Source organism: Pseudaminobacter salicylatoxidans, from assembly GCF_003148475.1.
Taxonomy (GTDB): Bacteria; Pseudomonadota; Alphaproteobacteria; order Rhizobiales; family Rhizobiaceae; genus Pseudaminobacter; species Pseudaminobacter salicylatoxidans.
Genome location: NZ_QGGG01000007.1, coordinates 57,672 through 113,844 on the forward strand (window position 1 = coordinate 57,672; position 56,173 = coordinate 113,844).

At 63.6% G+C, this 56,173-nt stretch carries 54 protein-coding genes and 1 other RNA gene (1 of these 55 running past the window's edge); 40 read left to right on the plus strand and 15 right to left on the minus strand.

The window, feature by feature from the left end:
* Positions 1–153 precede the first annotated feature (153 nt).
* Positions 154–462 carry an EthD family reductase gene (locus tag C7441_RS11250; RefSeq protein ID WP_109613082.1) on the minus strand — a complete coding sequence of 103 codons (309 nt, stop codon included), beginning with the start codon at positions 460–462 and terminating at the stop codon, positions 154–156.
* Between the two features lie 134 nt (positions 463–596).
* Positions 597–1,238 (minus strand): TetR family transcriptional regulator C-terminal domain-containing protein, encoded by a 642-nt coding sequence (locus tag C7441_RS11255; protein ID WP_019171451.1) that lies wholly within the window; start codon positions 1,236–1,238, stop codon positions 597–599.
* 234 nt (positions 1,239–1,472) lie between these two features.
* Here C7441_RS11255 and aptA point away from each other — a divergent pair, with 234 nt between their 5' ends.
* The 7 genes from aptA to C7441_RS11290 all read left to right on the plus strand — a co-directional run bounded on the left by aptA (position 1,473) and on the right by C7441_RS11290 (position 9,093).
* Positions 1,473–2,801: an omega-aminotransferase AptA gene (aptA, locus tag C7441_RS11260; RefSeq protein ID WP_019171452.1), complete on the plus strand. Its 1,329-nt coding sequence runs from the start codon at positions 1,473–1,475 to the stop codon at positions 2,799–2,801.
* A 141-nt stretch (positions 2,802–2,942) separates the two neighbouring features.
* On the plus strand, positions 2,943–4,193 hold the full coding sequence (locus C7441_RS11265) for a Zn-dependent hydrolase (protein WP_109612955.1): 1,251 nt from the start codon (positions 2,943–2,945) through the stop codon (positions 4,191–4,193).
* Between the two features lie 397 nt (positions 4,194–4,590).
* Positions 4,591–5,382 (plus strand): ABC transporter ATP-binding protein, encoded by a 792-nt coding sequence (locus C7441_RS11270; protein WP_019171454.1) that lies wholly within the window; start codon positions 4,591–4,593, stop codon positions 5,380–5,382.
* A 30-nt stretch (positions 5,383–5,412) separates the two neighbouring features.
* The gene (locus C7441_RS11275; RefSeq protein WP_244916122.1) at positions 5,413–6,348 is read left to right on the plus strand and encodes an ABC transporter permease; all 936 of its coding nucleotides are present in this window, start codon (positions 5,413–5,415) and stop codon (positions 6,346–6,348) included.
* Positions 6,345–7,472, plus strand: coding sequence for an ABC transporter permease (locus C7441_RS11280; protein ID WP_109612956.1), 1,128 nt, complete (start codon positions 6,345–6,347; stop codon positions 7,470–7,472). The genes C7441_RS11275 and C7441_RS11280 overlap by 4 nt, the downstream gene beginning before the upstream one ends.
* Positions 7,473–7,495: 23 nt before the next feature.
* On the plus strand, positions 7,496–8,464 hold the full coding sequence (locus tag C7441_RS11285; RefSeq protein WP_109612957.1) for an ABC transporter substrate-binding protein: 969 nt from the start codon (positions 7,496–7,498) through the stop codon (positions 8,462–8,464).
* 185 nt (positions 8,465–8,649) lie between these two features.
* The gene (locus C7441_RS11290) at positions 8,650–9,093 is read left to right on the plus strand and encodes a CHRD domain-containing protein (protein WP_109612958.1); all 444 of its coding nucleotides are present in this window, start codon (positions 8,650–8,652) and stop codon (positions 9,091–9,093) included.
* Between the two features lie 75 nt (positions 9,094–9,168).
* Here the strand turns inward: C7441_RS11290 and C7441_RS11295 are convergent, their stop codons facing one another.
* From C7441_RS11295 to C7441_RS11305, 3 genes are all read right to left on the minus strand, one after another.
* Entirely contained in the window at positions 9,169–10,818 is a 1,650-nt protein-coding gene (locus C7441_RS11295; RefSeq protein WP_109612959.1) for a thiamine pyrophosphate-binding protein, read from the minus strand.
* Positions 10,815–11,990, minus strand: coding sequence for a CaiB/BaiF CoA transferase family protein (locus C7441_RS11300; RefSeq protein ID WP_109612960.1), 1,176 nt, complete (start codon positions 11,988–11,990; stop codon positions 10,815–10,817). The genes C7441_RS11295 and C7441_RS11300 overlap by 4 nt, the downstream gene beginning before the upstream one ends.
* An 85-nt stretch (positions 11,991–12,075) precedes the next feature.
* Positions 12,076–13,014 (minus strand): alpha/beta fold hydrolase, encoded by a 939-nt coding sequence (locus C7441_RS11305; protein ID WP_170125090.1) that lies wholly within the window; start codon positions 13,012–13,014, stop codon positions 12,076–12,078.
* Positions 13,015–13,214: 200 nt separating this feature from the next.
* Between C7441_RS11305 and C7441_RS11310 the strand changes: the two genes are divergently transcribed.
* The 3 genes from C7441_RS11310 (at position 13,215) to C7441_RS24595 (ending at position 15,372) form a co-directional block, all read left to right on the plus strand.
* The gene (locus C7441_RS11310) at positions 13,215–14,141 is read left to right on the plus strand and encodes an ABC transporter ATP-binding protein (RefSeq protein ID WP_109612962.1); all 927 of its coding nucleotides are present in this window, start codon (positions 13,215–13,217) and stop codon (positions 14,139–14,141) included.
* Positions 14,138–14,899 (plus strand): ABC transporter permease, encoded by a 762-nt coding sequence (locus tag C7441_RS11315; protein ID WP_019171463.1) that lies wholly within the window; start codon positions 14,138–14,140, stop codon positions 14,897–14,899. The genes C7441_RS11310 and C7441_RS11315 overlap by 4 nt, the downstream gene beginning before the upstream one ends.
* A gap of 212 nt (positions 14,900–15,111) precedes the next feature.
* Positions 15,112–15,372, plus strand: coding sequence for a GCG_CRPN prefix-to-repeats domain-containing protein (locus C7441_RS24595; protein WP_425326582.1), 261 nt, complete (start codon positions 15,112–15,114; stop codon positions 15,370–15,372).
* 79 nt (positions 15,373–15,451) lie between these two features.
* Here C7441_RS24595 and C7441_RS11320 read toward each other — a convergent pair whose 3' ends face one another.
* Complete coding sequence (locus C7441_RS11320; protein WP_109612963.1) at positions 15,452–16,633, minus strand: tlde1 domain-containing protein; 1,182 nt, start codon at positions 16,631–16,633, stop codon at positions 15,452–15,454.
* On the opposite strand from C7441_RS11320, the gene C7441_RS24050 reads away from it, so the two are divergent.
* From C7441_RS24050 to C7441_RS11340, 5 genes are all read left to right on the plus strand, one after another.
* A complete protein-coding gene (locus tag C7441_RS24050) occupies positions 16,632–16,772 on the plus strand; it encodes a hypothetical protein (protein WP_019171465.1) in 141 nt (46 codons plus the stop codon). The two genes, C7441_RS11320 and C7441_RS24050, sit on opposite strands and share 2 nt — an antisense overlap.
* 369 nt (positions 16,773–17,141) lie before the next feature.
* Positions 17,142–18,791 carry an energy-dependent translational throttle protein EttA gene (ettA, locus tag C7441_RS11325; protein WP_026060240.1) on the plus strand — a complete coding sequence of 550 codons (1,650 nt, stop codon included), beginning with the start codon at positions 17,142–17,144 and terminating at the stop codon, positions 18,789–18,791.
* 76 nt (positions 18,792–18,867) lie between these two features.
* On the plus strand, positions 18,868–19,635 hold the full coding sequence (gene tam / locus C7441_RS11330) for a trans-aconitate 2-methyltransferase (protein ID WP_109612964.1): 768 nt from the start codon (positions 18,868–18,870) through the stop codon (positions 19,633–19,635).
* Between the two features lie 125 nt (positions 19,636–19,760).
* Positions 19,761–20,882 (plus strand): beta-ketoacyl-ACP synthase III, encoded by a 1,122-nt coding sequence (locus tag C7441_RS11335; RefSeq protein ID WP_019171468.1) that lies wholly within the window; start codon positions 19,761–19,763, stop codon positions 20,880–20,882.
* A gap of 293 nt (positions 20,883–21,175) precedes the next feature.
* Positions 21,176–21,790 carry an MOSC domain-containing protein gene (locus tag C7441_RS11340; protein ID WP_109612965.1) on the plus strand — a complete coding sequence of 205 codons (615 nt, stop codon included), beginning with the start codon at positions 21,176–21,178 and terminating at the stop codon, positions 21,788–21,790.
* 12 nt (positions 21,791–21,802) lie between these two features.
* On the opposite strand, the gene C7441_RS11345 is transcribed toward C7441_RS11340, so the two are convergent.
* The 3 genes from C7441_RS11345 to tsaA all read right to left on the minus strand — a co-directional run bounded on the left by C7441_RS11345 (position 21,803) and on the right by tsaA (position 23,683).
* On the minus strand, positions 21,803–22,750 hold the full coding sequence (locus tag C7441_RS11345) for an aminotransferase class IV (protein WP_109613084.1): 948 nt from the start codon (positions 22,748–22,750) through the stop codon (positions 21,803–21,805).
* A gap of 100 nt (positions 22,751–22,850) precedes the next feature.
* Entirely contained in the window at positions 22,851–23,168 is a 318-nt protein-coding gene (locus tag C7441_RS11350; RefSeq protein ID WP_109612966.1) for a DUF2293 domain-containing protein, read from the minus strand.
* Positions 23,165–23,683 carry a tRNA (N6-threonylcarbamoyladenosine(37)-N6)-methyltransferase TrmO gene (gene tsaA / locus C7441_RS11355; protein ID WP_244916123.1) on the minus strand — a complete coding sequence of 173 codons (519 nt, stop codon included), beginning with the start codon at positions 23,681–23,683 and terminating at the stop codon, positions 23,165–23,167. Before tsaA ends, C7441_RS11350 begins: the two co-directional genes overlap by 4 nt.
* Positions 23,684–23,790: 107 nt before the next feature.
* On the opposite strand from tsaA, the gene C7441_RS11360 reads away from it, so the two are divergent.
* A complete protein-coding gene (locus tag C7441_RS11360; RefSeq protein ID WP_026060241.1) occupies positions 23,791–24,795 on the plus strand; it encodes an ArsR/SmtB family transcription factor in 1,005 nt (334 codons plus the stop codon).
* On the plus strand, positions 24,795–25,727 hold the full coding sequence (gene metF / locus C7441_RS11365) for a methylenetetrahydrofolate reductase [NAD(P)H] (protein WP_109612968.1): 933 nt from the start codon (positions 24,795–24,797) through the stop codon (positions 25,725–25,727). Before C7441_RS11360 ends, metF begins: the two co-directional genes overlap by 1 nt.
* 318 nt (positions 25,728–26,045) lie before the next feature.
* Here metF and C7441_RS11370 read toward each other — a convergent pair whose 3' ends face one another.
* The 3 genes from C7441_RS11370 to C7441_RS11385 all read right to left on the minus strand — a co-directional run bounded on the left by C7441_RS11370 (position 26,046) and on the right by C7441_RS11385 (position 29,249).
* Positions 26,046–27,005 (minus strand): DMT family transporter, encoded by a 960-nt coding sequence (locus C7441_RS11370; protein WP_109612969.1) that lies wholly within the window; start codon positions 27,003–27,005, stop codon positions 26,046–26,048.
* A 119-nt stretch (positions 27,006–27,124) separates the two neighbouring features.
* The gene (locus tag C7441_RS11375; protein ID WP_109612970.1) at positions 27,125–28,015 is read right to left on the minus strand and encodes a LysR family transcriptional regulator; all 891 of its coding nucleotides are present in this window, start codon (positions 28,013–28,015) and stop codon (positions 27,125–27,127) included.
* A gap of 259 nt (positions 28,016–28,274) precedes the next feature.
* The gene (locus C7441_RS11385; protein ID WP_210205634.1) at positions 28,275–29,249 is read right to left on the minus strand and encodes a YeiH family protein; all 975 of its coding nucleotides are present in this window, start codon (positions 29,247–29,249) and stop codon (positions 28,275–28,277) included.
* 398 nt (positions 29,250–29,647) lie between these two features.
* Between C7441_RS11385 and C7441_RS11390 the strand changes: the two genes are divergently transcribed.
* Positions 29,648–30,262 carry a MarR family winged helix-turn-helix transcriptional regulator gene (locus C7441_RS11390; protein WP_244916126.1) on the plus strand — a complete coding sequence of 205 codons (615 nt, stop codon included), beginning with the start codon at positions 29,648–29,650 and terminating at the stop codon, positions 30,260–30,262.
* A 25-nt stretch (positions 30,263–30,287) separates the two neighbouring features.
* Here C7441_RS11390 and C7441_RS11395 read toward each other — a convergent pair whose 3' ends face one another.
* From C7441_RS11395 to C7441_RS11405, 3 genes are all read right to left on the minus strand, one after another.
* The gene (locus C7441_RS11395) at positions 30,288–30,965 is read right to left on the minus strand and encodes a nitroreductase family protein (protein ID WP_109612972.1); all 678 of its coding nucleotides are present in this window, start codon (positions 30,963–30,965) and stop codon (positions 30,288–30,290) included.
* 324 nt (positions 30,966–31,289) lie between these two features.
* Positions 31,290–32,468 carry a lytic murein transglycosylase gene (locus tag C7441_RS11400; RefSeq protein ID WP_109612973.1) on the minus strand — a complete coding sequence of 393 codons (1,179 nt, stop codon included), beginning with the start codon at positions 32,466–32,468 and terminating at the stop codon, positions 31,290–31,292.
* A 196-nt stretch (positions 32,469–32,664) separates the two neighbouring features.
* Positions 32,665–33,480: a glycoside hydrolase family 25 protein gene (locus tag C7441_RS11405; protein WP_109612974.1), complete on the minus strand. Its 816-nt coding sequence runs from the start codon at positions 33,478–33,480 to the stop codon at positions 32,665–32,667.
* 224 nt (positions 33,481–33,704) lie between these two features.
* Here C7441_RS11405 and C7441_RS11410 point away from each other — a divergent pair, with 224 nt between their 5' ends.
* The 22 genes from C7441_RS11410 to ftsZ form a co-directional block, all read left to right on the plus strand.
* The gene (locus tag C7441_RS11410; protein WP_109613087.1) at positions 33,705–35,102 is read left to right on the plus strand and encodes a serine hydrolase domain-containing protein; all 1,398 of its coding nucleotides are present in this window, start codon (positions 33,705–33,707) and stop codon (positions 35,100–35,102) included.
* Between the two features lie 115 nt (positions 35,103–35,217).
* On the plus strand, positions 35,218–35,436 hold the full coding sequence (locus C7441_RS11415; RefSeq protein ID WP_109612975.1) for a hypothetical protein: 219 nt from the start codon (positions 35,218–35,220) through the stop codon (positions 35,434–35,436).
* Between the two features lie 150 nt (positions 35,437–35,586).
* On the plus strand, positions 35,587–36,306 hold the full coding sequence (locus tag C7441_RS11420; protein ID WP_019171484.1) for a J domain-containing protein: 720 nt from the start codon (positions 35,587–35,589) through the stop codon (positions 36,304–36,306).
* Positions 36,303–37,067, plus strand: a complete 765-nt coding sequence (locus C7441_RS11425; RefSeq protein ID WP_109612976.1) for an N-acetylmuramoyl-L-alanine amidase — start codon at positions 36,303–36,305, stop codon at positions 37,065–37,067. Before C7441_RS11420 ends, C7441_RS11425 begins: the two co-directional genes overlap by 4 nt.
* A 185-nt stretch (positions 37,068–37,252) precedes the next feature.
* The gene (locus C7441_RS11430) at positions 37,253–38,026 is read left to right on the plus strand and encodes a lytic transglycosylase domain-containing protein (protein ID WP_170125092.1); all 774 of its coding nucleotides are present in this window, start codon (positions 37,253–37,255) and stop codon (positions 38,024–38,026) included.
* 91 nt (positions 38,027–38,117) lie between these two features.
* An RNA gene (gene rnpB / locus C7441_RS11435) (RNase P RNA component class A) lies at positions 38,118–38,518 on the plus strand.
* A 442-nt stretch (positions 38,519–38,960) separates the two neighbouring features.
* Positions 38,961–39,428, plus strand: a complete 468-nt coding sequence (gene mraZ / locus C7441_RS11440) for a division/cell wall cluster transcriptional repressor MraZ (RefSeq protein ID WP_019171487.1) — start codon at positions 38,961–38,963, stop codon at positions 39,426–39,428.
* Entirely contained in the window at positions 39,428–40,441 is a 1,014-nt protein-coding gene (gene rsmH / locus C7441_RS11445) for a 16S rRNA (cytosine(1402)-N(4))-methyltransferase RsmH (protein ID WP_109612978.1), read from the plus strand. Before mraZ ends, rsmH begins: the two co-directional genes overlap by 1 nt.
* Positions 40,442–40,445: 4 nt before the next feature.
* Entirely contained in the window at positions 40,446–40,820 is a 375-nt protein-coding gene (gene ftsL / locus C7441_RS11450; RefSeq protein WP_109612979.1) for a cell division protein FtsL, read from the plus strand.
* Positions 40,817–42,529 (plus strand): peptidoglycan D,D-transpeptidase FtsI family protein, encoded by a 1,713-nt coding sequence (locus C7441_RS11455; RefSeq protein WP_210205632.1) that lies wholly within the window; start codon positions 40,817–40,819, stop codon positions 42,527–42,529. Before ftsL ends, C7441_RS11455 begins: the two co-directional genes overlap by 4 nt.
* A 52-nt stretch (positions 42,530–42,581) precedes the next feature.
* Positions 42,582–44,036: a UDP-N-acetylmuramoyl-L-alanyl-D-glutamate--2,6-diaminopimelate ligase gene (locus C7441_RS11460; RefSeq protein ID WP_109612981.1), complete on the plus strand. Its 1,455-nt coding sequence runs from the start codon at positions 42,582–42,584 to the stop codon at positions 44,034–44,036.
* Positions 44,033–45,469, plus strand: a complete 1,437-nt coding sequence (locus C7441_RS11465; protein ID WP_109612982.1) for a UDP-N-acetylmuramoylalanyl-D-glutamyl-2,6-diaminopimelate--D-alanyl-D-alanine ligase — start codon at positions 44,033–44,035, stop codon at positions 45,467–45,469. Before C7441_RS11460 ends, C7441_RS11465 begins: the two co-directional genes overlap by 4 nt.
* Positions 45,470–45,489: 20 nt before the next feature.
* A complete protein-coding gene (gene mraY / locus C7441_RS11470) occupies positions 45,490–46,572 on the plus strand; it encodes a phospho-N-acetylmuramoyl-pentapeptide-transferase (RefSeq protein WP_019171493.1) in 1,083 nt (360 codons plus the stop codon).
* 4 nt (positions 46,573–46,576) lie between these two features.
* Complete coding sequence (gene murD / locus C7441_RS11475; RefSeq protein ID WP_109612983.1) at positions 46,577–47,977, plus strand: UDP-N-acetylmuramoyl-L-alanine--D-glutamate ligase; 1,401 nt, start codon at positions 46,577–46,579, stop codon at positions 47,975–47,977.
* A complete protein-coding gene (gene ftsW, locus C7441_RS11480) occupies positions 47,977–49,134 on the plus strand; it encodes a putative lipid II flippase FtsW (protein WP_109612984.1) in 1,158 nt (385 codons plus the stop codon). Before murD ends, ftsW begins: the two co-directional genes overlap by 1 nt.
* Position 49,135: 1 nt before the next feature.
* Complete coding sequence (gene murG / locus C7441_RS11485; protein ID WP_109612985.1) at positions 49,136–50,263, plus strand: undecaprenyldiphospho-muramoylpentapeptide beta-N-acetylglucosaminyltransferase; 1,128 nt, start codon at positions 49,136–49,138, stop codon at positions 50,261–50,263.
* Positions 50,260–51,666, plus strand: a complete 1,407-nt coding sequence (gene murC, locus C7441_RS11490) for a UDP-N-acetylmuramate--L-alanine ligase (protein WP_019171497.1) — start codon at positions 50,260–50,262, stop codon at positions 51,664–51,666. The genes murG and murC overlap by 4 nt, the downstream gene beginning before the upstream one ends.
* A complete protein-coding gene (murB, locus tag C7441_RS11495) occupies positions 51,663–52,628 on the plus strand; it encodes a UDP-N-acetylmuramate dehydrogenase (RefSeq protein WP_109612986.1) in 966 nt (321 codons plus the stop codon). The genes murC and murB overlap by 4 nt, the downstream gene beginning before the upstream one ends.
* Positions 52,629–52,898: 270 nt before the next feature.
* A complete protein-coding gene (locus tag C7441_RS11500) occupies positions 52,899–53,825 on the plus strand; it encodes a D-alanine--D-alanine ligase (protein WP_109612987.1) in 927 nt (308 codons plus the stop codon).
* Positions 53,813–54,742 (plus strand): cell division protein FtsQ/DivIB, encoded by a 930-nt coding sequence (locus C7441_RS11505; protein WP_170125094.1) that lies wholly within the window; start codon positions 53,813–53,815, stop codon positions 54,740–54,742. The genes C7441_RS11500 and C7441_RS11505 overlap by 13 nt, the downstream gene beginning before the upstream one ends.
* Entirely contained in the window at positions 54,739–56,049 is a 1,311-nt protein-coding gene (gene ftsA / locus C7441_RS11510; protein WP_109612988.1) for a cell division protein FtsA, read from the plus strand. Before C7441_RS11505 ends, ftsA begins: the two co-directional genes overlap by 4 nt.
* Positions 56,050–56,125: 76 nt before the next feature.
* Positions 56,126–56,173 carry the 5' end (the start) of a cell division protein FtsZ gene (ftsZ, locus tag C7441_RS11515; RefSeq protein ID WP_109612989.1) on the plus strand. 1,650 nt of this gene lie beyond the right edge of the window, so only the first 48 of its 1,698 coding nucleotides appear in the window; it begins with the start codon at positions 56,126–56,128; its stop codon lies off the right edge, out of view.

Here is a 56,173-nt window from a genome sequence, read left to right on the forward strand (position 1 = left end):
GCGCATCCGTCCCTTTACCCCGCGCAAGACGCGTATCCGCTTCGAGACGCCGGATGAAGTCTATGTCGCCTATCCGCAGATCGACGGCATCGCCACCATCCAGCAGATTGCCTACGGCTGAATGGATTCAATAATGGTGCCACAGGCTGCAGTTCAGGCCTCTTTGGCCTCGAAGAAGAAGAGATCTGCGCCGCCATCGGCGAAATTGGCGATGTCGCCTGCCGCCGCCTGACCCTCGGGAGAGGCCAGCGCCGTTTCCAGCGCGGCCAGAGACGCGAATTCGATCACCGCGATGAGGTGGTGCGGGGCCGGGCCGGCCGGGGTTGCTACCGTGCCGTCATTCACCTCGTATTTCATGACGCCCGGTATCTTTTTGGCTAGCGGAACATGGGTGGAAAAATAGTAACGGTCGAATGCCGCTGGGTCCTTCGGCGTCCTGTACATCACGATCAGCTTCGCCATCGAGCTTTCCTCCATCTCCTGCACGGCTTTGCGAGCAGGCCAATGTGGGGCTGCCGCCGATGCGGGAGTTCCGGCAGAATGATCGATGCCCTGAATTCTGGATAGCCGGACGATAGTCCTGTATCGGCAGCGGTTCAGTCCGTATGCGGTTTCAACCCGTGCACGAACAATTGCTCGAGGAAGCGGGAGGCGTCATCGAAACGGTCGTCGCCGCTGCGATCGGGGCCGAGCACGGCGCGCACCTGCACGTCGAAATCGGCATAGTGCTGGGTGGTCGCCCATATCGAGAAGATCAGATGCCAGGGATCGGTTCTGACGATCTTGCCGGCGCGCATCCAGCCTTTGATGATCTCGGCTTTCTCGTCGCAAAGCGCCTTCAGCTCGCCCTCCAGAAGCGGCATGATGCGCGGCGCGCCCTGCAGGATCTCATTGGCGAACAGCCGGCTTTCGCGCGGGTAATCGCGCGCCATTTCCAGCTTTCGGTGAATGTAATCGCGAATCTCGGCAATCGGGTCGCCGCTGTCGTCCAGTTCGCGCAGCGGCGCCAGCCACGTCGTCAGCAGGCGCTGCATCAGCGTGGTGTAGATGTCTTCCTTGTGCCTGAAATAATAGAGCAGGTTCGGCTTCGACATGCCCGCCGTGTCGGCGATCTGGTCGATGGTAGAACCACGAAAGCCGTGAATGGAAAACACCTCCAGCGCGGCCTCCAGAATGAGCTCGCGCTTCTCCTGCTGGATGCGCGTGCGGCGCTGCGGAGCGGTGCTTTGCGATCTCATGAGGACCTCTTGGGCAGGCGAAGGGACGAAAGGTTGTGGACCAATCCGCTGGACCAGTTTCTCCCGGTCGGTGGAACGCGATTTGGCGCGGGCATATCGGCTAGTATTCCCTTGACCGCCAGCTTGGCGGTGCTAACGTTTGTCCAATCGGTCAAAAATTGCGTAACATAGAAGTACCGCAAAGACCAAGCGTTGGCCGCAACGAAACAGGGGACCCAAAAGGAAAGCTTGGTTATGTCCAATAGAAAGAACATCGCGCCGAACGATCTCAGCGCATTCTGGATGCCCTTTACGGCGAACCGCCAGTTCAAGCAGGCGCCGCGCATGCTCGTCGGTGCGAAGGACATGCACTACACGGCAAGCGACGGCCGCAAGATCCTTGACGGCACCGCCGGCCTCTGGTGCGTGAACGCCGGCCACTGCCGCCCCAAGATCACGGAGGCGATCCAGAGCCAGGCCGCCGAGCTCGACTATGCGCCGGCCTTCCAGATGGGCCACCCGATCGTGTTCGAACTGGCGAATCGCCTGGTCGACATCGCGCCTGCGGGCATGGACCATGTCTTCTTCACCAATTCCGGATCGGAATCGGTCGACACCGCGCTCAAGATGGCGCTGGCCTATCAGCGCGTGAAGGGCGAAGGTGCGCGTACCCGTCTCATCGGTCGCGAGCGCGGCTATCACGGCGTCAATTTCGGCGGCATCTCGGTGGGTGGCATCGTCTCCAACCGCAAGATGTTCGGCACGCTGCTCACCGGCGTCGACCATATGCCGCATACGCATCTGCCGGCGAAGAACGCTTTCACCAAGGGCGAGCCGGAACACGGCGCGGACCTGGCCGACGAGCTGGAGCGCATCGTGGCGCTGCATGACGCATCCACCATCGCCGCCGTCATCGTCGAGCCGGTCGCCGGTTCCACCGGCGTGCTGATTCCGCCGAAGGGCTATCTGCAGCGCCTGCGCCAGATCTGCGACAAGCATGGCATCCTGCTGATCTTCGACGAGGTCATCACTGGTTTCGGCCGTCTCGGAACGCCGTTTGCCGCCGATTATTTCGGCGTCATCCCCGATATCATGACCACTGCCAAGGGCGTCTCGAATGGCGTCATCCCGATGGGCGCGGTGTTTGTGAAGAAGGAGATCCACGACGCCTTCATGAACGGCCCCGAGCATTTGATCGAGTTCTTCCACGGCTACACCTATTCGGGCAATCCGATTGCCTCGGCTGCGGCGCTCGGCACGCTCGACACCTACAAGGAAGAGGGCCTGCTGACGCGCGGCGCCGAACTCGCTCCTTACTGGGAGGAGGCGCTGCATTCGCTCAAGGGCGAGCCGCATGTCATCGACATCCGCAACATCGGCCTCGTCGGCGCGATCGAGCTGGAATCGATCCCCGGCAGCCCGAGCAAGCGCGCGTTCTCGGCCTTCGTGAAGGCCTTCGAGCGCGGCGCCCTTATCCGTACCACCGGCGACATCATCGCGCTGTCGCCGCCGCTCATCATCACCAAGGGGCAGATCGATGAACTCATCGATCATGTCCGCGAAGTGCTGAACATGATCGACTGAGACCGAACATGCCGGGAGGCCGAAAAGCCTCCCGGCTTTTTCAAGGCACGATCCCGAAAGCTGCAGATTTCGGACAAGATCATGCTCAAAAAACAAAGCCTGGAGCATCGGCTCCAGTGTGCAGACTGAGGGAAAACGGGAATGGCGGCGCCAGGCGAAAATCTGCGAATCAATTCAGAGCGTTTGTGGGATTCGCTGATGGAAATGGCGAAGATAGGGCCGGGCATTGCCGGCGGTAACAACCGCCAGACGCTGACCGATTTCGACGGCGAGGGCCGGCATCTCTTCAAGAAATGGTGTGATGAAGCGGGCCTTGAGATGGGCGTGGACCAGATGGGCACGATGTTTGCCCGTCGTGAGGGCACCGACCCCGGCGCCTTGCCGGTCTATGTCGGCAGCCATCTCGATACCCAGCCCACCGGCGGCAAGTTCGACGGCGTGCTCGGCGTGCTCGGCGGACTGGAAGTCATCCGCACACTGAACGATCTCGGCATCAAGACAAAGCATCCCATCGTCGTCACCAACTGGACGAACGAAGAGGGCACGCGCTTTGCCCCGGCCATGCTCGCCTCGGGCGTTTTTGCCGGCGTGCATGAGCAGGATTGGGCCTATGCGCGCCAAGACGCCGAGGGCAAGCGCTTCGGCGACGAACTCGCCCGCATCGGCTGGAAGGGCGAGGAGAAGGTCGGCGCGCGCAAGATGAAGGCTTTCTTCGAGCTTCATATCGAGCAGGGGCCGATCCTCGAGGACGAGGATATCGACATCGGCGTCGTCACCCATGGTCAGGGCCTGAAATGGCTGCAGGTGACGCTGACCGGCAAGGAAAGCCATACCGGCTCCACGCCCATGCCCAAGCGGCGCAATGCCGGGCTCGGCATGGCACGCGTGACCGAACTGGTGCATGAGGTGGCGATGGACTACCAGCCGCACGCGGTCGGTGCGATCGGCCATATGGAAGTCTATCCGAATTCGCGCAACATCATCGCCGGCCGCACTGTGTTTACCGTCGACATCCGCTCGCCCGACAAGGAAGTGCTGGATGAGATGGATGCGCGCATTCGCGACGGTATCGCCACCATCTGCGAGGCACTCGATATCTCCTTTGAGATCGAGCAGGTCGGCCATTTTGATCCGATCACCTTCGATGAAGGTTGCGTGAAAGCTATCCGCGACGCAGCCGACCGGCTGGGCTATACGCATCGCAACATCGTTTCGGGCGCGGGCCACGATGCCTGCTGGATCAATCGCGTCGCGCCGACGGCCATGGTCATGTGTCCGTGCGTCGATGGGCTCAGCCACAACGAAGCCGAGGAAATCTATCCGGAATGGGCTGCCGCGGGCTGCGGCGTGCTATTCCATGCCGTGGTCGACACGGCCGAAATCGTGGAGTAACACCACGTATGAAAATGGGCCGACGCGCTCGCCAAGAAGCGCGCGGCCTGCCAAGGGGAACATGGGAGAATGAGGAGCATTTTCACACACGGCAGATAGAACCGGTCGCCATGCAGCGGCTGTGAGGCCGCATGCGCAACGATCCGGTTTGCCAGATCGGCGCGTCCGCATGGATACGTGACGATCCGGCGTTTGAACGGGTATCGGTTGTTCCGAAAGGGGATTCGTCTCCGGCCCGATGCCCGCGCGGAGCGGAGAACACGCTTCCGCGACCAGATTGCGAGATAGAGTCAGGAGACGGGCGCAAGCCTTTGTTCACCTTGCTGTTTCGTGCACGCACAGTCTGCCGACCCCAAACACGCTTTGATCGATCAACGGAAATTGGAAAGCCAGCAGCTTGCAGCCAGCAGTCAGCAATACCGTCATCGAAGCCAGTAAGCTCGGGCTTACGTTCCAGACCAACGACGGACCCGTCAGGGCGCTTTCGGATGTCGACCTTTCAGTCGGCAAGGGCGAGTTCGTCTCTTTCATCGGCCCGTCCGGATGCGGCAAGACCACCTTCTTGCGGGTGATCGCCGATCTCGAGCAGCCGACCTCGGGCATGATCTCCATCAACGGCATGACGCCGCAGCAGGCGCGCGAGGCACGCGCCTATGGCTATGTGTTCCAGGCGGCGGCGCTGTTTCCATGGCGCACCATCGAGAACAATGTCGCGCTGCCGCTTGAGATCATGGGCGTAGGCCGCGACGAGCAGAAGGCGCGCATCAAGCGCACGCTCGACCTCGTCAATCTTTCGGGCTTCGAGAAGAAGTATCCGTGGCAGCTTTCGGGTGGCATGCAGCAACGTGCATCCATCGCGCGCGCGCTCGCCTTTGACGCCGACCTGCTCCTGATGGACGAGCCCTTCGGCGCGCTCGATGAGATCGTGCGCGACCATCTCAACGAGCAGCTTCTGAAGCTCTGGGCGCAGACCGACAAGACGATCTGCTTCGTCACCCACTCCATCCCGGAGGCGGTCTATCTGTCGACACGCATCGTGGTCATGTCGCCGCGTCCCGGCCGCGTGACGGACGTGATCGAATCCACCCTGCCACGCGAGCGCCCGCTCGACATCCGTGAATCGCCCGAATTCCTGGCAATCGCCGCTCGCGTACGCGACGGCCTGCGCGCGGGGCACAGCTATGATTGAACGGGGTTCTCCAATTGATGGGGGCGGGGAATGACCATGGCCTCCAGCACCCTTGCGCAATCTCCAGTAAAACAGGACGGCATTTTTTCGCGCATCGCCTCCGGCAGCCTGTTTCCGGTGCTGTCGATCCTCGCGGTGCTGGTCGCGCTCTGGTACGTCTTTGCGGTCGTTCTTAACGCACCGTTCCAGCGCGATCTCGATCGGCGCGCGGGCGAAGCACCGGGCTTTGTGGAATTCGTCGGCAAGACCTTGTCGCAACCCAAGCCGACGCTGCCGGCGCCGCATCAGGTGGCATCGAATTTTTTCGAAAACACCTTCATGCGCAAGATCACCAGCAATCGCAGCCTCGTCTATCATGCATGGGTGACGCTTTCGTCCACGCTGCTCGGCTTTGCCTTTGGTACGGCGCTTGGCATTCTGATCGCCGTGGGCATCGTGCATTTCGTAGCGCTGGACCGAAGCCTGATGCCGTGGATCATCGCGTCACAGACCATTCCCATCCTGGCAATCGCCCCGATGGTTGTGGTGGTCTTCGCGGCCATCGGCATCACCGGCCTTGTGCCGAAGGCGCTGATCTCGACTTATCTGTCGTTCTTCCCTGTCGCGGTCGGCATGGTGAAGGGCCTGCGCTCGCCCGAAATCCTCTATCTCGACCTGATGCATACCTATAATGCCAGCGCCGCGCAGACCCTCTGGAAGCTGCGTGTGCCGGCTTCCGTGCCGTATCTGTTCGCCTCGATGAAGGTGGCCGTGGCGGCAAGTCTCGTCGGCGCCATCGTGGCCGAGTTGCCCACGGGCGCGGTCGCCGGCATCGGTGCCAAGCTGCTCGCCGGCTCCTATTACAGCCAGACCATCGACATCTGGTCGGCGCTGGTGGCCGGGTCGATCGTCGCTGTGCTTCTGGTCACTGCGGTGGGCGTCGTGGGGCACGTCGTCGAACGCTCCATGGGCGGGAGGCCGGCATGAGCACGTTCAAAATTTCATGGCAGGCGGCGTTGGCCATCGTTGTCTGCGCGATTGCCCTGGCCAGGCTGCCGATCGCCAGCGTCAACGATACGGCGATCTTCGCTCCGGGCGCGACGAGCGCGATCTTCGTGCTGATCGGCGGCGCGGCGCTTCTGTCGATGTTTCCGCTTTCCGCCATGCTTACCGCAGCCGTGCTGTTCATTGGGGCGCATGGCGCGGCATGGCTGCTGATTGCGGCGATCGCAGGCAGTGAAGGCGCGGCACATGCCTCTTTCTTCCTGCTCGTCGCCGCTGCCTGGCTGCTTGCCTGGCGCTGCGTTACCGTGCTTTCGGCGATACGCTCCAGCAACCGCTCGGCCGACACGTTGCTGCGGTTGCTGATCCCGACCATCTTCGGCGCGTGGATCCTGATCATCTGGGAGGCCATCACGCGCGGGGCCGGCATCCCCTTCGTGCTCCTGCCGCCGCCGACAGCGGTTGGCGCGCGCATCGCCAATTCGCTGCCGGTGCTGTGGGCCGACGTCAATCAGACGATCTTGCGCGCGGTGATCATCGGTTATGTCATCGGCTGCGGGGCGGGTTTCGTGGTCGCCATCCTTGCAGACCGGGTCGATTTTCTGCGGCGCGGGCTTCTGCCCATCGGCAATATGGTGTCGGCGCTGCCGATCATCGGCGTCGCCCCCATCATGGTGATGTGGTTCGGCTTCGACTGGCCTTCGAAGGCCGCGGTCGTCGTCATCATGACTTTCTTCCCGATGCTGGTGAACACCGTCGCGGGGCTCGCCGCCTCCAACCATATGGAGCGCGACCTGATGCGCACTTATGCGTCGGGTTACTGGCAGACGCTGTGGAAGCTGCGCCTGCCGGCGGCCGCGCCCTTCATCTTCAACGCGCTGAAGATCAACTCCACGCTGGCGCTTATCGGCGCGATCGTGGCCGAGTTCTTCGGCACGCCGGTGGTCGGCATGGGCTTTCGCATCTCCACCGAAGTCGGACGCATGAACATCGACATGGTGTGGGCCGAGATTGCGGTTGCGGCCATTGCGGGCTCGGTCTTCTATGGGGTGGTTGCCCTTGCGGAAAGGGCTGTCACGTTTTGGCATCCGTCTGTCCGTGGTGGGTAGGCGAACTTCAGAGGGTGAAAAGAATGAAGAAACTGATCGTTTCCATGCTAGCCGGCGCCATGTCGCTGGCGGCCGTCCAGGCGTGGGCGGCCGACAAGGTTACCCTGCAGTTGAAGTGGGTGGCTCAGGGCCAGTTCGGTGGCTACTTCGTCGCCAAGGACAAGGGCTTCTATGAGGAGGAAGGCCTCGACGTCGACATCAAGCCCGGCGGACCGGATATCGCGCCCGAGCAGGTGATCGCAGGTGGCGGCGCCGACGTGATCGTGACCTGGATGGCGGCCGCCCTGTCTGCGCGCGACAAGGGCGTTTCGCTGGTCAACATCGCCCAGCCCTATGCGAAGTCCGGCCTCGAACTGATCTGCCCGAAGGACGGTCCCGTGAAGACCGAAGCCGATTTCAAGGGCCATACGCTCGGTGTCTGGTTCTTCGGCAACGAATATCCGTTCTACGCCTGGATGCACAAACTGGGCTATTCCACCGAGGGCGGCGCGGACGGCGTGACCGTCCTGAAGCAGAGTTTTGATGTGCAGCCGCTGGTGCAGAAGCAGGCCGACTGCATCTCGGTCATGACCTACAACGAGTACTGGCAGGCGATTGATGCCGGCTTCAAGCCGGAGGACCTGATCGTCTTCAACTATTCCGACCTCGGCAACGACCTGCTCGAGGACGGCCTTTATGTGATGCAGGACAAACTCAGCGACCCGGCCTTCAAGGACAAGATGGTGCGCTTCGTGCGTGCTTCCATGAAGGGCTGGAAATATGCGGTCGAGCATCCTGACGAAGCAGCCGAAGCCGTCATGGATGCCGGCGGGCAGGACGAGAACCACCAGAAGCGCATGATGGGTGAGGTGGCCAAGCTGATTGGCGACGGCAAGTTGGACAAGGCGCTCTATGAGCGTACCGCCAAGGCGCTGCTCGACCAGAAGATCATCACCAAGGAGCCGGAAGGCGCCTACACCACCGAGATCACGGACGTAGCGATCTCGAACTGATGTAGTTGTCTCCGCGGGATGGAAGACGACTCTGGCGAGGCGAAACGGAAAGGCGGCCCCCGGCGGGCCGCCTTTTTTCATGCGGGTTCCCGCAACCTTCCGCAATCCATGCCGTTAAGGGTGCGTCCCCGGAAGCGCGAAGCGCGCGGATGCGACGTGCTGTCCGGCCAACCGGAGGCAATAATATGAAACTCTGCAAAAACTTCTCACCGCTGCTCGCGGGCCTGGCCCTGACAACGGCGCTGATGGTTTCGCCTGCATTAGCTGAAGTCGTGAAATTCAGCGCGACGCTCGACAGCGCTCAGGAGGTTCCGCCGACCGATAGTGCGGGCAAGGGCACGTTGAATGCCAGCTATGATACTGACAGCAAGAAGCTCGACTGGACGCTCGAATATTCCGAACTGACGGGCGATGCCACAGGCGCGCATTTCCACGGACCTGCCGGAACAGGCGAGAATGCCGATGTCGCCATACCGATCCCCGATGCGAAAAGCGGCTCCAAAGGCTCCGCGACACTGACGGACGAACAGGCCAAGGACCTGATGGACGGCAAGTATTACGTCAATGTGCACACCGCGAAATATGCCGATGGCGAAATACGCGGGCAGGTTGAGAAAACGGCTCAATGATTGAGTTCAGCCCGCCTTGGGTGCGGACCGAGTCGAACAAAGGGCGCTTGTCGGCGCCCTTTGTTTTTGGCTGTATCAGCGCTTTTCGCGGATGTCGGTCAGCGTGCGTGTTGGCGTGATCGCCTCGGGATCCAGCCTGATCTCGATGATCGCCGGCTTGCCGCTCGCCCTGGCGCGCTCGAAGGCAGGCGCGAAGGCATCGGTGGTCTCCACCGTTTCGCCATGGCCGCCATAGGCGCGGGCGAGGGCGGCGAAGTCGGGATTGCGCAGGTCGGTCGCCTCGACGCGGCCCGGATATTCGCGCTCCTGATGCATGCGGATGGTGCCGTAGATGCCGTTGTTCACCACGATCACGATGATCGGCAGGTCGTACTGCACGGCAGTGGCGAATTCCTGGCCGTTCATCATGAAGCAGCCGTCGCCGGCGAAGGCGACTACCGCGCGCCCAGGGAAGGTGGCCTTGGCCGCGACCGCCGCCGGCGTACCGTAACCCATGGAGCCGGAGGTCGGCGCGCCCTGCGTGGCATAGCGGCGGAAGCGGTGGAAGCGATGCACCCAGGTGGCGTAATTGCCCGCGCCATTGGTGAGGATGGCGTCTTCCGGCAGCACGCTTTCCAGATAGTCCATGATCGGACCCATCTGCACCGCGCCGGGGCCGGATTTCGGCGTCGTCGACCAGGCGAGATAGTCGGCATGGGCCTGTGCCGTCGCATCGGCCCATGCCGGGTTGCCGGCGGGCTTGCGGGCTGCGAAGGCCGCGGCGAAGGCCGCGGGCGAGGCGTTGATGGCGACCGTCGGGCGATAGACGCGGCCGAGCTCGCTCGAATCCGGATGGACATGCACCAGCGTCTGGTCCGGATAGGGACTTTTCATCAGCGTGTAGTCGGAGGACGGCATTTCGCCGAAGCGTCCGCCGACGAGCAGGACGAGATCGGCCTCCTTGATGCGGGCGGCGAGCTTCGGGTTGATGCCGATGCCCACATCGCCCGCATAGTTCGGGTGCAGGTGGTCGAACAGCATCTGGCGGCGAAAGGAGACACCAACCGGCAGCGACCAGTTTTCGGCGATCTTCTGGAAATCGGCCACCGCCTTCTCATTCCAGCGCGAGCCGCCGAGGATGGCAATGGGGCGGCTGGCGGCGCCCAGCAGCTTTTCCAGTTCGGCAAGTTCCGCCTCGCCCGGCTGCGTCTCGACCGGCCTGAAGGGCAGGGCGGCAGGCGCTTCCACTTCGCTGGTCAGCATGTCTTCGGGCAGCGAGATCACCACCGGGCCGGGGCGGCCCGAGGTGGCGACCGAAAAGGCGCGGGTGACGATCTCGGGAATACGGGCGGCATCGTCGATCTCGGTCGCCCACTTTGCGATTGGGCCGAAGAAGGCGCGGTAATCGACCTCCTGGAACGCCTCGCGTTCGCGGGCATGGCTGGCGACCTGGCCGATGAACATGATGAGCGGGATGGAATCCTGCCGCGCGATGTGGATGCCGGCCGAGGCATTGGTAGCGCCGGGGCCGCGCGTGACGAAGCAGATGCCGGGTTTGCCGGTGAGGCGGCCGGCGCAGTCGGCCATCATCGCGGCACCGCCTTCCTGGCGGCAGACGATGCTCTGGATTGGCGAGTCATGAAGTGCGTCGAGCACGGCGAGATAGGACTCGCCCGGCACGCAATACATGTGCTCGACGCCATTGGCCTCGAGCGCTTCGACGATCAGTTGGCCGCCGGTTTTCATGATCCCGTTTTCTCCAGTTCCCCGAGTATTTCTTCTGTGTGCTCGCCAAGACGCGGCGAGGGGCGCTCGTAAGTCAGCGGCGTTTCGGAAAGCACCATCGGTGCGCGTACCGAGGGCAGCTTGTTGCCGTGGCCATCGTCGAGATCGAGGCGCATACCGCGCGCGATCACCTGCGGGTCGGCGAAAGCCTGCCCGATATTGTTGATCGGGCTTGCCGGCACATGGGCCGCGTCGAGCGCATCCAGAAGCGGCTTGCGCTCGAAGGCGGCGAGGGCTGCCACGACCTTTTCGCGCAGGGTGGCACGGTTGGCCACGCGTGCGGCGTTGGTGGCATAGAGCGGATCGTCGGCCAGCCCATCGAGACCGATGACGGCGCAGAATTTGCGGAACTGCCCGTCATTGCCGACCGCGAGAATGAAATGCCCATCCTGCACCGGCAGCACCTCATAGGGCGCGATATTGGGGTGGGCATTGCCCATCTGCACGGGTGGCACGCCGGAAACGAGATAGTTCAGGTTCTGGTTGGCCAGCACCGAGATCTGCGCGTCGAATAGCGCCATGTCGATATGCTGGCCCTGGCCGGTGGCTTCGGCGTGGCGAAGCGCGGCCTGGATGGCGATGACCGAATAGAGGCCGGTAAAAATGTCGGTGACGGCAACGCCCACCTTCTGCGGCTCGCCGCCGGCCGGGCCGGTGATCGACATCAGCCCCGACATGCCCTGCACGATGAAGTCGTAGCCCGCGCGCGGCGCATAGGGGCCGGACTGGCCGAAGCCGGTGATCGAGCAGTAGACGAGCTTCGGGTTGATCGCACGCAGGCTTTCATAGTCGAGGCCGTATTTCTTCAGGCCGCCGAGCTTGAAGTTCTCGATCACCACGTCCGCCGTGGCGATGAGCTTCTTCACGGTTTCGGCCCCTTCGGGCGTCGAAAAGTCGATGGCGATGGAGCGTTTGCCGCGATTGCAGGAATGGTAATAGGCGGCCGAAAGGTTCTCGCCGTCATGGCCTTCCACGAAGGGCGGTCCCCACTTGCGGGTGTCGTCGCCGCCGTTCGGGTTCTCGACCTTGATAACGTCGGCGCCCAGGTCGGCCAGTTGCTGGCCCGCCCAGGGGCCTGCCAGGATGCGGGCAAGTTCGATGACGCGGATACCGTGAAGGGGAGGATTAGCCATGAAATCTACCGGGAAGCAATTGACACAGATGCTGTAGCAACAATCACCCGGCCATGTCACGGCCGATGCGGTGTGCCAGTCGCGATCAGGGATGTTTTGTCACCACCCAGTCGGCCCAGTCGGCGAAACGGGCCATGATGATGTCCCGATTCAACTCGTTCAGGCTTTCGTGGCGGGTTTCATCGTAAACCTTTGCAAACAGATTCGAAAAGCCCATCCGGTCGAGCCGCGCGGCAAGGTTGGTGACGGCCTTGCCGCCGTCCGTCGCCGGGTCCTCGGCGCCGCCGACCAGATGAAACGGCAGGTCGCGCGGCAGCGCGGCGAAGTCGTGGTCGGCGGCCGCATGAAAGATCATCTCGAAGATGTCCTGCCACATCGACACGGTCGCGTCCCAGCCGCAGAGCGGATCGGCGACATAGCGGTCGACTTCGTTTTCGTCACGCGACAGCCAGTCGAAGTCGGTGCGCCGCTGCGGCATCTTCCTTGCCCATGCCTGAAAGGTGAGTTTCGGCAGAAGGCGTGACGGCACGTCGGAGCCCATGCGAAAGCGCTCATAGGCAAGCAGGGCCTGCGCCAGTCGCCCCGGAAGACCGGCCGAGACATTCGCGTTCCAGATGGCTACTGCCTTCGCATCCTGCGGCCGACGCAGCATATGGTTGAGCGCGATGATGCCGCCCATCGAATGGCCGAAGACAATGACCGGAAGGTCCGGGTTCTCTTCGCGAATGCGCGTGTGAATGGCGGCAACGTCCTCCAGCACCAGCCTCGCGCCGTCGATGGCGCCGAACATGCCGCGGATCGTGCCGGGTGCGGTCGTGTAGCCGTGGCCGCGATGGTCGTGGGCGTAGGTGTGGAATCCGCGTGCGCTCATGAAATCGGCAAGGCGCGAATAGCGTCCGGCATGTTCCGCCAACCCATGATTTATCTGCAGAACGCCGCGCGGCCTTCCCTTGGCCTTGCGGCTGTAGAGATTGACTTGCGCGCCGGTCGGCGTCCGGAAAAACATCTGTCTGTCGAACGGCACCAGCTTCCCTCTGCCCCGGCGCCGACTCTTGCGGCGGAGAATGCGCGCGTCAAGAGGATGGCGGTGTCAGGAGCAGGCGGCCCCCGTCTTGTATGCCGCAGCCGAGCCCATATATTGCCAAGGCTTCCTCCACCCGACTGTCCTTTCGCGTTTTGATTTGCTGTAAACGCGTTCTCGCCAACCATAAAAAGCTTCTCGCCATGCAACCGGCCATCTCCGTTTCCAATCTATCGAAAACCTATGCGTCGGGTTTCACGGCGCTGAAGAGCATCGATCTCGAAATAAAGCACGGCGAGATTTTCGCGCTGCTTGGGCCAAATGGCGCGGGCAAGACGACGCTGATCAGCATTATCTGCGGCATCGTCAACCCGTCCTCCGGAACGGTGCTGGCCGAAGGGCATGACATCGTTAAGGACTATCGCGCGGCGCGCTCGCGCATCGGGCTGGTGCCGCAGGAACTGACGACCGACGCCTTCGAGACCGTCTGGGCGACCGTCAGCTTCAGCCGGGGGTTGTTCGGCAAGCCGGCCAATCCCGCCCATGTGGAAAAGGTGCTGAAGGACCTTTCGCTTTGGGACAAGAAGGACAACAAGATCATCACGCTGTCGGGCGGCATGAAGCGGCGTGTGATGATTGCCAAGGCGCTGTCGCACGAGCCGCAGATCCTGTTCCTCGATGAGCCGACCGCGGGTGTAGATGTCGAGCTTCGCCGTGACATGTGGGAGGTGGTGCGCCGCCTGCGTGAAACCGGCGTCACCATCATCCTGACCACGCATTACATCGAGGAAGCCGAGCAGATGGCCGACCGGGTCGGCGTCATCAGCCATGGCGAGATCATACTGGTGGAGGAGAAAGCGGAGCTGATGCGCAAGCTGGGCCGCAAGCAACTCACGCTTCAGCTCCAGAACCCGCTCGAAACCCTGCCGCCCGAACTGGCCAGCCAGGGGCTGGAACTGGCCGAGGGCGGCCACGAACTGGTCTATACCTACGATACCCAGGGCGAACGCACCGGCATCACCGGGCTGTTGAAGGACCTTAACGACGCCGGCATCCGCTTCCGCGACCTGCAGACCAAGCAGAGCTCGCTGGAAGAGATATTCGTCAATCTGGTGAGGAAGCAGCGATGAATTTTTATGCGATCCGCGCGATCTATCTGTTCGAGATGGCACGCACCTGGCGCACGCTCCTGCAAAGCATCGTCTCGCCGGTTATCTCCACCTCTCTCTACTTCGTGGTGTTCGGCGCGGCCATCGGCTCGCGCATCAGCGAAATCAATGGCGTGAGCTACGGCGCCTTCATCGTGCCGGGGCTGATCATGCTTTCGCTGCTGACGCAGAGCATCTCCAACGCCTCCTTCGGCATCTATTTCCCGAAATTCGTCGGCACGATCTATGAGCTGCTTTCGGCGCCGGTGTCCTATCTGGAGATCGTGGTCGCCTATGTCGGTGCCGCGGCGACGAAATCCACGCTGCTCGGCCTCATCATTCTGGCCACGGCCTCGCTGTTCGTCCCACTGCATATTGAGCATCCGGTCTGGATGGTGGCATTCCTGCTTCTGACGGCGATCACCTTCAGCCTGTTCGGCTTCATCATCGGCATCTGGGCCGGCAATTTCGAGCAGCTCCAGCTCGTGCCGCTGCTGGTCGTGACGCCGCTGACCTTCCTTGGCGGGGCCTTCTACTCCATCGATATGCTGCCGCCCCTCTGGCAGAAGGTGTCGCTCTTCAACCCGGTGGTTTATCTGGTCAGCGGCTTCCGCTGGAGCTTCTTCGGCATTTCGGACGTCAATATCGGCATCAGCCTCGGCATGACGCTGGTGTTCCTGGCGATCTGCCTCGTCACCATCTGGTGGATTTTCCGCACGGGCTGGCGCATCAAGGCGTGAGCTGCCGGTCCGCTTGCCCGTTCAGGCCACGTGCCGTCACCATCGGCAACAACACTTGATCCGCGCCTCAGGAACCGTTGCCCCCGCCTTTCCGTTTTGCTGGGGAAGGGATGATTGGGAGTATTCGCATGTTCCGGAAATTTCTTGTAGCTGCCGCGCTCATCGTGGGCGGCTTTGGCGCGGCATCGGGCTTTTCAACAAAAGCCGAAGCCATGCCTGCGGTTCAGCTTCCGGGTGAAAGCCTACCGATCATCAATGTTCGCGATGGTTGCGGGCGAGGCTGGCATCTGAACCGCTGGGGCAGGTGCGTGCCAAACCGCTGGCAGGCCAGACCCCACTATCGATACGGGTGGGGCCGCCCTCATTGGGAACATCAGTGGCGTCCCTATCGGGAGCACAGATGGCATCGGCCGCAGTATCGTGACGGCTGGCACCGAAAGCATCGGGACGACCGCAGATACCGGCGTGATTAGAGCGATCCAGGGCCAGATCCTGGCGCGACGCTGAAAAACAACCGCCGTCCCGCTCGGGACGGCGGGACGTTGGCGGCAGTCAGGTGCTGTTGCCGTTGGAAGCAAGCATGGTGCCGCGGCCGCCGCTCGGCACCACGATGATCTGCTTGACCTTGCCTTTCTTGAAGGCGTTCAGGAAGCGGTCATAGTCCTTGAAGGCGACGCAGCCATGCGATTCACCCGGCCTGCCGCGCAGCAGGTAACTGTGGGTGAGGAAGCCGTCCCGGCCATATTTGTTCTTGCCGTCGGCGGGCAGCATGCGGATCGCTTCGACGCCGTGGAAGCGCGATTCACGCATCTTGAGATTGTAGGTGTGCGGCGGCGTTGGTCCGTTCATCTTTACATTCGCGTAGCGCGGATTGTCGGCCATCTTGCCGACGCCGGAATGCGCCTCCAGCACACTGCCATCGGGCATATAGACCTTGGCGGCGCTGATGTCGTAGACGGCCACGCCATTGCCGGCCCTGGTGCCGCCGCCGAACAGGTTGCGCAGCGTCTGGCCAAGTCCGCCGCCGCCTCTTTTTTCAACCGGATCGTTGGGGCGCGCATAAGCGAGCGCTTGCGGCTTCTGTGTTTGGCGTTCCTCGGTGCGCGCCGGCTTTTCGGCCTGGCGGGCATCGGGCTTCGCCGTTTCACCATCGGGTCTTGCAGCCACATCGTTGCCGGCGCGAATTCCCGGCAGCGGAGCATCGGACGGCGTGTCCTCGAATGTGGGCAGCGCGATGATGCTCTCGCCGGTATCCTCGCCTTGCGATGCGGCGAGACCGTCTTCCGATTTCGGCGTCAGCAGGGCCGAGAGGGCGGCGCCTGCCGCACCCGGAGTGGGATCGGCATAGGCCAGCATGATCTGCGGTTGAACGGTGGAGATGGTGGGCAGCGATGCAAATCGTTCGGGCGTGGGCGCATGAGCCTTCGCGGTCAGATTGCGCGATTTCGCGGAACGATCGAACAGGGCGGCGAGTTTCGCTGATGTCAGATCGGCCTGCTTGACGATGGCGTCGAAGCGCGCCGTGGCGTCGGCGCGCGCATCGCCTCTGGCGACGGGATGGCGGGCGGCTTTCCCCGTGTCGGCAGCGAGGCTTGCGGTAACAACCGGCTGCGTGGTTTTGGCGATCAGCCGCGACTCCTTGCCGGCGGCGGGCTCAATCGACTGCCGCGCCTCCACATCCCTGGCGGCATAGAGCCGCGGTTTTGGCAGGAAATTGTCGGAACCGAGTGCCATGGAACTGCCCATCGCAACCATTCCGGCCATCGACCACGCTGCCGTGCCCGCAAAAGCGGTGCCGAAAGCAGTAATCAACAGCGGACGCAACAAGCGCCGCAAGGACTTTGCACAAAGGGTCGTACTCATCAACGCGTAATCAAACCGGCAATCCCGCACAGGTACTCAGGCCGACAAGCGACCGCAGATGCGTGACTTCCGATTGTCCCCATCTTGAACGAGTGATCGACAAAAAATGGACAAATATGGTTAAATTTTGCTTTCCGGAAACCTTGTTCTTTCTACGCGACTCTCATGCCGGAGAGGTTTCCGACGGCATCAAATCAAGACTGGCGGTAGAAATCAAGATTTCCCCGTAACCAGCCGGGACCGGCGCGAATGTTTGGGCACGTCTCGCCGACCCGTAAAAGGACGAGCCGAAAGCATTTGCCGTTTGAGCCAGTATCGCCTACATAGCGGCCAACCTGAAGAACCCAATCCACACAATCAATTCATGGGATAAGCGCGCGTGGCACGCCAATTCATTTATCACATGGCCGGGCTGTCCAAGGCCTATGGTGCCAAGAAAGTCCTCGAGAACATCCACCTTTCGTTCTATCCGGACGCCAAGATCGGTATCCTGGGCCCCAACGGCGCCGGTAAGTCGACGATCCTCAAGATCATGGCCGGCCTGGACAAGGAGTGGACCGGCGAAGCCTGGCTCGCGGAAGGCGCGACGGTCGGCTATCTCGCACAGGAGCCACATCTGGATTCGGAAAAGACCGTGTTCGAGAACGTCATGGACGGCGTGAAGAAGAAGACGGCCATCATCGAGCGCTACAACGAGCTGATGATGAACTACTCCGACGAAACGGCGGAGGAGTCTGCGCATCTGCAGGACGAGATGGACCGCCTGAACCTGTGGGATCTCGAACAGCAGGTCGAGATGGCCATGGACGCGCTGGCCTGCCCGCCCAAGGATGCGGATGTGACCAACCTGTCGGGCGGTGAACGCCGCCGCGTGGCGCTGTGCCGCCTGCTGCTGGAAGAGCCCGACCTGTTGCTGCTCGACGAGCCGACCAACCACCTCGACGCCGAGACCACGGCGTGGCTTGAAAAGCACCTGCGCGCCTACAAGGGCGCGGTGCTGCTCATCACCCACGACCGCTACTTCCTCGACAACGTCACCGGCTGGATTCTCGAACTCGACCGTGGCCGCGGCATTCCCTACGAGGGCAACTACACCGCCTATCTGGAAGCCAAGGCCAAGCGGCTCAAGCAGGAAGGTCGCGAGGACGACGCGCGCCAGCGCGCCATTTCCCGCGAGCGCGAGTGGATCGCGTCGAGCCCCAAGGCCCGCCAGACCAAGTCCAAGGCACGTATCAAGGCATTCGAGGAGCTGCTGGAGCAGGCCGACAGCCGTCGTCCGAGCGACACGCAGATCGTCATTCCGCATGGCGAACGCCTGGGCAATGTCGTCATCGAGGTCGAGAGCATCAACAAGGGCTTCGGCGACGAGCTGCTGATCGAGGACCTGTCGTTCAAGCTGCCGCCCGGCGGCATCGTCGGCGTCATCGGCCCGAACGGCGCCGGCAAGACCACGCTGTTCAAGATGATCACCGGCCAGGAGAAGCCCGATTCCGGCTCGATCCGCGTCGGCGAGACGGTCAAGCTCGGCTATGTCGACCAGAGCCGCGACGCGCTCGATCCGAACAAGACCGTCTGGGAAGAGATTTCCGGCGGCGCCGAAGTGGTCAAGCTCGGCAAATTCGAAGCCAATACACGCGCTTACTGCTCGTCGTTCAACTTCCGCGGCGGCGACCAGCAGCAGAAGGTGGGCAACCTCTCAGGCGGTCAGCGCAACCGCGTGCACCTGGCCAAGATGCTGAAGAACGGCGGCAACGTGCTGCTGCTCGACGAGCCGACCAACGACCTCGACACCGAGACGCTTGCCGCACTCGAAGACGCGCTGGAAAACTACGCCGGCTGCGCCGTCATCATCTCCCACGACCGTATGTTCCTCGACCGCCTGGCCACGCATATCCTGGCTTTCGAAGGCGACAGCCATGTCGAGTGGTTCGAAGGCAACTTCGAGGACTATGAGAAGGACAAGGTGCGCCGTCTCGGCCCCGATGCGCTGACCCCGCACCGGATGACCTATAAGCGGCTGACCCGCTGATCTGCTTCCACAAAACGCCCCGCCAGGCAACCGGCGGGGCGTTTTCACAGGATCGCCCCGCCGGAGGATTGCACCGATGAAAGACTGGTCGGCTTCGCAATATCTGAAATTCGAGGATGAGCGGACACGGCCCGCGCGCGACCTGCTCGCGCAGGTGCCGCTAGAAAACCCTCGCCACGTGGTGGACATCGGCTGCGGGCCGGGCAACTCGACCGAGCTTCTGGCGGCGCGGTGGCCGGAAGCAAAGGTGTCGGGCTTCGATACGTCGCCTGCCATGATCGAGGAGGCGCGCAAGCGGCTTCCCGGCGTGGATTTCCGGATCGCCGATGCCGAAAGCTGGTCGCCCGAAGAGCCGGTGGACGTCATTTTCGCCAACGCCGTCTTCCAGTGGCTGCCCAACCATCAGCGGGTGCTGGCGCGACTGCTTGGCCTGCTGCGGCCCGGCGGCTTTCTTGCCGTGCAGATGCCCGACAATATCGGCGAGCCGTCGCATGTGGCGATGCGCGAGACGGCGGCCGCAATGCCTTTCGCCGACAAGATCGCGAGCGCCGCGCGCAAGCCTCTGCCGCCGGTCGTGTCCTACTACGACCTGCTTGCGCCGCTGTCGGCGCGCGTCGATATCTGGCACACGATCTACAATCATCCGCTGGTCGATGCCGGGGCGATTGTGGAGTGGGTGAAGGGCACCGGCCTGAAACCTTTCATCGACCCGCTTGACGAAGACGAGCAGAAGGCCTTTCTTGCCGCCTACACCGGGCGCATCGCCGCCACATATCCGCCGGCGACGAATGGCAAGGTGTTGTTGCGCTTCCCGCGCCTCTTCATGGTGGCGCAGCGGAGGTAGGCGGCCTTGGCGCGGTTGGTTAAGCTGACGTAAACTGCTGCACGGCAACAGTGTTTTTGAATCGACGATCTTGAACGACGTGCGCGGAAAGATCGTCCAGGCCAGGCGCACGGGACAATCATCACATGCAACGCGTCATCATCAGCGGCATCGGCGTCGAAATTCCCGAGGCCAGCATCACCAATGAAGAGCTGGTTGCGAGCTACAACGCCTGGGTAGACGCGGAAAACGCGCAGCGCGCGCAGCGAGGCCAGGACCTGCTGGCCAAATCCGACGCCGATTTCATCGTCCATGCCTCGGGCATCAGGACACGCCATGTGGTCGAACGCGAAGGTATTCTCGACCCGACGCGCATGGCGCCGCGCATCCCTGAGCGGCCGGACGAGGAAGTGTCGGTGGAGGCGGAGTTCGGCATCGCCTCTGCCCGCAAGGCGCTGGCCCATGCGGGCGTGGAGCCGGCCGACGTGGACCTGATCATCTGTTCGGCTTCGCATCATCAGCGTCCCTATCCGGCGCTCGCCATCGAGATGCAGGAGGCCATGGGCACGCAGGGCGCGGGCTTCGACATGGGGCTCGGCTGCTCATCGGCTGCGGCCGGCCTGCATGTGGCGGTCAATCTGGTGCGCTCGGGCGCGCAGAAGCGCGTGCTGGTTTCGACCCCGGAGGTCATCACCGGTCATCTCAATTTCCGCGACCGCCAGACCCATTTCATCTTCGGCGACGCTTCCGCCTCGATGGTGGTGGAGGCGATCGGGGACGATGAGACGCGGCCGGGCTGTTTCGAGGTGCTGGACACGCGGCTGTGGACGCAGCTTTCCAGCAATATCCGTACCAATCTCGGCTATCTCACCCGCACGGCCCAGGCAGATCCCTACATGATCGACCTCGAAGGCAATATGATCAGGCAGGTCGGCAACAAGGTGTTCAAGGACGTCACCGTGGCCGGCCATCGCTTCATCGTCGGGTTCCTTGCCGAGCACGGGCAGACGCCGGACGACATCCGCCGCTTCTGGCTGCATCAGGCCAATGCGCGCATGAATGCGATGATCCTGAAACTGGCTTTCGGGCACGAGGTCGGCCACGACCGCGCGCCGATGGTGCTGGAGCGGCTGGGCAATACGGCCGGCGCCGGTGCGGTGATCGCCATGCAGGAAAACCACGCCGACATGAAGCCGGGCGACTATGGCCTGCTCTGCGCCTTCGGCGCGGGCTATTCCATCGGCGGCGCGCTGCTCAGGATGATGTAGGCGGCGGGCCGGGCGTCCGGGACAGCGATCGCATCTGGAATTCGACCCCCGGCTTGCTTCGCAAACCACCTCTCCCCTCAACGGGGGGAGAGGTGCCGAGCGAGGCAAGGCGGAGTGGGGTAGTTCGTGCCGTATACCGATTGCCATGCCCGCTTGCGACGCATGGCCGGGTGAGGGGACGTATTGGCGACACCCTTCGCCACCGATCACCTTCGCTCATCCACCGATCAGGCTTTTTGGCTGGACGCGGGGCCGGCATATCGGCATGTTCGCGGCACATGCAAGGAACACTCATGCTCGACCTCGACCTGCCGGAAAAAGACATCGAAATCCTGCCCGCCCGAAAGCTCGCCGCGCGGGTTGCAGGCGTCTACATCGCCGAAAACGACGACTTCGAGACGCATGCCTGCGATGCGCTGGAACTGGATTTCCGGGGCATCCTCAACGACTACCATGCCGGCTACACGCGCCGCTCCGGCGGGCGTGAGCCGTGGTATCCGCGTGGCACCGAAATGCGCAACGAGCGCCAGATCACCGTCATCGCGCCTGACGAGATGGCGAAGGTGGCGGCGCTCATGGGCATTGCGGAAGTCAGGCCGGAATGGATCGGTGCGAACATCCTGCTGGATGGCATTCCGCATCTGTCGATGCTGCCGTCAGGCACGCTGCTGTTCTTCAAGGGCGGGGTGACGCTGAAAGTGGATGCCCAGAACGGACCGTGCCGCATTGCCGGCCGCCGAATCGCCGAGCGCACGGGCATGCCCGACCTCGATGCGGGGGCGCTCCTGTTCCCGAAAGTGGCCAGGCGCCTGCGCGGTCTTGTCGTCTGGGTGGAAAAGCCGGGCCGCATCGAGAAGGGCGAAGACGTTTCCATCCGCGTGCCCGAACAGTGGATCTATGGCGCCTGAGGGCGGTAATTTTCAGCCATAGCTCACCGGCGACGACCATGCCGGCTCCTCGTGCTTTTGCCAGTAAAGGTCCTTCAGGCGGTTCGTAACGGGTCCGACCCTGCCGGCCGCCACTGGCCGGCCGTCGATCCTCGTTACCGGCATGATGCCGCCTGCCGTCGAGGTGATGAACACCTCGTCGGCTTCGCGCAGCGCCGTGACGGTAACGGTGCCCGCATTTGCCTCGATGCCCAGTTCCGCGCAGAGATCGAACACGGTGCGACGCGTGATGCCAGCCAGCACGCCCGTCGCAGGTGTCGTCAGCCTGCCGTCCCTGACCGCAAAGACGTTGAAGCCGGGGCCTTCGGCGACATTGCCGTCGAAGTCGAGCAGCAAAGCGGTTTCGGCATCCTTGTCATAGGCGTCGTAAAGACCGCGCACCAGATCAAGCCAATGATAGTTCTTGATGGCCGGATCGACCGATGCCGGCGGGATGCGTATGCGGTGGCTGATGGCCACGTGCAGGCCGCGCTCCAGCTGTTCGGCATTGGCCACCGAGCCGAACGGAATGGAGAAGGCCATGAAGCGGTTCACCGCATCGCGCGGGTCGCGGCTGAAGGTGGGCGAAGCGCCGCGCGTGCACAGCATTTCCACATAAGCCGACCGATGACCCGAGAGCGCCACGCAATCGTGCAGGATCTTTGCCACGGCGTCCCGATCGTAGGGAATGCTCATGCGCAGCCGCTCCAGCCCGCCGAAGAAGCGCTCGATATGCAGGTCCAGCCGGAAAAAACGGCCGTTCCACACATGCACGGTGTCGTAGGTCGCGTCCGAATGCAGGAAGCCGTAGTCCAGAACCGAAACCTTCGCTTGCGAAACCGGCACATACTGGCCGTCGAGATAGGCGACACCGTTGGGATAGGCGTGCGGGTCCACATGGTGGCTGGCGAGCGCGGGCAGTGAAGGCGTCTGCTTGTCCATTCCGTCCTCCTCTTCTGGGCTCGATGCTGTCGAGTGGAAACGGATCAGGCCATATTCCATCGGACGCGGACTATGAGGCCAGCAGGACGATAGCGAGGGATTATCCGTCCTCGTCATCCGCTTCGAGAAGCCGGGTCGCGCGCCAACCCGTCAGCACGGCATTGACCTGGTCGATGACGAAGAAGCGGGCGGAATCGCGATCGTAGCCTTCCTCCAGCAGCTTTTCGTAGTCGGTGTGCTGGTGGCGCACATGCGCGACGGTCGCCAGCCACACGGCAATCGTCGGCGGCAGCGTCTTCAGGTGCGGCGCGCCGGCATCGGCCCTTATGCGCTCGGTGTCGGCATAAGGCGCCATGGGCAGAAGCGCTGTCAGCGCCTTGGCGATGGCGCGTTGCCGGCCGGTGGACGCCTTCTTCATTTGGACCGTTCGAAGATGGCGTCGGGATAGGCATCGACATCGGGGATATAGGGCTTCAGGTCGATCACCGGCGTGCCGTCGAGCACGTCGATGGCGTCGAGCGCAAGCGTGCCGGCTTCCATGTCGAGCGTCAGCAGGCGCGCTATGTGCAGGCCGACCGGGTTCGGCCGGGCGGGGGAGCGAAGGGCGAAAACGCCTTTTGCGTCAGCGGCATGGCGCGGTTTCTGGACAATCAGATTCCGCGGCGCGTGCTGCAGCCAGGTCAGGATCACGACATGGCTGGCGCGGGCAAGCCCCAGCAGTCCGGGCCGATAGGCCGCACCGATTTCGATGGTTGCGCCGCCGCCTTTCGCGCGCGCGGCGCTCATGTTCTTGGGGCAATCCTCGCGTGCGGTCCAGGGCGAGCAGATGCGGCCGATGAACACGATATGGCCGTCGCCCGGCATGGCGGCCGGGTCTTCGGCAAGCGCCTTCTCGCCCTCGCGTTGCTCGAACATGCCCGTGCGTACTGTCATTCTGCTACCTCAGCGCCATATTCTGGTCCGCACGCGACGTTACCGGTTGCAAATCTACGAAACATCACATAAAGATATGTTTATGTCTTTTTACAGAAGGTCACAACATGCGGGTAACCCTCGACTCTCTTGTTGATACATTGAAGGCGGCGGCCGAATCCAGCCGCCTGCGTATCCTTGCGCTGCTTTCGCGTGGCGACCTGACGGTCTCGGACCTCACCGACATTCTCAACCAGTCGCAGCCGCGCGTGTCGCGTCATCTCAAGCTGTTGCTCGAGGCGGGATTGATCGAACGCTATCAGGAGGGTTCCTGGGCCTTCTTTCGCGTTACCGATTCCGACGCCGCGCGCGATTTCGTGCAGGGGCTGGTATCGCGGGTGCATGATGGCGACCCGCAGGTCGAGCGCGATCTGGAGCGGCTGGCGGCGGTTAAGCACCGGCGGCAGGAGCGGGCGAAAGAGTATTTCGACGCCAATGCCGCGAGCTGGGACGAAATCCGCTCGCTGCATGTGCCCGACAAGGCTGTGGAAATCGCATTGCTCAAGCTCGTCGGCAAGCGCCCCTTCCAGTCCATGCTCGATCTGGGCACCGGCACCGGCCGGCTGCTCGAAATCTTCGCGCCGCTCTATCGCCGTGGCGTCGGCATCGACATGTCGCGCGAGATGCTGACGGTCGCGCGCGCCAATCTCGACAAGGCGGGTGTGTCCAATGCGCAGGTGCGGCTGGGCGACATCTATGCGCCGCCGGTGGAGCGCGATTCCTTCGATCTCATCACCATCCACCAGGTGCTGCATTATCTGGATGACCCCGCCGCCGCCATCCGGGAGGCGGCGCGGCTGCTGCGTCCGTCGGGCCGGCTGGTGATCGTGGATTTCGCCTCGCACGCGCTGGAGTTCCTGCGCGAGGAGCACGCCCATATGCGCCTCGGCTTCTCCGACCGGCAGATCGCCGAATGGTTCGCGGAAGCCGGGCTCGAACTGGAAGAAACGCAGGATTTCGAGCCGCGCGGCGCCTCGGAAGCCAAGCTCACCGTCAAACTCTGGCTTGGCCGGGACCGTCGCCTGTTGATTGCCGACCCCGCATCCAATGCCGACGCAAGGGAAACTGCCTGATGAAGAATTTCGGATTTTCGCGCCGGTCCGGTATCGGTGGCAAGATCAGCGTGTCCTTCGAGTTCTTCCCGCCGAAGTCCGAGGAGATGGAGGCGCGCCTGTGGGATACGGTGACGCGGCTGGAGCCGCTGCAGCCGGAATTCGTCTCCGTGACCTATGGCGCGGGCGGTTCTACGCGCGAGCGCACGGCCCGCACGGTCAGGCGTATCCTCACCGAGACCTCGCTGCTTCCGGCCGCGCACCTGACCTGCGTGGACGCCACATGCGGAGAAGTCGATAAGGTGATTTCCGAATTCACCGATATGGGCGTTACCCGTTTCGTCGCGCTGCGCGGCGATCCGGTGGAGGGCGTGGGCGCCTGCTACCAGCCGCATCCGGGCGGCTATGCCAATGGCGCCGAACTGGTGGGGGCGCTGAAAAAGGCCGGCAATTTCGACATCTCGGTTTCGGCCTATCCGGAAAAGCACCCTGAAAGCCCGGACTTCGCCACCGACATCGACATGCTCAAGCGCAAGGTGGACAATGGCGCGACCCGCGCCATCACCCAGTTCTTCTTCGACAACGATCTCTACGAGCGCTATGTCGAGCGGGTGCGCCGCGCGGGCATCTACATTCCCATCGTGCCAGGCGTGCTGCCGGTGCATAATTTCGCGCAGGTCGCGAATTTCTCGGCGCGGGCAGGGGCGCATGTGCCGGCCTGGCTGGCCGAGCGCTTCGACGGGCTGCAGAACGACCCGCAGACCCACGCGCTGGTGGCTGCCGCCGTTGCCGCCGAGCAGGTGCTGGACCTTATCGAGCGCGGCGTCGACGATTTTCATTTCTACACGATGAACCGCGCCGACCTTTCTGTCGCCATCTGCCATATGATCGGCATTCGTGCGCAGGCCGGTGCGGGCGCAGCCATTGCCGTGCCGAGTTCGGCCGCGGCCTGACCGATGCCAAAAGGAAAGGCCGGGCGCTGGGCCCGGCCTTTCGAATGTTGCCAGACTTGCTGGCCCCCATCAGCTCGGCGGCTTAAGGAAGAACTCCCGCAATCAGGGCGCCGATTACAGCGAACGCAGCACAAATCATCAATGCGTTGATTGGCCGTGTGAGTCCCATGAAATAGCCTCCTTGTTGAGCTATGGGGCCGGAGTCTAGAGGTGTTTGGGCCACAGGCAAGAACAAATCGTGCTGCGCTGCGTCACAATCAGCGCAAAAACATTCCAATATTCGAGCTAAGTTTTTGAGGTGATTTAGCAAAATCGGCCTTAGCACTTGTGAATAAATTGTGACGGATTGCCGGCTTTTTTGCGCCGGAAACCAGCCAGCAACCGCCCGTCGATGGTAAGCAGCCCGAAGCCGATCAGCATCATGCCGATCATTTCCAGCGTCTCCATCCGCTCATCGAGAAACGTCGCGCCAAGCAGCGTGGCGCTCACAGGCACGATGAGCGTCACCAGCGAGGCGTTGGTGGCGCCGGCCTTGGCGACCAGGTTGAAGAACAGGATATAGGCGAAGGCGGTGGACATCAGCGCCAGCGCCAGCACCGCCGACCACACCGGCAGGCTTGCCGAAAACAGGCCGGAAGGCCTGTGCAGCAGGAGGACGACCGGGATCATGATGATCGTCGAGGCGGTCATCTGACCGGTCGCCACCACAGGCGGCGGCAACGCCCGGAAGCGGCGGGCAAAGATCAGGGCAAAGGCATAGGAAAGCGAGGCGCCGACCAGCGCCAGCTTTGCCCACAGCGGACCGCCCATGGCGTGAAGCAGGCTGGGGCCGATCATAACCGCGGTGCCGGCAATGCCGAGCAGGATGCCTGCGAGCTTGTTGCGGGTCAGTTTCTCGTCGTTCGTCAGGAAATTGGCGATCACGAGCGTCCAGAACGGCGTGGTGGCGTTGAGCACGGAGGCCAGCCCGGCGCCGAGTTCGGTCTGTCCGATGAAGATCAGCGAAAAGGGAATGACGTTGTTGAGCAGCGCCAGCCCGAAGAAAGCGCCGAGATAGGAAAAAGCGATGCGGAAGGAGGGGCCGCGAATGGCCAGGTAGAGCTGCAGCGCGACAGCAGCGATTGCCACACGAAAGAGCACCAGCACCAGCGGCTGGATTTCCACAACGGCGATGCGCGCAAAGAAGAAGGAGCCGCCCCAGATCGCACCGAGCAGCAGCAGCTGGCTCCATTCCTTCGCGCCCATTGCCTTCTGCGCCACGCTGGCCACCGTTGTCATCGACTTCTCCCGGATGCCCTTGCTGGAAACGCGGCAAGCCCGGCCCTCATCCGGGACGCGCCTGCCTCTCCGCGTCACTCGAATCTGTAGGATGCCGGCCTCGATTCCGCCACCCGATTTCAGATGTTTCCGCTTGTTTCGACCATCGCCAGAAATTCGCGCTGGGCGTGGGTCAGGTGGCGCTCCTTGTGGCGGATGGCGAGAAACCGCCGCTTGGGCAGGGACAGCGGCATCTGCACCAGCCGGCCTGCCGCAACCGCCGCCGCGGTGACGAAACGCGACATGACGGCAGCTCCGGCACCTGCAATGACGGCGGTGCGTACTGCCTCGTTGGAGGAAAGCTCCAGCGCCACGTCGAGTGCGGCGGGGTCGATGCCGAAGCTTTCCAGCACCTCTTCCAGCATGGCGCGGGTGCCGGAGCCGGGTTCGCGCAGTACCCAGCGGGTGTGGGGCAGATTGGCCGGCGTGAGCGAATTGCGCGTCGCCCATGGATGGCCGGCTCCGACCACGAGGACCATCTCATCGGTGGCGGCCGGTGTGATCGAGAGGGCAGGGTCGTCGATCTCGCCCTCGACGAAGCCGAGATCGGCCAGACCTTCGCGCACGCTTGCGGCCACCTGCTCGGTGTTGCCGATGGTGAGCCGCATGGCGATGCCCGGATAGCGGGTCTGGAAGCGGTGCATGAACGGCGGCAGCCAATAGTTGGCGACGGTCTGGCTGGCGGCGAGATTGAGCGTGCCGCGCTTCAGCCCGGCAAGATCGGCCAGAACGGCCTCCGCCGATGCCGCACGTGCCAGCACGGCGCGGGCTTCGTCGAGGAACAGCCGGCCGGCTTCTGTCAGCTCGATGCGGCGGCCGACGCGGTTGAACAGTCTTGTCGCGTGCCGCGCTTCGAGTGCGGCCACCGCCGCGCTGGTGGCCGATTGGGTGAGGTGGAGGTCACGGGCGGCGCGGGTGACATGCTCGCGCTCGGCCACGGCGACGAAGATGCGAAGCTGTTCAAGTGTCATGGGCAGGCACCCGGGCCGCGAGAATATGGGGTTGAAGCCCGAAATCTGTTTCGTTTCGTCACACCCCCCTCCGTCCTGCCGGACATCTCCCCCACACGGGGGGAGATTACGCTGGCCGTAGCCTGCGGCTCACAATTTGCGGTGTTGGGGATTGGCGAAGGCGGAAATGAAAGCTGATCTCCCCCCTCGCGGGGGAGATGTCCGGCAGGACAGAAGGGGGCAACGTAGGGCGTTGTCTCCAGAGACCGAGCCGTCGCCGTCACCCCACCAGCTTGATCAGCGCCAAGCTGAAACCGGCGATGAACAGGAAGGCCGCGAGGCCGAGCAGCAGCGGGCGCAGCCCTTTTGCCTTCAGCTTGCGGATGTCGGTTTCCAGTCCCATGGCGGCGAGCGCCACGCTGAGCATGAAGGTCGTGGCCATGACGATCACGCTCCTGGCTTCCGCGGGGATCGTCACCACGCTGTTGACGGCCACAAGCGCGATGAAGCCCAGCACGAACCATGGCACGGGCGCCTTGGCCGCGCTGTGGCCCTGACCGGACTTGCGGGCGCGCTGGGTTGCCAGGAAGCCGAGCGACAGCACGACGGGCGCAAGCAGCATGACGCGGCTGAGCTTGGCCACCGTTCCGAACTCGCCCGCCGACTGGCCGCCCTGGAAAGCCGCCGCCACCACCTGCGCGATCTCGTGGATCGAAGCGCCGGCCCACAGGCCATAAGCATGTGTATCGAGCCCAAGCAGTGCCGGCAGCAGCGGATAGGCGAACATCGCAATCGAGCCGAAGACGGTCACGCAGGCCACTGCATAGGCCACGTCCTCGTCGGGCGCGCGCGTCACCGTATTGGTGGCGATCACGGCGGAAGCTCCGCAGATCGAGGTGCCGGCCGCGATCAGTTCGGCAAGCTTGGGTTCCACGCCCATTGCCCGGCCGAGGCGAACGGTGAAGATGAAGGTCGCGACCAGCGTCGCCACGATGATGGCGATGCCGGCGACGCCCACTTCCACGACCTGTGCCGCCGTAAGTTGCAGGCCGAGCAGGATGATCGCCAGCCGCAACACCCGCCGCAGCGAAAACACGACACCCGCCTTGGCGAGCGCCGGCGTGCCGACCAGATTGTGGAAGGCGATGCCGATGAGGATGGCGAGGATCATCGGGCTGAACACGGCCACGCCCGGTATGTGCCGCAACGCGAACCCGGCCAGCGCAATGGTTGCCGTGAGCGCCAGACCCGGCAGGATCTTCAGCGCCTGTGCCGCCAGGCCGGGCGCCGGCGATTGCACCGGCACGAAATCGACGGGGGCGGCGATCGGCGAAGCGTCGGTCGCGCGGGGTCTGGAAGGCGCGTTCATGGCTAAAAGTCCAGTTTGCAATGGCCATGGTCTCGCTCATTCCAATCAATCGATCCAACGCATTATAGCGTGGAAATCATTCGCTAAAAACGATCAATTGATTCTGCCGAAAGTCACCCTAGATTTTCGCCATGCTGCACCGGAGGATGCATGCGGTGCACTCTGCAAGGCAAAGCCAGCGCGGGAGAGACGTCCGCGCGCCGAGGCCGGCGGTTCCACGGTAAGTAACCAAGACGAGAAGCAGTCCTCGCCAAGGTTCTCCATTTATGGTGTTGTTGTTGACTATGGATGATGATCGATCAACCAGCGGTCGGCGCAAGCTGACCTTCCCCTTGTCCGGAGCCATCGAGGCGCCGCTGGACCTCGAGCGTCACTTGCCGTTCCGGCTTGCGGTGGTGGTGAACCTTTTGCAGGCCCAGCGCGATCCGCGGGTGCGTGCCGTGACCGATCTGGGCTTGCGCGAATTGCGCGTGCTGCTCAATGTCGGAGCCTATATGCCGGTGCGCGCCGCCGATATCGGTTACCAGGCCCGTCTCGATCCGGGCACGATCAGCCGTGGTATCGCCACGCTGGCGGAACGCGGCTATGTGGAGGTTTCGAACGACCCTGCCGACCAGCGCAGCGCCCTGGTTTGCCTGACCGACAGCGGCGAGGAGCTTTATGGAAAGGTTGCCGCCGTTTTGCAGGAACGGGCGACCGACATAGAGCAGGTGCTGGACGGCAAAGAGCGGGAGATGCTGTTCGATATCCTTGCGCGGCTGGAAGACAAGGCGGAGGAAGTGCTGGCCAGTCACGCGCTGGAATGCCGCGAATCCGGCCAGTCGCTGTCAGCCGACCAGCGCGAAATGCTGCGCTGGTATCGCCGCACCACCAATGGATTGAAGGCCGAAGAGGTGTAGGGCCCGTCGAAACGGCCCTGCAAGCTCAGATAAACGACGCGATCTGCTCCAGTGGTTTCTTCCTCAAGGCGTGCAGCGGCACGGTTGCGTCTTCGGCCGGATAGCCGACGACCAGCAGCATGAACGGCTTTTCGTGGTCGGGACGGCCGCAGATCCTGTTGAGGAAGTCCATGGGCTTGGGCGTGTGCGTCAGCGTCACCAGCCCGCTGCTGTGCAGCGCATTGATGAGGAAGCCGGTGGCGATGCCGACGGATTCGGCGATGTAGTAGTTCTTGCGCTCCTCGCCCGCTTCCACGCCGCCGCGTCGTTGCGCGAAGATGCCGATCAGCCAGGGCGCGATTTCGAGATAGGGCTTTTGCTCGTCGGTGCCGAGCGGCGCCAGGGCGTCGAGCCAGGCTTCGCCCGCCTTGCGGTCCACATAGAAGGCACGTTCCTCGATTTCGGCCTTTTCGCGGATTTCGCGCTTGGTGGCCGGATCGCCGATGGCGGAGAAGAACCACGGTTGATGATTGGCACCGCTTGGCGCGGTTCCGGCGGCCTTGATGCAGGCTTCGATGACCTCGCGCGGCACCGGGCGCGGTGAAAAGCTGCGCACCGTGTGGCGGCGCTTGATCTCCTCATAGAACGCGTCGGCGCGCGCGATCATCTCGGCCTGTTCCAGTTCGCGATAATCCGGCAGCGGTACGCTGTCATGGTCGCGCATGTTTGGTTTCTCCCTTGGATCGCAATGGTATTATTTGTAATTACAATAAATTCTATCTGCAAGTGGCGATGCGTCGAGGGCGGGGACGTGCGCGAAAATGCGCGACCGCGCGCCGCCACGCCGGCCGGCATGGCGGGCAGCAATCAGAACAGGCGTGTCAAAGGGACACGGGTCTCGCGACAGGGCGTGGCGCAGGCGAGGCCGTCGCGCTGGAATTTGAGGGCGAGGCAGTGGGCATTCCGACGAACGCGGTTCCGCTGCCCCGGTGGCTTTCCCAATCGCAATCGTGCGACGCCAGACCATTCAGTCTGGCTGAAAAAAGCTTTAAAGCTTCGCCAGCAGTTCGGGCGTGGGCCAGCCATCGACCGGCAGGCCAAGGCGGATCTGCTCCTGGCGGATGGCCTCGCGCGTATTGGTGCCGAGCACCCCGTCGATGCCGCCGACGTCATAACCCTTGTCGTGCAGCTTCTGCTGCAACTGCTTCATGGCGTCGCCCACCAGCCCTTCCTGCGGGCTGCGGCCCTCGAAGGGCGGCTCGCCGGCAAGGCGCGCGGCCAGATGCGCGGCCGTCAGCGTGTAGACGATCGACTGGTTCCACTGAAGGTAGAAATCGTAATTGTCATAGCCGATGAAGGCCGGCCCCTTGTGCCCCATGGGCAGGATCACGGCGGCCTTGAGCCCATTGTCCCGAAGCGGCTTGCCGTCGCGGTCGGTCACGCCCCATGCGTTGAGCTGGGAGATCGACAGCTTGTTGGTGCGGCCGGTTTCTTCCCATGGCATCTGGTCGGGCACGCGCACTTCCTGCAGCCAGGGCTCACCGGTCTTCCAGCCCCGCGAATGGATCTTCCTGGCCGTGGTCATGATAACGTCCGGCACGCTGTTTCGCAGATCGACGATGCCGTCGCCGTCGCCGTCGACGCCGTTGTTCAGATAGTCGATGGGCAGGATCTGCGTCTGGCCGACCTCGCCGGCCCATGCGCCCGTGACGTTTTCGGGCAGGACGCCCCGGTCGATCAGGGTCAGCAGCGGCACGATCTGCCTGCGAAAGAGGTCGGGCCGGCGGCAGTCATGCGAAAGCGTCACCAGCGCGCTCAGCGTGTGAAAGTCGCCCTGCACGGCACCGAAATCGGTTTCCAGCGCCCAGAAGGCGGCGATCACGGGGCCGGGCACGCCATATTCCTGCTCGGCGCGCGCAAAGACGTCGGCATATTTCTTCAGATTGGCCACGCCATGCTTCAGCCGGTAGTCGGAAATCATGCGGCCTGAGAATTCGGCGAAGGTCTGGCTGAACACGCCTTGCGCGCGGTCGCGTTGCAGCACCTTGGGATCGATCTCGGCCTGGTCAAGCGCGGCGAGGCCCTTGGCGCCCACGCCGGCAGCCGCGGCCTCGGCATGCATGGCGCTCTTCCAGTCGGTGAAGTCGCCGCCACATTCCTGGGCCAGAGCCGGGGAAGCCACAAATAGGGCAAGCGCCGCCGCCAGTGCCTTAGATCGCGCCACCATCGTGACCACTCCAGTCTTATCGAGAATTCGTATCATCTGTTGCCCCGCCGATATGGCGAAAAACAGGCAGCCGGCCCATACCTCCGGTTGCGCCGGGATGGAAGCGGGATTTCATGGTTTCGGGCGCTCTGACGTCGATTTGAACGGAAGCGTATCCATCAGGCCGCAATTGCACGGTGGCCGGGGCCGCAAGGGATCAGACGGCGTTTTCCTTCAGCCACTTCTTCCAGGCCGCCTCGTTGCCGTTGAAGACATTGATGTCGGCATTGCCCCTTATGCCGGGCACGACGCCGGTGCCGGTATATTGCCAGAAGGTGAAGGGATGGCTGCCATAGCGCTCTGCCGGGTGCCCTGCCACCGAGCGCAACCAATAGGGATAGTCGCGGAAGCCGGCGAGCTGGTTGTCGTCGAAGAAATCGATCGAGGTGTAGATGATCGGCTTCTTGCCATAGTGCTTTTCAACGATCTGAAGGAACGTCTTCATTTCGCGGCGCACGGTCGCCGGGTCGGGCCGCAGCTTGCAGGTGGGCGAGGAAGGGTTCCACTCCATGTCGAGCACCGGCGGCAGCGCGTTGCGCTCGCGCGGCACGTTGCGGATGAACCACGCCGCCTGCTCCGCGGCAGGACGGCAGAAGTAATAGAAGTGATAGGCCGCGCGCGGTATCCCCGCGGCCCTGGTGGCCTGCCAGTGCTCGGCGAAATAGTCGTCCACGCGGTCACCGCCCTCGGTCGCCTTGACGAAGGCAAAGGAAATGCCGCTTGCGCGCGCCTGGCGCCAGTCCACCGAGGTCTGGTATTTCGAGACATCCGTGCCGTGCACCGGATGTTCCCACGGCTTGCGCGCGACCCAGTCATGCGGGTCGCTATCGTCGAAGCGGGGATAGCGTACCATTACCGCGCCCTGGGTGATGACCTCGGAGGTGACGCGTTGCGTGCCGGCCGGGACGAGATCGTCCACCGTGCTGCAGGCGCCAAGCACGCCAAGCAGGATCAGAGCAGCAAGACGGCGCATCGCTTCTCCTTTGGCGGGCCGGCGGGCCGGCCCGGAATGCCGGGAGCGCGTGCCCCGGACACGCGCGGTTTCAGGTGATTGGTCCCTCTCTTCCCATGCAGCCGGGCAGGACTTCCCTCAGTCATGGCCCAGCATGGTTGATTTTCGGTTGACGGCGCTCTCCTGGTTGCAAAATTTGCGTGAGGAATCGTCAGAAGTCCAGTGCCGGAGTGGAGGGGAAGCGGATGCGCACTTTGCTGAAAGCCGTGAAGTGGGTTGCCGGGCTGGTCGTTGTCGCGCTCGTCATCCTCTGCCTATGGCTCTACGCCGCCCCGCCGGCTCTGATCCGGGTGGCGGCGGGCTATACCGCCAAGATCGTCTGCTCCAACGTTTTCGTTGCCGGCCGCGACGCCCAGGACGTGCTGGCGACGGATGTGCAGGCACCCGGCCACCCGGTGCTGCGGCTGATGTCGGCCGAGGTCGATTCCGAGAAAGCCACGGTCTCGGCCGGGCTGTTCGGTCTGTTCGGCGGCGGCCTTGCCGTGGCGCGCGACAATGGCGGCTGCGCGACGGTGCCGGACGGCAATGTTGCCGCGGCGAAGGCCTTCTCGCAGGAGCCGCCGGCGGAAGGCATCGACCCGCATTCGCTTTGGCCGCGCGGGGAGCGCGTCGAACCCTCGCAGAACCAGATCGTCAATACCATTCTCGACGATGCCGGAGGGACGGGTCCGGGCATGCGCGCGGTGGTGGTGATCAAGGACGGCCGCATCGTCGGTGAGCGCTATGGCGACGGATTTTCGCCCTCCACGCCGCTGCTCGGCTGGTCGATGACCAAGACGGTCAACGCCGCGATCATCGGCACGTTGATGAAGGCGCACAAGACGTCGCTGGAGGCGACCGCTCTGTTCGATGCCTGGAAGGATGACGACAGGGCGAAAATCAGCCTCGCCGACCTGATGGCGATGTCGTCCGGCCTGGAATTCAATGAGGATTATGGCGCGGTGGCCGATGTCACGCGCATGCTCTATCTGGAGCCTGACATGGCGGGTTTTGCGCAAGCCAAGCCGCTCGCCGGCGAAATCGGCAAGGTATGGAGCTACTCCAGCGGCACGGCGGTGATGCTGTCGCGCCTGTGGCAGAATGCAGTGGGCAACCGCGCGGTGGCGCTGGCCTGGCCGCGCACGGCGCTGTTCGATCCGCTGGGCATGACGAGCGCGGTGATGGAAACCGATGCCCGCGGCACCTTTGTCGGCTCTTCTTATTTATATGCCACGGCGCATGACTGGGCACGCTTTGCGCAGTTCCTGATCGATGATGGCATGTGGAACGGCGTGCCCCTGCTGCCCGAGGGGTTTGTTTCCTGGATGCGCGAGCCGGCGCCCGCTTCCCACGGCCGCTACGGGCGTGGCCAGCTCTGGCTGGTCGGGCCGAAGGAGGAAGTGCCGGGACGCGAAGAAGGCGGCTTCGACCTGCCGTCCGATACGTTCTGGATGCTCGGCCATGACGGCCAGTCCATCGCCATCGTGCCTTCGCAAAAGCTGGCAGTCATCCGGCTCGGCCTGACGCCCGACAGTCTCGGCTATCGCCCGCAGGCGATGGTGGCGGCGCTTGTCAAGGCGCTGGAGACGGAGATCGACCGCTGACGAAATGTTTCCTTGAGTCAGCGTAGTTGACGAAACCGAATGCCCGGTCACGCCGTTTTGAAGGCGACTGCCCGGTGTCTCCCGCACCGGGCCTGACTGGTGAAGGAGAACATTTATGAAGAAAGCCATTCTCGCGTCTGCCGCCGCCGTAGCCCTGTTCGGCATTGCCGCCTGCAGCGACAACACCGACAACACGACGACACAGAGCACGACGCCGCCGGCCAACGAACAAAGCTCGCCGCCGGCCGCTGCTCCGACCACGCCCGCGCCCGACACCAACACGGGCACCGGCGGAACCATGCAGCAGCAACAGCCCGCCGCGCCTGCTCAGTAAAACGACAGGCAGTCCCCCAAATTCGCGGCGTCTGCTGCGCGAAAGGCCGGGTTTCCCCGGCCTTTCTGCCATGGTCTCGACCAAACCCGAAGCGCGCCCGGTCGAACAAACCCTCTCGCATAAAGCGGCATTCCAGCTTAAGAAACGGCCATGTCGATTTGGGCGCGCATTGGCGATTTCTTCGTTTTCCTCTCTTCCTCGGCTGCCAACGGTATCGGAGATGTCGTCGAGGCCGTCCGCACCCTGTTCCAGGGGGATGCGGAACTGCGTCGCCGCGTCGCCTTCTCGGTGGCGATGATTGCGCTGTCGGCGAAGATGGCCAAGGCGGACGGCGTCGTCACGCAGGATGAGATTCGGGCCTTCCGCGAGATTTTCTCGGTGCCGCCCGAAGAAGAGCGTAACGTCGCCCGCCTCTACGACTTCGCCAGGCAGGATGTCGCCGGTTTCGAATATTACGCCCGGCGCATGGCTTCGCTCTGCGGCACGGGACACAAGAATTGCGCCATGCTGGAGGACATCCTCGACGGCCTGTTCCATATCGCCAAGGCTGACGGTCTGTTGCACGAGCGCGAAAGCTGGTTCCTGAAGCGCGTGTCGGAAATCTTCCGCATCGAGGAGAGCCACTACCAGACGATCCTGGCGCGGCATCTCGACCTGGGCGACGCCGACCCCTACCGCGTGCTGGGCATCGGACGTGACCGGCCTTTTTCCGATGTGCGCGCGCACTATCGCCGGTTGATCGCCCATAATCATCCTGACAGGCTCATCGCCCGCGGCCTGCCGGAAGAATTCATCCGCATCGCCACAAGCCGGGTCGCCGCCATCAACGCCGCCTATGAACTGATCGAAAAGGCGGCGCGGGCGGCATGAGCGGATTTCTGCCCGACCATCCCGGCGCCGATGTGAGGGTTTCGCCCAATTTCACCCCAAGGCGCGGCACCGATCGGCCGGACATGGTCATTCTTCACTATACGGGAATGCCCACCGGCGACGGCGCCGAGGCGTGGCTGTGCGACCCGGTGAGCGAGGTTTCGTCGCATTATCTGGTGCATGAGGACGGGCGCATCGTGCAGATGGTGCGCGAGCGCGACCGTGCATGGCATGCCGGCAGAAGTTCCTGGCAGGGCAACACCGACGTGAATTCATGGTCGGTGGGCATCGAAATCGTCAATCCGGGGCACGAATTGGGCTATCCCGCCTTTCCGAAGTGCCAGATTGCGGCCGTAATTGAGCTTTGCCGGGGCATAATCGAGCGCCACGGCATGACGCCGGAACGAATTTTAGCACATTCTGATGTGGCACCCGGTCGCAAGGTTGATCCGGGGGAAAAGTTTCCGTGGGCCATCCTGGCGCGCGCCGGCATCGGCCATTTCGTTTCCCCGGCCAATGTCCGCAGCGGCGCAGCGTTTGGGCGCGGCGATGCGGGGGCGGGCGTCGAAGAATTGCAGTCGATGCTGGCGATATATGGATACGGCGTTGAAATAACGGGATCTTTCGACGCGGAAACGGAAATTGTCGTGGCGGCCTTCCAGCGCCATTTTCGTCCCCGCAGGGTCGATGGCATCGCCGATCCCGCGACCGTCGAGACGCTGCGCCGCCTGCTTTGGGCGCTTCCCGAACGCTTTGCGTGAAGTATTGCTGCCGGCCAACAGGTTACATTTTGTCATGTAATGTGATTTCGGCAGCCTTCATTGCCGCCCAATCGGTTGGCAAATCCCTTTGCGTGTGACGGCCAGGCTATCTCGAAGATGGCTTGCTGTTGAGTAAGGGTATGCTGCGTGACTCGATCGCGCGGCCAAGAATAGACAAGGTACACATGAAAAAACTGACCGCGACAGCGGCAGCTGTTGCTGCCGTGCTGACGAGCTTTGCCGCAAACGCCCAGCCTCATACATCGAAAGTCTCCAGATCGGCGCAAAACGTCTCCGTCGCTTCTGCGGAAGGCCTTCCGGGAGTGTCGTCGCATCAGAAGGTTGCGCTGAACACCACGGAGCAGAAGTCCTCCACCAAGAAGACCGCGAAGACCTCGAAGAAGGTCCATACCAGCAAGAAGAAGACGACGAAAAAGACGAAGAAGACCGCCCGCGTCGCCAAGCAGCAGCGCACCAAGGTGGTCGTGAACACGAAGACCGGTTATCCGGGCATCGACGGCACCAAGACCTCGTCGATCGCTTCGCTGTTCGGCGGTGCCGTCAAGTCCGATGCCCGCTTCGCCAATGTCCAGTACAGCCAGATCGTTTCCCGCTACGCTTCGGCCTATGGCGTTCCGGTGGCGCTTGCCCATGCCGTCATCAAGGTCGAGAGCAACTACCGGTCCAACGCGCGCGGTGGCGCCGGTGAGATCGGACTGATGCAGATCAAGCCTGCCACGGCCCGCATGATGGGTTACAGCGGCAGCGCCAAAGGGCTGTTCGATCCCGAAACCAACATCAAGTTCGGCATGAAGTATCTGGCGCTCGCCCATTCGCTCGGCGGTGGCAGCACCTGCGGGACGATCCTGAAATACAATGCCGGCCATGGCGCCAAGCGCATGAATCCGGTTTCGGCGGCCTATTGCAGCAAGGTCAAGCAGCAGCTCGCGTTGAACTGATGCGGGTTGTCGGGGGACAAATCGCCCGGTTCGGCCATGCAGGCAGGCTTTTTCATTTGCGTTTTGCCGCGCGAATGACTTTATACGCATGCCAGCTGGCCGGGCGACCGCACTCGCAAGCGCCGAAAGGACGCGAGTGAGGAAAGTCCGGGCTCCATGGAAACACGGTGCCGGATAACGACCGGCGGGGGCGACCCCAGGGACAGTGCCACAGAAAGCAAACCGCCGCGATTTCTTTCGCGGTAAGGGTGAAAGGGTGGGGTAAGAGCCCACCGCGCGACTGGCAACAGGAGCGGCACGGTAAACCCCACCGGGAGCAAAACCGAATAGGGACGACGCGAGGGGCGACCCTCAGGGCTGTTTCCGGCCCAGTCGTCCGGGTAGGTTGCATGAGGCGCATGGCAACATGCGTCCAAGATGAATGGTCGCCACGTTCTTGAGCCGCAAGGCCCAAGGGCCATACAGAACCCGGCTTACAGGCCGGCTGGCATATCTCCTTCTCTCGACATCGTCGATCCGCGTTCCGGGACGTCGCCTGCAGATGCAGGGGGCGGTTGCGGGCATTGAGGTCGATGAGGCGGGGCGGCCGCGCATTTCATGAGCAATGAATTAACGGGCCGGTGTCGGCATAAACGGTTCGTTAGGCTTAATGGACGATAAAGGTTGCAATGCCGCCGTGTCGCTCAGGATGACCGGCAATGCGGCTGTCGTGCAGTTCGTTCCCGTTGACGCCCATATTGGCCCATGTTATCCCATTCGGACAATCAAGACTTCGTTTCGGTTCCGGGTGAAGCGTTCCCCAAGCGGGTAGCCGCGGCGGCAACGCGCATTGGCATTTTTGCGTTTGAGAACCGGAATGCAGGGGCGAAGGCGCGCCTGCCGGCCCATTTGGCGGGGCGCGCGGCGGGCGGCATGACGGAGGCGGCTAGATCGAATGACGGACCGGTTTCTGTCCAGCGCGGTGAACAGGATCGACGCCAAGGGCCGCGTCTCGGTTCCGGCGCATTTCCGTTCCGTACTGCAGAAGCGCGGCTATGGCGAGCTTTACGCGCTGCGCGCGCTGGACATTCCGGCGCTGGATGTGGGCGGGCTCGACCTGCTCGATCGGTACGAGCAGCGCATTGCGCTGGAAGATCCTTTCCTGCAGACGGCGGACGACATGTCGTTCTTCTGCCATGGCGACGGGATGTTCCTGAAGCTCGACCAGGATGGCCGCATCACGGTCACGGATTTCATGCGCGAGCACACGGGCATTTCCTCGGAGGTGGCATTCGTGGGGCGCGGCGCCTTTTTCCAGATGTGGGAGCCGGAGCGGCTGCGCGCCTATGGGGCGCAGGTGCGCTCGCGGCTTATGAAGCTTCGGCAGGGGACAGGCGTGAAGCAGGCAGGAGAGACGGAGTGATGGCGGGCAGCGGCGAAGACGATCATGCCGTTGGCGGACCGGCCCGCCACATTCCGGTTCTTCTCGACGAGGTGATTGCCGCGCTGGCCCCGAAGCCGGGCGAGACGATCGTTGACGGAACTTTCGGCGCGGGCGGCTATACCCGCGCCATTCTGGCGACGGGCGCCGATGTCATCGCCATCGACCGCGATCCGGACGCGATTTCGGCCGGGCGCGAGATGGAAGCCGGTTCGGGCGGCCATCTGCGGCTGGTGCAGGCACCGTTCTCCAGCCTCGACGCCCATGCTTCGGGCGCGGATGGCGTGGTGCTCGACATCGGCGTGTCCTCCATGCAGCTCGACCAGGCCGAACGGGGGTTCTCCTTTCGCGCCGACGGCCCGCTCGACATGCGCATGGCGCAGGCGGGCCTGAGCGCCGCTGACGTGGTCAACCGCTTCAAACCCGGCGACCTTGCCCGCATCTTCGGCTTTCTGGGCGAGGAGCGTCATGCCGGGCGCATCGCCCGCATGATCGAGAGGCGCCGCGCCGAACGTCCGTTCGAGCGCACGCGCGACCTGGCGGAAGCCATTGCCGACACGGTCGGGCGCAATCCGAAGGACAAGATCCACCCGGCGACCCGCGTCTTCCAGGCGCTGCGCATCTACGTCAATGACGAGCTTGGCGAACTGGCGCGCGCCCTGTTCGCGGCCGAGCGCGCCCTGAAGCCCGGCGGCAGGCTGGTCGTGGTCACTTTCCATTCATTGGAGGATCGCATCGTCAAACGCTTCATCGCAGATCGTTCGGGCACGGCCGCCGGTTCCCGCTACCTGCCCGAAACGCAGGTGAAAGCGGCGACATTCGACAAGTCGGGCGGCGCGATTGCGCCGGGCGAAGCCGAGATCGAAGCCAATCCGCGCGCGCGTTCGGCCAAGCTGCGGGCGGCGATCCGCACCGCCGCGCCGGCACGCCCGGCGGATATCTCGATTTTCGGGCTGCCCAAGCTTCCCGAAATCCGCACTGCCGCAGAAAGGTAGGATCATGTTTCGCACTACCGACATAGTTCTGATCGCGGTGATGGTTTCGGCGGCGGCCTTTACCTACAAGACCAAGCATGAGGCCGAGGCGGAACTGCTTGGCGTGCGCAAGATCGAGCAACAAATCCGCTTCGAGGAGGATTCCATCGATCTCCTCAAGGCTGACTGGAGCCTGCTGACGCAACCTTCGCGGCTGCAAAGCCTGGCGGAAACCTATCAGGACGAGCTGCAGCTCCAGACCGTCGATCCACGGCAGGTGGTGGGGCTGGATGATCTTCCGACACGCCCGGTCGAGATAGAGGATTTGTCGTCCAGGCCACTGGGCGGCATGGCGCAAAACGGCACGGATAAGGTGGTGACTGGAGCGGTTGTGAGATGATGAAGCTCTGGCGCAAGCGCCTTTCCAAGGCCGAGGCTTCCACCGCGTCCATCGTCGTCGATGGTGCCCGCAAGGCCACCGGCGGCCGCACGAAGAACCGCGTCGTGATGACCATGGCGGTGTTTTTCGGCATCTATGCCACCATCGCCGGGCGGCTGGTTTATCTTGGCATGCTCGAACCCGATGAGGGTTCCGGGCCGGTGTCGCGCGTGACGGCGTCGCGTCCCGACATCGTCGATCGCAACGGCGAGGTGCTGGCGACCGACATCAAGACCGCCTCGCTGTTTGCCGAGCCACGTCGCATCGTCGATGCCGACGAAGTGATCGAGAAGCTGTCCACCGTGCTGCCCGATATCGAGGTGGAGCAGACCTACAAGAAGCTGAAAAGTGGCGCGGGCTTTGTCTGGATCAAGCGCCAGCTCACGCCCAGGCAGCAGTCGGACATCATGGCGCTCGGCTTGCCCGGCATCGGCTTCCGCACCGAAAAGCGGCGCTTCTACCCCGGCGGCCCGACCGCATCGCACATTCTCGGCCTGACCAATATCGACAATCAGGGCATCGCCGGGATGGAAAAATATATCGACGATCAGGGACTTGCCGATCTCCAGGCCTCCGGCCTGGCGGTGGCCAAGGATCTGAAGCCCGTGCGGCTGTCGATCGACCTGCGCGTGCAGCACATCGTGCGCGACGAAGTGGCGAGCGCGCTGGAGAAGTATCATGCCATCGCGGCTGGCGCGGTGGTGCTCAACGTCAAGACCGGCGAAGTGCTGGCGATGGCCTCGGTGCCGGATTTCGATCCGAACAATCCGTACAACGCGCTCGACAAGGACAGGCTCAACCGCATGTCGGCGGGCGTCTACGAAATGGGCTCGACCATCAAGAGCTTCACCACGGCTATGGCGCTCGATTCCGGCAAGGTGACGCTCAACAGCACCTTCGACGCGACGCGACCGATCACCATCGGGCGCCAGACCATCCGTGACTTCCACGGCAAGGGCAGGGTTCTGACCGTGCCGGAAGTGTTCATCTATTCCTCCAATATCGGCTCGGCGCGCGAGGCCGACGTGGTCGGCATCGAAGGGCATCGCGAGTTCCTGAAGCGCGTGGGCCTGCTCGACCGCATGCAGACGGAACTGCCGGAAGTGGCGCGGCCGACCGAACCGAAGGTGTGGAAGAAGGTGCACTCGATCACCATCTCCTTCGGCCACGGCATGTCCACCACGCCGTTACAGACGGCTGTGGGAGCGGCGGCGCTGGTGAATGGCGGCTATCTGATGAACCCGACCTTCCTGCCGCGCACGCAGGAAGAGGCAATGGATGCGGCAAGGCAGGTGGTAAGCGCAAAGACCAGCCAGGACATGCGCTATCTCTATCTGCTCAATGCGGAGAAGGGTTCGGGCCGGCGCGCGGCTGTTCCCGGCTATCGCGTCGGCGGCAAGACGGGAACGGCTGAAAAGGTCGTCAACGGGCGCTATGCGAACAATGTTCGCTTCAATGCTTTCCTTGCCGCTTTCCCCATGGACGACCCACAATATGTAGTGCTCAGCATTGTCGATGAGCCCAAGCCCGAGAAGCCGGGCACGGGGGCGACGGCGGGTTTCAACGCCGCGCCGATCGTATCCAATATCATCCGGCGATCCGCTTCATTTCTTGGCGTGAAGCCCGAATTCGGCCATGAAAGTACAGCTACGCTGGTTTCCTACGATTGATTCTCGAGGCGCGCCGGCAAAGCGCGCCTTTGTTTGTAACGAACGGACCTCGATGAAACTGAAAGAGCTCGCCGGAATCCTGCCTGTCGAAGGGACTTTCCCCGACGAAGTGGAAACAGGCGGGGTGACTTCGGATTCCCGCCGGGTCGGCCCCGGCGACATCTTCGTGGCCCTGCAAGGCACCAAGGTCGACGGCACGGCCTACGCCGCCGACGCCGAAAAGCGTGGCGCGGCGGCCATCGTCGCCGGCAAGGATGCCGCGATCACTTCCGATCGGGTTCCGGTGATCCTGGTCGACGATCCGCGTCATGCGCTGGCCATGATGGCCGCGCGCTTTGCGGCGCGCCAGCCCGAGACCATGGTTGCGGTGACCGGCACCAGCGGCAAGACCTCGGTTGCCGCCTTCACGCGCCAGATCTGGGAGCAGGCGGGCCTTGCCGCCGCCAGCATCGGCACCACGGGCGTCGTCGCGCCGGGCCGCAACGAATATGGCTCGCTGACCACGCCCGATCCGGTCGAACTGCATCGCCTGCTGGCGGAACTCGCCGATGCGGGCGTTACCCATGCCTCCATGGAGGCCTCCAGTCACGGGCTGGACCAGCGCCGTCTGGATGGCGTGAAGCTCGCGGCCGGTGGCTTCACCAATCTCGGCCGCGACCACATGGATTATCACCCCACGGTCGAGGAGTATCACCGCGCCAAGCTGCGTCTGTTCGATGCGCTGCTGCCCAAGGGGGCGCCGGCGGTGATCTTCGCCGACGACAAATGGTCCGCGCCCACCATCGAAGCGGCCCGCGTTGCCGGCGTGAACGTGCTGACGGTCGGTCGCCACGGCGACTTCCTGCAGATCAAGCGGGTCGAGCATGGGCGCTTCCGCCAGCAGGTCGAGATCGAAGCTGACGGCGTGTTCTACGAGATAGACCTGCCATTGGCCGGCGATTTCCAGGTCTGCAATGCGCTCGTCGCCGCTGGTCTTGCCATCTCGACGGGAACGCCGACCGCGAAAGCGCTGGCCGCGCTCGAGAAGCTCCAGGGCGCGCCGGGCCGGCTCGACCTGGTCGGCACGACCGCCGAGGGCGCTCCCGTCTATGTCGATTACGCGCACAAGCCCGATGCGCTGGAAAATGTGCTGGCATCCGTGCGCCCGTTCACTACCGGGCGTGTCGTCGTGGTGTTCGGCTGCGGCGGCGACCGTGACCGCGGCAAGCGCCCGATCATGGGCGAGATCGCCACGCGGCTGGCGGACGTCGCTATCGTGACCGACGACAATCCGCGCTCGGAAGTGCCCAAGGAAATTCGCGCGGCGATCCTGGCCGCGGCCCCCGGCGCCATCGAGATCGGCGACAGGCGGCAGGCGATTCGCGAGGCGGTGGCGATGCTGCACGCAGGCGATACGCTGATCGTGGCGGGCAAGGGACACGAGGAAGGGCAGACGGTAGGTGCCGAGACGCTTCCGTTCTCGGATCATGAAGAGGTGCGGCGGGCTCTGAAGGAGCATACTGCATGAATTTGCTATGGACTTCGGATGCGCTTGTTGCCGCCATGGACGGCCGCCCCCTCGGGCATCTGCCGAGAGGCGTGAGCGGCATTTCCATCGACAGCCGCTCGCTGCAGCCGGGTGACGCATTTTTCGCCATCAGGGGCGAAACCATGGACGGCCACGACTTCGCCACCGCCGCCGTGAAGGCGGGCGCGGTGCTGCTGGTCGTGTCGGAGGAGAAGCTGCCGGCGCTCGGCCGGCTGACCGCGCCGATGATCGTGGTGCCCGATGTGCTGGAGGCACTTGAAAAGCTGGGCATCGCCGCGCGCGACCGCGCGCAGGCCCGAATCGTTGCCGTGACCGGCTCCGTCGGCAAGACCAGCACCAAGGAAGCGCTGCGCCACGGTCTCTCGGCGGTGGGCAGCGTCCATGCTTCGGCCGCTTCCTTCAACAACCATTGGGGTGTGCCGCTGACGCTCGCTCGTATGCCGGCGGAATGCGACTATGCCGTGTTCGAGATCGGCATGAACCACGAAAACGAAATCCGCCCGCTGGTGAAGATGGTGCGCCCGCATGTCGCCATCGTCACCTCGATCGCCCCGGCACATCTCGGCCATTTCAACAGCATGGACGACATCGCCCGCGCCAAGGCCGAGATTTTCGAGGGGCTGGAGCCGGGCGGAACGGCGCTGCTCAATCGCGATGACGGACGCTTCAGGCTGCTGGACGAACTCGCGCGTCAGGCCGGCGTGAAAAAGGTCATCGGCTATGGCGAGAACGCCAAGGCGCAGGTGCGCCTCACCAATTTCGTGCTGCATGCCGACCATTCGATCATGACGGCCGATGTCGATGGACAGGAAGTGGCCGCCAAGATCGGCGCGCCCGGCCGCCATGTCGTCCAGAATGTGCTTGCCGTTCTCGGCACCGCGAAGCTGGTGGACGCCGATGTCGCCCGCGTCGCGCTGGCGATGGGCGATCTGGTGCCCGAGCGCGGCCGCGGGCGACGGCATAAATTGCGGTTGCCGGGCGGCACCTTCACGCTCATCGATGAAAGCTATAACGCCAATCCGGCGTCCATGAAGGCCGCGATGTCGCTGCTGGAAGCGACTCCCGTGGAGCCGGGCGCGCGCCGCATCGCGGTGCTGGGCGACATGCTCGAACTCGGCGACCATTCCTCCAGGCTGCACGGCGCGCTCGCCGACCTCATCGCCAAGACGAGCACCGACCTTGTGTTTCTGGCCGGCCCGGAAATGCGGGCGCTGGCCGATCGGCTGCCCGAGGAATTCCCGGCCGAGCATCGCGCCAATGGCGAGGAACTGAGGCTGGTGCTGATGCAGGCGATCCGGCCGGGCGATGTCGTCATGGTGAAGGCATCGAAAAGCATCGGTTTCGCAAAACTGGTCGACGCGCTCATGGAGCGGTTTCCGGAAGCTGCGGGAAACGCCACTCAACACGGATAATGGTTCTGGAAACGCCCAAGATGCTAACCCTGCTCGTCGAATTCTCGGACCATTTCTCGGTCTTCAACGTCTTTCGCTACATCACGTTCCGCACCGGCGGCGCGCTGATCACGGCGGCGCTGATCGTTTTCATCTTCGGACCGACGATCATCGATTCCCTGCGCCTGCGGCAAGGTCGCGGCCAGCCGATCCGTGCCGATGGCCCGCAGACCCATTTCAAGAAAGCCGGCACGCCGACCATGGGCGGGCTGATGATCCTGTCGGGCATCGTCGGCTCGTCGCTGCTGTGGGCCAATATCACCAGCGTCTATGTATGGACGGTGCTGCTGGTTACGCTCGGCTTCGGCGCCATCGGCTTCTATGACGACTATCTCAAGGTCACCAAGCAGTCGCATCTGGGCTTTTCGGGCAAGGCGCGGCTCGGCATCGAGTTCCTGATCGCGGCTGTTGCCGGCTGGGTAATCATGCATGCGGGGCAGGCGCCGTTCTCGTCTTCGCTGACCTTCCCCTTTGTCAAGGATTTCCTGATCAACCTCGGCTGGTTCTTCATACCCTTCGCCTGCTTCGTCATCGTCGGCGCAGGCAACGCGGTGAACCTGACCGATGGGCTCGACGGCCTCGCCATCGTGCCGATCATGATCGCGGCCGCCTCCTTCGGCGTCATCGCCTATCTTTCGGGCAACGCGGTCTTCGCCGAATATCTGCAGATTCACTTCGTGCCCGGCACCGGCGAACTGGCGGTGATCCTCGGCGCGGTGATCGGCGCGGGTCTCGGCTTCCTCTGGTTCAATGCGCCGCCCGCCGCCATCTTCATGGGCGACACCGGCTCGCTGGCGCTGGGCGGCCTCATCGGCACCGTGGCGGTCGCCACCAAGCACGAGATCGTGCTTGCCATCATCGGCGGCCTGTTCGTCATGGAGGCGCTGTCGGTCATCATCCAGGTCGGCTTCTTCAAGATGACCGGCCGGCGCGTGTTCCTGATGGCGCCGATCCACCATCATTTCGAGAAGCTCGGCTGGACCGAAAGCCAGGTGGTGATCCGCTTCTGGATCATTGCCGTGATGCTTGCCCTGATCGGCCTTTCGACCCTCAAGCTGCGGTAAACCCATGATAGCAGCACGCTCTTTCGGCGGCAGACGCATAGCCCTCTTCGGGCTCGGCGGCTCGGGTGTCGCCACCGCCCGTTCGCTCATCGAGGGGGGAGCCGAGGTTCTTGCCTGGGACGACAACCCCGAAAGCGTGGTGAAAGCCGAGGCGGAAGGCATCGTTACCGGCGATCTGCGGCAGGCCGACTGGAACGGCTTCGCCTCCTTCGTGCTTTCGCCGGGCGTGCCGCTGACGCATCCCAAGCCGCACTGGACGGTCGAACTGGCGCGCGCGGCGGGCGTCGAGGTGATCGGCGACGTCGAACTTTTCGCGCGCGAGCGCACGGCCGGCGCGCCGGAAGCGCCTTTCATTGCCATCACCGGCACCAACGGCAAGTCGACCACCACGGCCCTGACCGCCCATATCATCGCGGCTTCGGGTCGCGATGCGCAGATGGGCGGCAATATCGGCCGGGCGGTGATGACGCTCGATCCGCTGCGGGCCGACCGGAACTATGTGGTCGAATGCTCGTCCTACCAGATCGACCTCGCACCCTCGATCAACCCGACCGCGGGCGTGCTGCTCAACCTGACGCCGGACCATCTCGACCGGCACGGCACGATGCAGCACTATGCCTCCATCAAGGAACGGCTGGTGGCAGGCAGCAACACGGCTATCATCGGGGTGGACGACGTCTATTGCGCGCAGATTGCCGACCGCCTCGAAAAGGCCGGCAAGGAAGTCGTGCGCATTTCCAAGCGCCTGCCGCTGACCGACGGCTATTTCGCCGACGGCCAGGACCTGATGGAAGCCAGCCACGGGCGCTACAGCCGCATCGGCTTCCTGGAGGGCATCGGCTCGCTTCGCGGACAGCACAATGCGCAGAACGCGCTGGCTGCGGTGGTCGCCTGCCTCAAGGTCGGCCTCGATCTCGGGGAAATCCAGTCCGGATTGGAAAGCTTCCCCGGCCTGGCGCACCGCATGGAGCAGGTGGGGCGCAGGGACCATGTGCTGTTCGTCAATGATTCCAAGGCAACCAACGCCGATGCTTCCGCGCCGGCGCTGTCGAGCTTCTCGCGCATCTACTGGATTGCCGGCGGATTGCCCAAGGAGGGCGGCATCGAGCCGTTGCGCGGGCTGTTCCCGCGCATCGCCAAGGCCTATCTGATCGGCGAGGCCGCGCCTGCCTTCTCCGCCACGCTCGGCGAGGCGGTGCCCTACGAGATTTCCGGCACGCTGTCGGCCGCGGTCGAGCACGCCGCCCACGATGCCGCCCTCGACGATGGCGGCGAAGCGGTGGTGCTGCTCTCGCCGGCCTGTGCGAGTTTCGACCAGTTCAAGAATTTCGAAGTGCGCGGCGACGCCTTCCGGGAAGCGGTGGCCGCGATCGACAAGGTCAAGCCGATCGGAGGGACACGATAATGGCAAGCAGCCGTCTGGACAGAAGCCCGGTTGCCGTCTGGTGGCGGACGGTGGACCGCTGGTTTCTCGCCGCCTTCCTGCTCCTGATGGGGTTGGGCATCGTGCTTTCCTTCGCGGCGAGCCCGGCCGTGGCCGAGCGTATCGGCCTCGACAGCTTCCACTTCGCGACGCGCCAGATCTTCTTCACCCTGCCTGCGCTGGCGGTGATGATCGCGGTGTCCTTCCTCGAGGCGCGCGAGGTGCGGCGCATGGCGCTTCTCATGCTGTGCATAGCGCTGGTGCTGATGGTGGCGGTTCTGTTCATCGGCGTCGAGGTCAAGGGCGCGCGGCGCTGGGTATCCTTCGCCGGCGTCTCGATCCAGCCTTCAGAATTCCTGAAGCCGGCCTTCGTCATCGTCTGCGCGTGGCTGTTTGCAGAGCATTCGCGGCATCCCGACATTCCAGGCAACCTGTTTGCCGTCATCCTGCTGGGACTGGTGCTGGCATTGCTCGTGGCGCAGCCGGACCTCGGCCAGACCATGCTGGTGCTGGGCACATGGGGCGTGATGTTCTTCATGGCCGGAATGCCGTGGCTATGGATTATCGTGCTGGGCGCGCTCGGCGTCGGCGGGGCGCTGGCGGCCTATACGGTCTTTCCGCACGTGGCGGGCCGTATCGACCGCTTCCTCACCGGCGAGGGCGATACGTTCCAGGTCGATATGGGCCGCGAGGCGGTGATCAATGGCGGCTGGTTCGGCGTCGGGCCGGGCGAGGGCACGGTCAAGCGGGTGATCCCGGACAGTCATGCCGACTTCGTTTTCGCCGTGGCCGGCGAGGAGTTCGGCGTCATCATGTGCATGCTGATCATGGTGCTGTTCGCCTTCATCGTGCTGCGGGGCCTGAACATCGCGCTCAAGGAGCATGACGATTTCACCCGTTATGCGGTGGCGGGGCTTGTCGTGGTGTTCGGCCTGCAGTCCGTCATCAACATGGGTGTCAATCTCCAGCTCATGCCGGCCAAGGGCATGACGCTGCCCTTCATCTCCTATGGCGGCTCTTCGCAGATCGCCATTGCAATCTCGATGGGCATGGTGCTTGCGTTGACGCGCAAACGGCCGGCGCGGCGCAAGTCGCTCGGCTTTCCGGAGTTTTCCAAGCATGCCGTAGCGGCGGAGTGAAATGGCAAGAAAGATCGCATTGCTCGCCGCCGGCGGAACCGGCGGCCATCTTTTTCCGGCCGAGGCGCTGGCGCATGAGTTGAAAGCGCGTGGTTGGGAGATCCATCTCGCCACCGACGACCGCGCCGGCCGCTATGCCGGCAATTTTCCGGCTTCGGCCATCCACCCCATCGCATCGGCGACCATCGGCTCGCGCAACCCGCTGAAGCTGGCGTCGTCGTTCTGGACGATCTGGCGTGGTTTTCGCCAGTCCTCCGACCTCATCCGGCGGATCAATCCCGCCGTTGCCATCGGCTTCGGCGGCTATCCGACGCTGCCGCCGCTTTATGCCGCCACGCGGCGCGGCGTGCCTTCGCTGGTGCATGAGCAGAATGCGGTGATGGGGCGCGCCAACAAGGCGCTCGCCTCGCGCGTGACGGCGATTGCCGGCGGCTTCCTCGGCGAGCAGGCCAGCACCTATGCCGACAAGACGATCGTGACGGGCAATCCGGTGCGTCCCGCCGTGCTCGATGCGGCGCGCGGCGGTTACCGGCCATCGGGGGCGGGGGAGCCGTTCCGGCTGCTCGTCTTCGGCGGCAGCCAGGGCGCGCAGTTCTTCTCCGATGCCGTGCCGCCGGCGATCGCGGCGCTGCCGGAGCCTCTGCGCAAGCGCCTCAGCATCGTGCAGCAGGCGCGGGCGGAAGGTGTCGGCCGCGTCATGGCGGCCTATGCCGAACTGGGAATAGAGGCGCATGTGTTGCCTTTCTTTCCGGACATGGCGGCGCGCATCGCGGAGGCGCATCTGGTGATCGCGCGCTCGGGCGCTTCCACCGTCTCCGAAATCGCAGCGATCGGTCGCCCGGCGCTGCTGGTGCCTTATCCCTACGCGCTCGATCACGACCAGGCGGCGAACGCCGCCACACTGGCGCAACTCGGCGGTGCCGAAGTGCATGCCCAGACAGCGCTTTCGGTGGAGGGGCTTTCGGCGCTGATCGGTTCTCTCATGACCGATCCGGATCGGCTGAACGCGATGGCCGCCGCCGCGAAGACGGCCGGCAAGCCGGATGCCGTGCGGTTGCTTGCCGATCTCACAGAGGCTATTGCGGCGCGCAGACCCATAGACAAGATCAAGGAAGAGTTGCAGCCATGAAGATGCCCCAAACGATCGGCCTCGTGCACTTCATCGGCATCGGTGGCATCGGCATGAGCGGCATCGCCGAGGTGCTGCACAATCTCGGCTACAAGGTGCAGGGATCGGACCAGGCCGAGAGCCCGAACGTCCAGCGTCTGCGCGAGAAAGGCATCGAGTGCTTCGTCGGCCATCGCGCCGAGAATATCGGCGAAGCCGAGGTGGTGGTGGTTTCCACCGCGATCAGGAAATCAAACCCGGAACTGGTGGCTGCGCGCGAAAAGCTGCTGCCCATCGTGCGCCGTGCGGAAATGCTGGCCGAGCTGATGCGCTTCCGACAGGCCATCGCCATCGGCGGCACGCATGGCAAGACGACGACCACGTCGATGGTGGCCACGCTGCTGGAGGCCGGCGGGCTCGACCCGACCGTCATCAATGGCGGCATCATCAACGCCTATGGCACCAATGCCCGCATGGGCGAGGGCGAATGGATGGTGGTTGAAGCCGACGAGAGTGACGGCACCTTTCTCAAGCTGCCGGCCGACATCGCGGTCGTCACCAATATCGATCCCGAGCATCTCGACCACTATGGCTCCTTCGACAAGGTGCGCGATGCGTTCCGCCAGTTCGTCGAGAACGTGCCGTTCTATGGCTTCGGCGTGATGTGCACCGACCACCCGGAAGTGCAGGCGCTGGTTTCGCGCATCGACGATCGCCGCGTCGTGACCTATGGCGAGAACGCGCAGGCGGACGTTCGCTTCATCAATCATCGCATGGATGGCGCGGCCTCGCTGTTCGACGTGGTCATCCGCAACCGTAAGACGGGCGAGCGCACGGCGATAGGCGATCTGCGCCTGCCGATGCCCGGCCGCCATAACGTCTCCAACGCGACGGCGGCGATTGCCGTCGCGCACGAGCTTGGGCTTTCGCATGAGGATATCCGCAAGGGCCTGTCCTCCTTCGGCGGCGTCAAGCGGCGCTTCACGCCGACCGGCAGCTGGAACGGCGTCAGCGTGTTCGATGATTACGGGCACCATCCGGTGGAGATCAAGGCGGTGCTGAGGGCCGCGCGCGACGCCTGCCAGGGGCGCGTCATCGCCATTGCCCAGCCGCACCGCTTCACGCGCCTGCACGATCTGATGGACGATTTTGCCGCCTGCTTCAACGATGCCGATACGGTCATGGTGGCTCCGGTCTATACGGCCGGCGAAGATCCGATCGACGGCGTCAACTCCGAGGCGCTGGTGTCGCGCATCCGCGCCGGAGGTCATCGCGATGCCCGCTATATCGACGGGCCCGCGGCGATCGCCCCGACTGTGCGCGACCTTGCCCAGCCGGGGGATTTCGTCGTCTTCCTGGGCGCCGGTAACATCACGCAATGGGCTTATGCGCTGCCGAAGGAGCTCGGCGGGGAGGCGGCATGAGCAGGGGCGAGGAGCTGATCGCAAGGCTCGGCGACAGGCTTTCGGGCCTGCGCGGCCGGCTCACGCCGGATGCCGAGATGGAGAAGATCACCTGGTTTCGCGCCGGTGGTACGGTCGATGCGCTGTTCCAGCCGGCCGACGAGGAGGACCTTGCGGCCTTCCTGCGCGCGGTGCCGGAGGAAATACCGGTCACGGTGGTCGGCATCGGTTCCAACCTTCTGGTGCGCGAGGGCGGCTTGCGGGGCTTTGTCGTGCGGCTTTCGGCCAGGGGATTCGGCGAGGCCGAAGCAGTGTCGCCGACGCGGATCAGGGCCGGTGCTGCCGCGCCGGACAAACGTGTCGCGGCGGTGGCGCTGGAGGCCGGCATTGGCGGTTTCCATTTCTATCACGGCATTCCGGGCGGCATCGGCGGCGCGCTGCGCATGAATGCCGGCGCCAACGGCGTGGAAACGCGAGAGCGTGTCGTGGAGGTCCGTGCGCTCGACCGGCAGGGCAATCTGCACGTCCTGTCCAATGCCGACATGGGCTATTCCTATCGCCATTCCTCGGTGCCTGCCGAACTGATCTTCACCTCGGCGCTGTTCGAGGGCTATCCGGAAGATCGCGAGAAGATCCGTGCCGAAATGGACGCGGTCCAGCACCATCGCGAGACGGTGCAGCCGATCCGCGAGAAGACGGGCGGCTCGACCTTCAAGAATCCGGACGGAACGTCGGCCTGGAAGGAGATCGACAAGGCCGGTTGCCGGGGCCTGATGATCGGCGGCGCGCAGATGTCGCCCATGCACTGCAACTTCATGATCAACACCGGCACTGCCAGCGGCTACGATCTGGAGCATCTGGGCGAAACGGTGCGCGCGCGCGTCCTGGAAACTTCCGGCATCAGGCTGCACTGGGAAATCAGGCGTATCGGCGATTTCAGGCCGGGGCGCGAGGTGCAGGAATTTCTGGGTCAACTTTTGTAACAAAGTTTCGCGCTCACGCGGCAAGACAGGGCTCGCGCGCAGTGTTTGCGGGTCAATCGACTCAATTTATCGAAAATTTGAATCTTCTTGAATCCGAAGGGCTTGTCACGGAATCAACTCTCTGATTCTTTGGACTAAAGCGTTTCCTGATTTGAGTCGTAACGGCGCGGCTGACGCGTTTTCCGTCTGGAGGGGTTCCTGCCGGAAGACTTGGACTCATTTCAGGGAAATGTGTGATTTGGATGCCCGTGGAGAGGGAAATTGCGGGATATGGCTGCAAAGCATGTGGCGGTGTTGATGGGAGGGTTTTCCTCCGAACGGCCCATCTCCCTGTCGTCAGGGAAGGCCTGCGCCGAGGCGCTTGAGCAGGCCGGCTATCGCGTCACCCGCGTCGATGTGGATCGCAATGTCTCTTCCGTTCTGGCCGGGTTGAAGCCGGATGTGGCCTTCAACGCCCTGCATGGGCCGTTCGGCGAGGATGGCACGATCCAGGGCATCCTGGAATATCTCGAAATCCCCTATACCCACTCCGGTGTGCTGGCCTCCGCGCTGGCAATGAACAAGGAGAAGGCCAAGAAGGTCGCCGCTGCCGCCGGCATTCCGGTTGCGCAGTCGCGCGTGATGAGCCGCTTCGATATAGGCGGCAAGCATCCGATGCGGCCGCCTTATGTGGTCAAGCCGGTCAATGAAGGGTCGAGCTTCGGCGTCGTGATCGTGCAGGAGGATCAGTCGCATCCGCCGCAGGTCATCGGTTCGTCGGAGTGGAAATATGGCGAAGTCGTCATGGTCGAGCGTTACGTGCATGGCCGCGAGCTGACCTGCGCGGTGATGGGCGATGTTGCGCTCGGTGTGACCGAGATCATCCCGACCGGACATTCCTTTTACGATTACGATTCAAAATATGTTCCGGGGGGCTCAAAACACGAATGCCCCGCGAAAGTTTCACCGAATATTTACCAAAAAATACAGACACTGGCACTCAAGGCTCATCAGGCAATTGGGTGCCGGGGCGTCTCCCGGTCGGACTTCCGCTACGACGATCGCCATTCGGAAAATGGCGAGGTCGTGTGGCTTGAAGTGAATACCCAGCCGGGCATGACGCCGACGTCTCTGGTGCCGGAAATCGCCGCGCAAGCGGGGCATTCATTTGGTGAATTGTTGAGTTGGATTGTGGAGGACGCTTCGTGTTTGCGTTGAGGTCGGGGCATATGAGAAGGGTAGGGGCGGCCAGGTCCGGGCTGTTCGGCATATTCTTCTCGGCTGACGGCTTTGTGCTGCCGCGCTGGTTGCGCAAGCCGGCTCGCGTCCTTGCGCGCCTGTTCAAGGGCGACTTCACGCCGCCGCGCTTCGCGGCGACCGTTTCCTCCGGCGTCTTCCTGGCGGGTTGCCTGGCCTATGGCACTTATGAGGGTGGTCACACGCCGGCCGTGGTGCAGGCGATCACGGCGCGCAGCGGTTTTGCCGTCGATCAGGTCAAGGTGGTCGGTCATCGCGAGACCTCCGAAATCGATGTGCTCGACAAGCTGGAGCTCGATGGCTGGACCTCGCTGATCGGCTTCGATGCCGAAAAGGCACGCGCGCGCATCGCCACGCTTCCGTGGGTCGAGGAAGCTTCGGTCCGCAAGATCTATCCCGACGCGCTGGAAGTTAAGATCGAGGAGCGCAAACCGTTCGCCGTGTGGCAGCACGAGAACGAGCTTTCGGTCGTGGAGAAGGATGGTCGCGTGATCGCGCCGTTCACCGGCGGGCGTCATGTCGCCCTGCCGCTGGTGGTGGGCTATGGCGCCGCGCAGCAGGCAGCCGGCTTCCTCGAAAAGGTTCAGCGCTACCCGGAGCTGGCCGGTCGCGTGAAGGGTTATGTTCGCGTCGCCGAGCGCCGCTGGAATCTGTGGCTGGAAAACGGCATCACGGTGAAGCTGCCCGAGGATGGCGAGGATGCGGCGCTGGCCGATCTCGTCAGGATGGACCGCGATATGGGGTTGCTGTCGCGTGACATCGCGGCCGTCGATATGCGGCTGGGTGATCGTCTTGTCGTTCAGTTGACGCCGGACGCCGTCGAGCGTCGCGAAGCCGCGCTGAAGGCAGCCAAGGGCAAGCCGGGGAGAAGGATATGAGTTTGCTCGGCGGTCGAAATGATGCCTCGTCGCGCCGCTCCGGCATCGTAACCGTTCTGGATGTCGGCTCGAGCAAGGTCTGCTGCATCGTCGCCAAGCTCCGGCCGGCGGCAGAGGGTCAGCTTTTGCGCGGCCGCACCCATCAGGCAAAGGTCATTGGCATCGGGCACCAGAAGTCGCAGGGCGTGAAGTCCGGGCTGGTGGTCGATCTGGATCGTGCCGAGCATGCCATCCGGCTGGCGGTGGATGCGGCCGAGCGCATGGCCGGGCTGACGGTGGACTCGCTGATCGTCAACCTGACGGCCGGCCGGCTGAAGAGCCAGACCTTTTCCGCCACCATCAATCTTGGCGGCCACGAAGCTTCGGCAGGCGACATCAAGCGCGTGCTCGCCGCCGGCGCCAAGCAGGCACTGCGCGCCGAGCGTGAGGTGGTGCATGCGCTGCCGGTTGCGTTTTCGCTGGATGCCGAGCGTGGCGTGCGCGACCCCAGCGGCATGGTGGGCGAGACGCTCGGCGTCGATATGCATGTGCTGACGGGTGATGCCGCGCCCATGCGCAATCTCGAACTGTGCATCAACCGCTCGCATCTCTCCGTCGAGCGTGTGGTCGCGACGCCTTATGCGAGCGGCCTGGCGGCACTGGTGGACGACGAGCTGGAAATGGGCGCCGCCTGCATCGACATGGGCGGCGGCACCACCACGATCTCGGTCTTTGCCGATGGCAAGTTCGTCTATGCGGACGCCATTCCGGTGGGCGGCAATCACGTCACCATGGATATGGCCAAGGGCCTCTCGACGCGTCTGGAAGACGCCGAGCGGCTGAAGGTCATGCACGGCTCGGCACTGCCTGCCGGCTCGGACGACCGCGATCTCGTCACCATCCAGCCGATCGGCGCCGACGAGGCGGAAGTGCCGCTTCAGGTGCCGCGCTCGGTGATGACGCGCATCATCCGCGCCCGCATCGAGGAGACGCTGGAGATCCTGCGCGACCGGCTGAACAAGTCGGGCTACGGCAATGCCGTGGGCAAGCGTGTGGTGCTGACTGGCGGCGCCAGCCAGCTTGCCGGGCTGCCGGAGGCGGCGCGGCGCATTCTGGGTCGCAATGTGCGGATCGGACGTCCGCTCGGCGTGGCCAGCCTGCCGGAAGCGGCCAAGGGGCCGGCCTTCGCGGCAGCGGTCGGTCTGTTGATCTATCCGCAGGTGGCAAGTTTCGAGATCAACCAGATCAGCAGCGTTTCCCGGTTCCGTATGACCGGGACAGGCGGGAGACTGCATCGCATGAGTCAGTGGTTGAAAGACAGTTTCTAGAGTTTGACGGGGTATCCCCAATAGACAATGGCGGCCGCAGCGGCGCAGCGGTGGGAAAGGCAAAAGGACGAGGATTATGACGATCAATCTGCAGAAGCCGGACATTACCGAGCTCAAGCCAAGG

Excerpts from the sequence above, each read along its gene's own strand:
- C7441_RS11250 (WP_109613082.1), bottom strand. The coding sequence starts at position 462 with ATGGCGAAGCTGATCGTGATGTACAGGACGCCGAAGGACCCAGCGGCA.
- C7441_RS11255 (WP_019171451.1), bottom strand. The coding sequence starts at position 1,238 with ATGAGATCGCAAAGCACCGCTCCGCAGCGCCGCACGCGCATCCAGCAG.
- aptA (WP_019171452.1), top strand. The coding sequence starts at position 1,473 with ATGTCCAATAGAAAGAACATCGCGCCGAACGATCTCAGCGCATTCTGG.
- C7441_RS11265 (WP_109612955.1), top strand. The coding sequence starts at position 2,943 with ATGGCGGCGCCAGGCGAAAATCTGCGAATCAATTCAGAGCGTTTGTGG.
- C7441_RS11275 (WP_244916122.1), top strand. The coding sequence starts at position 5,413 with ATGACCATGGCCTCCAGCACCCTTGCGCAATCTCCAGTAAAACAGGAC.
- C7441_RS11280 (WP_109612956.1), top strand. The coding sequence starts at position 6,345 with ATGAGCACGTTCAAAATTTCATGGCAGGCGGCGTTGGCCATCGTTGTC.
- C7441_RS11285 (WP_109612957.1), top strand. The coding sequence starts at position 7,496 with ATGAAGAAACTGATCGTTTCCATGCTAGCCGGCGCCATGTCGCTGGCG.
- C7441_RS11290 (WP_109612958.1), top strand. The coding sequence starts at position 8,650 with ATGAAACTCTGCAAAAACTTCTCACCGCTGCTCGCGGGCCTGGCCCTG.
- C7441_RS11295 (WP_109612959.1), bottom strand. The coding sequence starts at position 10,818 with ATGAAAACCGGCGGCCAACTGATCGTCGAAGCGCTCGAGGCCAATGGC.
- C7441_RS11300 (WP_109612960.1), bottom strand. The coding sequence starts at position 11,990 with ATGGCTAATCCTCCCCTTCACGGTATCCGCGTCATCGAACTTGCCCGC.
- C7441_RS11310 (WP_109612962.1), top strand. The coding sequence starts at position 13,215 with ATGCAACCGGCCATCTCCGTTTCCAATCTATCGAAAACCTATGCGTCG.
- C7441_RS11315 (WP_019171463.1), top strand. The coding sequence starts at position 14,138 with ATGAATTTTTATGCGATCCGCGCGATCTATCTGTTCGAGATGGCACGC.
- C7441_RS24595 (WP_425326582.1), top strand. The coding sequence starts at position 15,112 with ATGCCTGCGGTTCAGCTTCCGGGTGAAAGCCTACCGATCATCAATGTT.
- C7441_RS24050 (WP_019171465.1), top strand. The coding sequence starts at position 16,632 with ATGGAACTGCCCATCGCAACCATTCCGGCCATCGACCACGCTGCCGTG.
- C7441_RS11320 (WP_109612963.1), bottom strand. The coding sequence starts at position 16,633 with ATGGCACTCGGTTCCGACAATTTCCTGCCAAAACCGCGGCTCTATGCC.
- tam (WP_109612964.1), top strand. The coding sequence starts at position 18,868 with ATGAAAGACTGGTCGGCTTCGCAATATCTGAAATTCGAGGATGAGCGG.
- C7441_RS11335 (WP_019171468.1), top strand. The coding sequence starts at position 19,761 with ATGCAACGCGTCATCATCAGCGGCATCGGCGTCGAAATTCCCGAGGCC.
- C7441_RS11340 (WP_109612965.1), top strand. The coding sequence starts at position 21,176 with ATGCTCGACCTCGACCTGCCGGAAAAAGACATCGAAATCCTGCCCGCC.
- C7441_RS11345 (WP_109613084.1), bottom strand. The coding sequence starts at position 22,750 with ATGGACAAGCAGACGCCTTCACTGCCCGCGCTCGCCAGCCACCATGTG.
- C7441_RS11350 (WP_109612966.1), bottom strand. The coding sequence starts at position 23,168 with ATGAAGAAGGCGTCCACCGGCCGGCAACGCGCCATCGCCAAGGCGCTG.
- tsaA (WP_244916123.1), bottom strand. The coding sequence starts at position 23,683 with ATGACAGTACGCACGGGCATGTTCGAGCAACGCGAGGGCGAGAAGGCG.
- C7441_RS11360 (WP_026060241.1), top strand. The coding sequence starts at position 23,791 with ATGCGGGTAACCCTCGACTCTCTTGTTGATACATTGAAGGCGGCGGCC.
- metF (WP_109612968.1), top strand. The coding sequence starts at position 24,795 with ATGAAGAATTTCGGATTTTCGCGCCGGTCCGGTATCGGTGGCAAGATC.
- C7441_RS11370 (WP_109612969.1), bottom strand. The coding sequence starts at position 27,005 with ATGACAACGGTGGCCAGCGTGGCGCAGAAGGCAATGGGCGCGAAGGAA.
- C7441_RS11375 (WP_109612970.1), bottom strand. The coding sequence starts at position 28,015 with ATGACACTTGAACAGCTTCGCATCTTCGTCGCCGTGGCCGAGCGCGAG.
- C7441_RS11390 (WP_244916126.1), top strand. The coding sequence starts at position 29,648 with ATGGATGATGATCGATCAACCAGCGGTCGGCGCAAGCTGACCTTCCCC.
- C7441_RS11395 (WP_109612972.1), bottom strand. The coding sequence starts at position 30,965 with ATGCGCGACCATGACAGCGTACCGCTGCCGGATTATCGCGAACTGGAA.
- C7441_RS11400 (WP_109612973.1), bottom strand. The coding sequence starts at position 32,468 with ATGGTGGCGCGATCTAAGGCACTGGCGGCGGCGCTTGCCCTATTTGTG.
- C7441_RS11405 (WP_109612974.1), bottom strand. The coding sequence starts at position 33,480 with ATGCGCCGTCTTGCTGCTCTGATCCTGCTTGGCGTGCTTGGCGCCTGC.
- C7441_RS11410 (WP_109613087.1), top strand. The coding sequence starts at position 33,705 with ATGCGCACTTTGCTGAAAGCCGTGAAGTGGGTTGCCGGGCTGGTCGTT.
- C7441_RS11415 (WP_109612975.1), top strand. The coding sequence starts at position 35,218 with ATGAAGAAAGCCATTCTCGCGTCTGCCGCCGCCGTAGCCCTGTTCGGC.
- C7441_RS11420 (WP_019171484.1), top strand. The coding sequence starts at position 35,587 with ATGTCGATTTGGGCGCGCATTGGCGATTTCTTCGTTTTCCTCTCTTCC.
- C7441_RS11425 (WP_109612976.1), top strand. The coding sequence starts at position 36,303 with ATGAGCGGATTTCTGCCCGACCATCCCGGCGCCGATGTGAGGGTTTCG.
- C7441_RS11430 (WP_170125092.1), top strand. The coding sequence starts at position 37,253 with ATGAAAAAACTGACCGCGACAGCGGCAGCTGTTGCTGCCGTGCTGACG.
- mraZ (WP_019171487.1), top strand. The coding sequence starts at position 38,961 with ATGACGGACCGGTTTCTGTCCAGCGCGGTGAACAGGATCGACGCCAAG.
- rsmH (WP_109612978.1), top strand. The coding sequence starts at position 39,428 with ATGGCGGGCAGCGGCGAAGACGATCATGCCGTTGGCGGACCGGCCCGC.
- ftsL (WP_109612979.1), top strand. The coding sequence starts at position 40,446 with ATGTTTCGCACTACCGACATAGTTCTGATCGCGGTGATGGTTTCGGCG.
- C7441_RS11455 (WP_210205632.1), top strand. The coding sequence starts at position 40,817 with ATGATGAAGCTCTGGCGCAAGCGCCTTTCCAAGGCCGAGGCTTCCACC.
- C7441_RS11460 (WP_109612981.1), top strand. The coding sequence starts at position 42,582 with ATGAAACTGAAAGAGCTCGCCGGAATCCTGCCTGTCGAAGGGACTTTC.
- C7441_RS11465 (WP_109612982.1), top strand. The coding sequence starts at position 44,033 with ATGAATTTGCTATGGACTTCGGATGCGCTTGTTGCCGCCATGGACGGC.
- mraY (WP_019171493.1), top strand. The coding sequence starts at position 45,490 with ATGCTAACCCTGCTCGTCGAATTCTCGGACCATTTCTCGGTCTTCAAC.
- murD (WP_109612983.1), top strand. The coding sequence starts at position 46,577 with ATGATAGCAGCACGCTCTTTCGGCGGCAGACGCATAGCCCTCTTCGGG.
- ftsW (WP_109612984.1), top strand. The coding sequence starts at position 47,977 with ATGGCAAGCAGCCGTCTGGACAGAAGCCCGGTTGCCGTCTGGTGGCGG.
- murG (WP_109612985.1), top strand. The coding sequence starts at position 49,136 with ATGGCAAGAAAGATCGCATTGCTCGCCGCCGGCGGAACCGGCGGCCAT.
- murC (WP_019171497.1), top strand. The coding sequence starts at position 50,260 with ATGAAGATGCCCCAAACGATCGGCCTCGTGCACTTCATCGGCATCGGT.
- murB (WP_109612986.1), top strand. The coding sequence starts at position 51,663 with ATGAGCAGGGGCGAGGAGCTGATCGCAAGGCTCGGCGACAGGCTTTCG.
- C7441_RS11500 (WP_109612987.1), top strand. The coding sequence starts at position 52,899 with ATGGCTGCAAAGCATGTGGCGGTGTTGATGGGAGGGTTTTCCTCCGAA.
- ftsA (WP_109612988.1), top strand. The coding sequence starts at position 54,739 with ATGAGTTTGCTCGGCGGTCGAAATGATGCCTCGTCGCGCCGCTCCGGC.